50 protein-coding genes and 1 pseudogene are annotated in these 56,029 nt (G+C 71.2%); 24 read left to right on the top strand and 27 right to left on the bottom strand.

What is annotated here, in order from left to right:
• The first annotated feature begins 32 nt into the window (after positions 1-32).
• A complete protein-coding gene (locus tag ACZ45Z_RS19480) occupies positions 33-1,388 on the top strand; it encodes a CynX/NimT family MFS transporter (RefSeq protein WP_468363655.1) in 1,356 nt (451 codons plus the stop codon).
• A gap of 193 nt (positions 1,389-1,581) precedes the next feature.
• Positions 1,582-2,403, top strand: coding sequence for an endolytic transglycosylase MltG (gene mltG, locus ACZ45Z_RS19475; protein ID WP_468363653.1), 822 nt, complete (start codon positions 1,582-1,584; stop codon positions 2,401-2,403).
• A 17-nt stretch (positions 2,404-2,420) separates the two neighbouring features.
• On the opposite strand, the gene ACZ45Z_RS19470 is transcribed toward mltG, so the two are convergent.
• The 4 genes from ACZ45Z_RS19470 to ACZ45Z_RS19455 all read right to left on the bottom strand — a co-directional run bounded on the left by ACZ45Z_RS19470 (position 2,421) and on the right by ACZ45Z_RS19455 (position 6,087).
• A complete protein-coding gene (locus ACZ45Z_RS19470; protein WP_468364171.1) occupies positions 2,421-3,140 on the bottom strand; it encodes an ABC transporter permease subunit in 720 nt (239 codons plus the stop codon).
• Between the two features lie 82 nt (positions 3,141-3,222).
• On the bottom strand, positions 3,223-4,134 hold the full coding sequence (locus ACZ45Z_RS19465; protein ID WP_468363650.1) for an ABC transporter ATP-binding protein: 912 nt from the start codon (positions 4,132-4,134) through the stop codon (positions 3,223-3,225).
• Positions 4,131-5,039, bottom strand: coding sequence for an ABC transporter permease (locus ACZ45Z_RS19460; RefSeq protein WP_468363647.1), 909 nt, complete (start codon positions 5,037-5,039; stop codon positions 4,131-4,133). The genes ACZ45Z_RS19465 and ACZ45Z_RS19460 overlap by 4 nt, the downstream gene beginning before the upstream one ends.
• The gene (locus tag ACZ45Z_RS19455) at positions 5,029-6,087 is read right to left on the bottom strand and encodes an ABC transporter ATP-binding protein (protein WP_468364168.1); all 1,059 of its coding nucleotides are present in this window, start codon (positions 6,085-6,087) and stop codon (positions 5,029-5,031) included. The genes ACZ45Z_RS19460 and ACZ45Z_RS19455 overlap by 11 nt, the downstream gene beginning before the upstream one ends.
• Before the next feature lie 235 nt (positions 6,088-6,322).
• Between ACZ45Z_RS19455 and ACZ45Z_RS19450 the strand changes: the two genes are divergently transcribed.
• The 4 genes and pseudogenes from ACZ45Z_RS19450 (at position 6,323) to ACZ45Z_RS19435 (ending at position 11,471) form a co-directional block, all read left to right on the top strand.
• Positions 6,323-7,189, top strand: a complete 867-nt coding sequence (locus ACZ45Z_RS19450) for a M24 family metallopeptidase (RefSeq protein WP_468363645.1) — start codon at positions 6,323-6,325, stop codon at positions 7,187-7,189.
• A gap of 2 nt (positions 7,190-7,191) precedes the next feature.
• Positions 7,192-8,994, top strand: a complete 1,803-nt coding sequence (locus tag ACZ45Z_RS19445; RefSeq protein ID WP_468364166.1) for an SDR family oxidoreductase — start codon at positions 7,192-7,194, stop codon at positions 8,992-8,994.
• 107 nt (positions 8,995-9,101) lie between these two features.
• Positions 9,102-10,023: pseudogene (locus ACZ45Z_RS19440) on the top strand (metal-dependent hydrolase).
• Between the two features lie 215 nt (positions 10,024-10,238).
• Positions 10,239-11,471, top strand: a complete 1,233-nt coding sequence (locus tag ACZ45Z_RS19435; protein ID WP_468363641.1) for a MerR family transcriptional regulator — start codon at positions 10,239-10,241, stop codon at positions 11,469-11,471.
• A gap of 169 nt (positions 11,472-11,640) precedes the next feature.
• Here ACZ45Z_RS19435 and ACZ45Z_RS19430 read toward each other — a convergent pair whose 3' ends face one another.
• Together ACZ45Z_RS19430 and ACZ45Z_RS19425 are read right to left on the bottom strand one after the other, a co-directional pair.
• Positions 11,641-12,990, bottom strand: a complete 1,350-nt coding sequence (locus tag ACZ45Z_RS19430; RefSeq protein ID WP_468363638.1) for a carotenoid oxygenase family protein — start codon at positions 12,988-12,990, stop codon at positions 11,641-11,643.
• Between the two features lie 3 nt (positions 12,991-12,993).
• On the bottom strand, positions 12,994-13,578 hold the full coding sequence (locus ACZ45Z_RS19425; RefSeq protein ID WP_468363636.1) for a hypothetical protein: 585 nt from the start codon (positions 13,576-13,578) through the stop codon (positions 12,994-12,996).
• Positions 13,579-13,693: 115 nt separating this feature from the next.
• Between ACZ45Z_RS19425 and ACZ45Z_RS19420 the strand changes: the two genes are divergently transcribed.
• Positions 13,694-14,275 carry a PadR family transcriptional regulator gene (locus tag ACZ45Z_RS19420; protein ID WP_468363634.1) on the top strand — a complete coding sequence of 194 codons (582 nt, stop codon included), beginning with the start codon at positions 13,694-13,696 and terminating at the stop codon, positions 14,273-14,275.
• Positions 14,276-14,330: 55 nt separating this feature from the next.
• Positions 14,331-14,873: an RNA 2'-phosphotransferase gene (locus ACZ45Z_RS19415; RefSeq protein ID WP_468363631.1), complete on the top strand. Its 543-nt coding sequence runs from the start codon at positions 14,331-14,333 to the stop codon at positions 14,871-14,873.
• 24 nt (positions 14,874-14,897) lie between these two features.
• Here ACZ45Z_RS19415 and pspAB read toward each other — a convergent pair whose 3' ends face one another.
• Both pspAB and htpX read right to left on the bottom strand, forming a co-directional pair.
• Positions 14,898-15,461, bottom strand: coding sequence for a PspA-associated protein PspAB (pspAB, locus tag ACZ45Z_RS19410; protein WP_468363628.1), 564 nt, complete (start codon positions 15,459-15,461; stop codon positions 14,898-14,900).
• 80 nt (positions 15,462-15,541) lie between these two features.
• A complete protein-coding gene (gene htpX, locus ACZ45Z_RS19405; protein ID WP_468363625.1) occupies positions 15,542-16,441 on the bottom strand; it encodes a zinc metalloprotease HtpX in 900 nt (299 codons plus the stop codon).
• A gap of 210 nt (positions 16,442-16,651) precedes the next feature.
• On the opposite strand from htpX, the gene ACZ45Z_RS19400 reads away from it, so the two are divergent.
• Positions 16,652-17,554, top strand: a complete 903-nt coding sequence (locus ACZ45Z_RS19400; protein ID WP_468363623.1) for an LLM class flavin-dependent oxidoreductase — start codon at positions 16,652-16,654, stop codon at positions 17,552-17,554.
• A gap of 124 nt (positions 17,555-17,678) precedes the next feature.
• Positions 17,679-18,692 (top strand): HAD hydrolase family protein, encoded by a 1,014-nt coding sequence (locus tag ACZ45Z_RS19395; RefSeq protein WP_468363620.1) that lies wholly within the window; start codon positions 17,679-17,681, stop codon positions 18,690-18,692.
• 36 nt (positions 18,693-18,728) lie between these two features.
• Here ACZ45Z_RS19395 and ACZ45Z_RS19390 read toward each other — a convergent pair whose 3' ends face one another.
• From ACZ45Z_RS19390 to ACZ45Z_RS19370, 5 genes are all read right to left on the bottom strand, one after another.
• Positions 18,729-19,853, bottom strand: coding sequence for a M23 family metallopeptidase (locus ACZ45Z_RS19390; RefSeq protein ID WP_468363617.1), 1,125 nt, complete (start codon positions 19,851-19,853; stop codon positions 18,729-18,731).
• A gap of 360 nt (positions 19,854-20,213) precedes the next feature.
• Positions 20,214-21,950, bottom strand: a complete 1,737-nt coding sequence (locus ACZ45Z_RS19385; RefSeq protein WP_468363614.1) for a GAF domain-containing sensor histidine kinase — start codon at positions 21,948-21,950, stop codon at positions 20,214-20,216.
• A gap of 41 nt (positions 21,951-21,991) precedes the next feature.
• Complete coding sequence (gene cydD, locus ACZ45Z_RS19380; RefSeq protein ID WP_468363611.1) at positions 21,992-25,738, bottom strand: thiol reductant ABC exporter subunit CydD; 3,747 nt, start codon at positions 25,736-25,738, stop codon at positions 21,992-21,994.
• A gap of 69 nt (positions 25,739-25,807) precedes the next feature.
• Positions 25,808-26,809, bottom strand: a complete 1,002-nt coding sequence (gene cydB, locus ACZ45Z_RS19375; protein WP_468363607.1) for a cytochrome d ubiquinol oxidase subunit II — start codon at positions 26,807-26,809, stop codon at positions 25,808-25,810.
• Positions 26,810-26,818: 9 nt separating this feature from the next.
• Positions 26,819-28,327, bottom strand: a complete 1,509-nt coding sequence (locus ACZ45Z_RS19370; protein WP_468363604.1) for a cytochrome ubiquinol oxidase subunit I — start codon at positions 28,325-28,327, stop codon at positions 26,819-26,821.
• A gap of 223 nt (positions 28,328-28,550) precedes the next feature.
• Here ACZ45Z_RS19370 and ACZ45Z_RS19365 point away from each other — a divergent pair, with 223 nt between their 5' ends.
• Complete coding sequence (locus ACZ45Z_RS19365) at positions 28,551-28,919, top strand: cyclophilin-like fold protein (protein WP_468363601.1); 369 nt, start codon at positions 28,551-28,553, stop codon at positions 28,917-28,919.
• A 61-nt stretch (positions 28,920-28,980) separates the two neighbouring features.
• On the opposite strand, the gene hisC is transcribed toward ACZ45Z_RS19365, so the two are convergent.
• Positions 28,981-30,060, bottom strand: a complete 1,080-nt coding sequence (gene hisC / locus ACZ45Z_RS19360; protein WP_468363598.1) for a histidinol-phosphate transaminase — start codon at positions 30,058-30,060, stop codon at positions 28,981-28,983.
• A gap of 407 nt (positions 30,061-30,467) precedes the next feature.
• Between hisC and ACZ45Z_RS19355 the strand changes: the two genes are divergently transcribed.
• The 4 genes from ACZ45Z_RS19355 (at position 30,468) to ACZ45Z_RS19340 (ending at position 34,756) form a co-directional block, all read left to right on the top strand.
• Positions 30,468-31,568 carry a LacI family DNA-binding transcriptional regulator gene (locus ACZ45Z_RS19355; RefSeq protein ID WP_468363595.1) on the top strand — a complete coding sequence of 367 codons (1,101 nt, stop codon included), beginning with the start codon at positions 30,468-30,470 and terminating at the stop codon, positions 31,566-31,568.
• Positions 31,569-31,837: 269 nt separating this feature from the next.
• Positions 31,838-32,956 carry a metallophosphoesterase gene (locus ACZ45Z_RS19350; protein ID WP_468363592.1) on the top strand — a complete coding sequence of 373 codons (1,119 nt, stop codon included), beginning with the start codon at positions 31,838-31,840 and terminating at the stop codon, positions 32,954-32,956.
• Positions 32,957-33,160: 204 nt separating this feature from the next.
• Positions 33,161-34,060, top strand: coding sequence for a hypothetical protein (locus ACZ45Z_RS19345; protein ID WP_468363588.1), 900 nt, complete (start codon positions 33,161-33,163; stop codon positions 34,058-34,060).
• 222 nt (positions 34,061-34,282) lie between these two features.
• Positions 34,283-34,756, top strand: coding sequence for a hypothetical protein (locus tag ACZ45Z_RS19340; protein ID WP_468363585.1), 474 nt, complete (start codon positions 34,283-34,285; stop codon positions 34,754-34,756).
• A gap of 92 nt (positions 34,757-34,848) precedes the next feature.
• Here the strand turns inward: ACZ45Z_RS19340 and thiC are convergent, their stop codons facing one another.
• Positions 34,849-36,627, bottom strand: coding sequence for a phosphomethylpyrimidine synthase ThiC (thiC, locus tag ACZ45Z_RS19335; RefSeq protein ID WP_468363582.1), 1,779 nt, complete (start codon positions 36,625-36,627; stop codon positions 34,849-34,851).
• A gap of 220 nt (positions 36,628-36,847) precedes the next feature.
• Between thiC and ACZ45Z_RS19330 the strand changes: the two genes are divergently transcribed.
• Entirely contained in the window at positions 36,848-38,197 is a 1,350-nt protein-coding gene (locus tag ACZ45Z_RS19330) for a YibE/F family protein (RefSeq protein ID WP_468363580.1), read from the top strand.
• 219 nt (positions 38,198-38,416) lie between these two features.
• Here ACZ45Z_RS19330 and ACZ45Z_RS19325 read toward each other — a convergent pair whose 3' ends face one another.
• The 4 genes from ACZ45Z_RS19325 to ACZ45Z_RS19310 all read right to left on the bottom strand — a co-directional run bounded on the left by ACZ45Z_RS19325 (position 38,417) and on the right by ACZ45Z_RS19310 (position 40,730).
• Complete coding sequence (locus ACZ45Z_RS19325) at positions 38,417-38,839, bottom strand: SsgA family sporulation/cell division regulator (protein ID WP_468363578.1); 423 nt, start codon at positions 38,837-38,839, stop codon at positions 38,417-38,419.
• A gap of 105 nt (positions 38,840-38,944) precedes the next feature.
• A complete protein-coding gene (locus tag ACZ45Z_RS19320; RefSeq protein ID WP_468364163.1) occupies positions 38,945-39,715 on the bottom strand; it encodes an IclR family transcriptional regulator in 771 nt (256 codons plus the stop codon).
• A gap of 288 nt (positions 39,716-40,003) precedes the next feature.
• Positions 40,004-40,231 carry a DUF5326 family protein gene (locus ACZ45Z_RS19315; protein WP_468363576.1) on the bottom strand — a complete coding sequence of 76 codons (228 nt, stop codon included), beginning with the start codon at positions 40,229-40,231 and terminating at the stop codon, positions 40,004-40,006.
• 181 nt (positions 40,232-40,412) lie between these two features.
• Entirely contained in the window at positions 40,413-40,730 is a 318-nt protein-coding gene (locus ACZ45Z_RS19310; RefSeq protein WP_468363574.1) for a cupin domain-containing protein, read from the bottom strand.
• Between the two features lie 48 nt (positions 40,731-40,778).
• Here ACZ45Z_RS19310 and ACZ45Z_RS19305 point away from each other — a divergent pair, with 48 nt between their 5' ends.
• The 4 genes from ACZ45Z_RS19305 to ACZ45Z_RS19290 all read left to right on the top strand — a co-directional run bounded on the left by ACZ45Z_RS19305 (position 40,779) and on the right by ACZ45Z_RS19290 (position 43,563).
• The gene (locus ACZ45Z_RS19305; RefSeq protein ID WP_468363571.1) at positions 40,779-41,156 is read left to right on the top strand and encodes a phage holin family protein; all 378 of its coding nucleotides are present in this window, start codon (positions 40,779-40,781) and stop codon (positions 41,154-41,156) included.
• 4 nt (positions 41,157-41,160) lie between these two features.
• Positions 41,161-41,709, top strand: a complete 549-nt coding sequence (locus ACZ45Z_RS19300; RefSeq protein WP_468363568.1) for a low molecular weight protein-tyrosine-phosphatase — start codon at positions 41,161-41,163, stop codon at positions 41,707-41,709.
• Positions 41,706-42,836 (top strand): cystathionine gamma-lyase, encoded by a 1,131-nt coding sequence (locus ACZ45Z_RS19295; RefSeq protein ID WP_468363566.1) that lies wholly within the window; start codon positions 41,706-41,708, stop codon positions 42,834-42,836. The genes ACZ45Z_RS19300 and ACZ45Z_RS19295 overlap by 4 nt, the downstream gene beginning before the upstream one ends.
• A 247-nt stretch (positions 42,837-43,083) precedes the next feature.
• Positions 43,084-43,563: an NUDIX domain-containing protein gene (locus tag ACZ45Z_RS19290; protein ID WP_468363563.1), complete on the top strand. Its 480-nt coding sequence runs from the start codon at positions 43,084-43,086 to the stop codon at positions 43,561-43,563.
• 4 nt (positions 43,564-43,567) lie between these two features.
• Here the strand turns inward: ACZ45Z_RS19290 and ACZ45Z_RS19285 are convergent, their stop codons facing one another.
• The 3 genes from ACZ45Z_RS19285 to ACZ45Z_RS19275 all read right to left on the bottom strand — a co-directional run bounded on the left by ACZ45Z_RS19285 (position 43,568) and on the right by ACZ45Z_RS19275 (position 47,344).
• Positions 43,568-44,356: a pyridoxamine 5'-phosphate oxidase family protein gene (locus ACZ45Z_RS19285; RefSeq protein ID WP_468363560.1), complete on the bottom strand. Its 789-nt coding sequence runs from the start codon at positions 44,354-44,356 to the stop codon at positions 43,568-43,570.
• A gap of 49 nt (positions 44,357-44,405) precedes the next feature.
• Positions 44,406-46,256 carry a globin domain-containing protein gene (locus tag ACZ45Z_RS19280; RefSeq protein WP_468363557.1) on the bottom strand — a complete coding sequence of 617 codons (1,851 nt, stop codon included), beginning with the start codon at positions 46,254-46,256 and terminating at the stop codon, positions 44,406-44,408.
• 452 nt (positions 46,257-46,708) lie between these two features.
• On the bottom strand, positions 46,709-47,344 hold the full coding sequence (locus tag ACZ45Z_RS19275; RefSeq protein WP_468363554.1) for an HAD family hydrolase: 636 nt from the start codon (positions 47,342-47,344) through the stop codon (positions 46,709-46,711).
• A 227-nt stretch (positions 47,345-47,571) separates the two neighbouring features.
• Between ACZ45Z_RS19275 and ACZ45Z_RS19270 the strand changes: the two genes are divergently transcribed.
• Positions 47,572-48,126 (top strand): DUF2269 domain-containing protein, encoded by a 555-nt coding sequence (locus ACZ45Z_RS19270; RefSeq protein ID WP_468363551.1) that lies wholly within the window; start codon positions 47,572-47,574, stop codon positions 48,124-48,126.
• A 13-nt stretch (positions 48,127-48,139) separates the two neighbouring features.
• Here ACZ45Z_RS19270 and ACZ45Z_RS19265 read toward each other — a convergent pair whose 3' ends face one another.
• Positions 48,140-49,360: an MFS transporter gene (locus tag ACZ45Z_RS19265; RefSeq protein WP_468363549.1), complete on the bottom strand. Its 1,221-nt coding sequence runs from the start codon at positions 49,358-49,360 to the stop codon at positions 48,140-48,142.
• A gap of 97 nt (positions 49,361-49,457) precedes the next feature.
• A complete protein-coding gene (locus tag ACZ45Z_RS19260) occupies positions 49,458-49,619 on the bottom strand; it encodes a hypothetical protein (protein ID WP_468363546.1) in 162 nt (53 codons plus the stop codon).
• A gap of 34 nt (positions 49,620-49,653) precedes the next feature.
• Between ACZ45Z_RS19260 and ACZ45Z_RS19255 the strand changes: the two genes are divergently transcribed.
• Both ACZ45Z_RS19255 and ACZ45Z_RS19250 read left to right on the top strand, forming a co-directional pair.
• Positions 49,654-50,076: a MarR family winged helix-turn-helix transcriptional regulator gene (locus ACZ45Z_RS19255; RefSeq protein WP_468363544.1), complete on the top strand. Its 423-nt coding sequence runs from the start codon at positions 49,654-49,656 to the stop codon at positions 50,074-50,076.
• A 149-nt stretch (positions 50,077-50,225) separates the two neighbouring features.
• A complete protein-coding gene (locus ACZ45Z_RS19250; protein ID WP_468363541.1) occupies positions 50,226-50,678 on the top strand; it encodes a GNAT family N-acetyltransferase in 453 nt (150 codons plus the stop codon).
• A 76-nt stretch (positions 50,679-50,754) separates the two neighbouring features.
• On the opposite strand, the gene ACZ45Z_RS19245 is transcribed toward ACZ45Z_RS19250, so the two are convergent.
• From ACZ45Z_RS19245 to ACZ45Z_RS19235, 3 genes are all read right to left on the bottom strand, one after another.
• Positions 50,755-51,564 (bottom strand): TetR/AcrR family transcriptional regulator, encoded by an 810-nt coding sequence (locus ACZ45Z_RS19245; RefSeq protein WP_468363539.1) that lies wholly within the window; start codon positions 51,562-51,564, stop codon positions 50,755-50,757.
• 423 nt (positions 51,565-51,987) lie between these two features.
• A complete protein-coding gene (locus ACZ45Z_RS19240; protein ID WP_468363537.1) occupies positions 51,988-53,127 on the bottom strand; it encodes a pyridoxal-phosphate-dependent aminotransferase family protein in 1,140 nt (379 codons plus the stop codon).
• Positions 53,128-53,276: 149 nt separating this feature from the next.
• Complete coding sequence (locus tag ACZ45Z_RS19235; protein ID WP_468363534.1) at positions 53,277-54,818, bottom strand: serine hydrolase domain-containing protein; 1,542 nt, start codon at positions 54,816-54,818, stop codon at positions 53,277-53,279.
• 853 nt (positions 54,819-55,671) lie between these two features.
• On the opposite strand from ACZ45Z_RS19235, the gene ACZ45Z_RS19230 reads away from it, so the two are divergent.
• The gene (locus ACZ45Z_RS19230; protein WP_468363531.1) at positions 55,672-55,923 is read left to right on the top strand and encodes a hypothetical protein; all 252 of its coding nucleotides are present in this window, start codon (positions 55,672-55,674) and stop codon (positions 55,921-55,923) included.
• The last annotated feature ends 106 nt before the right edge of the window (positions 55,924-56,029 follow it).

Here is a 56,029-nt window from a genome sequence, read left to right as displayed (position 1 = left end):
CTTCCACCGCACGATTGGCAAGGTACGCACGCATGCCGGGAAACCGCTCCGACGCACTCCTGATCGACGCCCAGGAGGACCCGGCGGCGCCGCCGCGGGCCGTCGCGGCGCGCCGCGGAGTGTCCGGACGCGCCTCCCGGGCATTCGGGCACCCGGTCGTCGTCCTGGCCGGCATCGTCCTGGCCGCGCTCAACATGCGGGCGGCGTTGGCCGGCGTCTCGCCGCTGCTGAGCGAGATCGGCGCGCATTTCCACCTGACCGCGACCGCCGGCAGCCTGGTGACGACCATCCCGCTGGTCTTCATGGGGCTCGGTTCCGTGGCCGCGCCCAGGCTGGCCCGCCGGTGGGGCACCGAGACGGTGCTGTGCGGGGCGCTGGTGCTGCTGTGCGGCGGGATCGTGCTGCGGATCGCGCCGCCGGTGGTGGCGCTGTTCGCGGGATGTGCCGTGGTCGGCACGTCCATAGCGCTGCTGAACGTGCTGATGCCCGGGCTGATCAAGCGGGACTTCCCGGAGCGCGCCGCGGGCATGACCGCGCTCTACTCCACCGCGATGATCATGGGAGCCACTGTCTCGGCCGCCTCCGCCGTCCCGCTGGAGAACGCGCTCGGCGGCTGGCAGGGCTCGCTGGTCTCCTGGGCGCTGCTGGCCGCCGTCGCCGCGGTCGCCTGGATCCCGCAGGTGGTCCTCGCCCGCCGCGCGGGCCGCGCCTCCCGCCCCGCTTCGGCCGCCAAGGGGTCCGTACGGCCGCCTTCGGTCTCCGCCGCCCGGGGCAAGGGCGTCGGCACGTACGCCGACGGCGTCGGTCCGAAGCTGAGCCGCTCGCCGCTGGCCTGGCAGGTCACGCTCTTCATGGGCTCGCAGTCGCTGATCGCGTACGACGTCATCGCCTGGCTGCCGACGATCTTCACCGACCACGGCATGGCGAAGGGCGAAGCCGGGCTCGTCTTCGCCTTCAGCACGCTGCTGCAGATGGTCGGTTCGTTCGTGGTGCCGATGCTGGCCGGCCGGATGCGGCGGCAGCGGTTGCTGGGCGTGGCCGTCTCCGCGCTGATGGCCTGCGGGGTCACCGGACTGCTGGTGGCGCCGGTGGCCGGCGCCTGGCTGTGGGCCGTGCTGCTGGGCGTCGGGCAGGGCGGCGCGCTGGGCCTGGCGCTGACGATGATGGTGCTGCGCTCCGGCGACGCGCACACCGCGTCGCGCCTGTCCGGCATGGCCCAGACCGGCGGCTACCTCCTGGCCGCCGCCGGCCCCCTGATCCTGGGCGCGGTCCATCAGAGCACCGGCGGCTGGATCGTTCCCCTCGCCCTGCTGCTGGCGGTCTGCGCGGGCCTCGCCCTCCTCGCCCAGGGCGCGGGCCGCGACCGCCGGATCGGCGACGGGGCGTAGGGAGACGGGGCAGACGGCCTGCCTGCGGGCTGGTTGCCGCGGGGAGCCGCGGACGGCCGAGTGGGCCGCTCAGGCGGGGCGCCGCGGCAAGGCCGCCGCGGAGGCCGCGCGGGTGCGTACGGACGGCCCCGGCCGCCACGGTGATGCCGACCCGGTCGCCCCCTGACGCCGCGCCCTGGCCTACCGTGCCCTCATGAGCGAGGTTGCGCGCACCGTTCGCCGGCCAGGACCGCGGCTCTCCCGCACCGGCCGGCTCCTTGTCGTCGCCGTGCTGGGTGTCCTGGTCATCCTGGCGGTACTCATCGTGCCGCGGCTGCTGCCCGGCGGGCCGGAGCGCGAGGAGAAGCTGACCGTGCCCGAGGGCATGCGGGCGGCGCAGGTCTACGCCGCCGCCGACCGGGCCCTGCATCTGGCCGACGGCACCACGGCGAAGGCCGCCAAGACCGCCCGGCTGCCCCTGCCCGCCGCGGCGAAGGGAAATCCGGAGGGGTACCTCTTCCCGGCGACGTATCCCCTCCGCGACGACACCACCCCCGCTTCGCTGCTCTCCTACATGGTGACCACCGCCAAGCAGCGGCTCGCCGGCGACGGCATCACCTCCTACCGGACCCTCGTGATCGCCAGCATCGTGCAGGCCGAGGCGGACCGCCCGGACGACATGGGCAAGGTGGCCCGCGTCATCGGCAACCGGCTCGCCCGGCGGATGCCGTTGCAGATGGACTCCACCATCAACTACGCGCTGGGCCGCAGCACCCTCCACACCAGCCACTCCGACACCACCACCGACAGCCCGTACAACACCTACAAGCACGCGGGCCTGCCACCCACCCCGATCGACAGCCCCGGCGCCGACGCGCTCAAGGCGGCGAGCGCGCCGCCCGCCGGCGACTGGCTGTACTTCGTCACCGTCAAACCGGGCGACACCCGCTTCACCGCCGACTACCCGGAACACCTCAGGAACGTCCGGGAGTTCAACGAGCGCCAGAAGAACACGGGCGGCAACGGAAGCGGATGAGCCGGCCGGGGCGTGGCCTACTCCTCGCCCGACAGCGTCAGCGACCGCAGCCGGCGGCCCGCGTACCAGGTGGTGGCGACGGTCAGGGCAAGCAACAGGCATATCGCCAGCGGCAGTTGGACGTCGGAGCTGAGCGCGCCCTCCGCCCCGACCCGCTGGCCCACCGCGAGCGCCCACTGCTGGACGCTGAGCGTCCGGGCGCCGGGGACGAGAGTGCCGACGAAGGCTTCCCACACGAGGGCGTAGACCAGGCCGAAGACGACGGCGTGGCGGCTGATCGTGCCGAAGAAGAGGAACAGCGCGCTGTAGGCGACCGAGGCGACGGCCGCGGCCACCGCGTACGCCACCGCTATCTGCTGGCTGTTGCCGTTCAGCACGAACCCGGCGACCAGGACCGGCACGGCGGAGAAGAGCACCGTCACGCCGATGGCGACGAGCAGTTTGGTGAAGATGATCGTCGGCCGGGGAATGGGCTTGGCCAGCAGGTAGACCACCGAACCGTCGTCTATCTCCGGGCCGATCGCGCCGGTGCCGGCGATGACGCCGATCAGCGGCACCATCGTGCCGAGCGCGAAGCCGCCGAGGATGCCGCTGGCGGTGGTGTCGTCGGCGCCGGTCAGGCCGCGGACGACCAGGGCGATGACGATCAGGAGGGCGGGCAGCGCGAACAGGATCAGGGCGCGGCGCCGGCCGAGCAGGCCGCGGTAGGTGAGCCGGGCGACGGTCGGGTGGAACAGCGAGAACTTCAGGGAGGTCGTGGACACCGGCGGGGCCGTCGAGGGGGTCGTCGTGGACATGCGTCGGGCTCCTTTCTTGGCCTCAGGCCGCTACGAGGTAGGAGAAGACGGATTCCAGCGACTCGTCGGAGGGCGAGACCGTCAGCAGGCGGATGCCGTGGTCGCGGGCGACCCGCGGCAGGAGTTCGGTGAACCGGCCGAAGTCGACGGCCTGTATCCGCAAGGCGCCTTCGGTGAGGTCGACTTCGATGCCGGCCGTCGAAGGGTCGGCGATCAGCGCCCCGGCCAGCGCCCGGTCGTTGTCGGACCGGACGAGATAGCGGTGCGGCCGGTCCGTCATCAGCCGGCGGATCTTGCGGAAGTCACCGGACGCGGCATGGCGGCCGGCCACCACCACCTCGATGTGCGAGGCCAGTTGCTCGACCTCTTCGAGGATGTGCGAGGAGAACAGGACGGTCCGGCCCTCGTCCCCCATCCGCCGCAGCAGCTCCATCAACTGCATCCGCTGGCGCGGGTCCATGCCGTTGAACGGCTCGTCCAGCAGCAGCACGGACGGGTCGTGGACCAGCGCGGAGGCCATCTTCACGCGCTGGCGCATGCCCTTGCTGTATGTCGAGATCTTGCGGTCCTGGGCGTATTCCATCTCCACGGTGGCCAGCGCCGCGGCCGCCGCGGCCCGGCCCAGCCCGTGCAACTCGGCGTTGGCGACGACGAATTCGCGGCCGGTGAGGAAGTCGTACATCGCCTCGCGCTCGGGAACGATGCCGATGTGGCGGTAGATCCCGGCGTTGCGCCAGATGGTGGCGCCGTCGAGGGTGACGGTGCCGCTCGACGGCGCGAGGAAGCCGCCCATCATGTTGATGAGGGTGGACTTTCCGGCGCCGTTGGGGCCGAGCAGGCCGGTGACGCCGGGGGCGATGGTCATGGTGATGTCGTTGACGGCGACGACGTTGCCGAACCAGCGCGAGACATGGTCGATGCGAAGGGTGGTCACAGCCCGGCCTTCCTGTAGCGGCGCATCAGCAGGGCGTAGCAGCCGGTGATGACGATCAGGGTGACGAGGAGATAGACGAATCCGGCGGCGGTGGTCGGCGCCAGCCCGTTGGGGAAGGAACTCACGCCACCGAGGAACGTCGACTGCACCCCGTCTATGAGGGTGATGGGCGAGAACAGGCCGAGCCAGCCGACGGCGGCTTCGCTGCCCTGGACCGAGGCGATGCCCTGGATGGCGCTGACCGCGCCGTAGGGAATGGTCAGTACCGCGATCACGGCTGCGACGCCGAACCCGCGGCGCGGTGTGAGCGCCGCGATGACCAGGCCGATCCCGGCGAAGAGCAGGGAGAGCAGCGTGACGCAGACCAGCCCCTGGCCGAACCCCTTGGTCTGATCCAGGAAGTCCAGCTTCGCCAGCAGCGCCCCGACGTAGAGGATCAGCAGGGGCGTGGCGGTCAGCAGGAACAGGGCGCTCGCCATGGCCGCGAACTTCGCCACGACATAGTCGCGCCGCTCGACGGGCCGGGAGAAATACAGCGGAATGGTCTTGAAGCGCAGGTCCCGCGAGACGGACTGCGGGGCCTGGGCGGCGAGATACAGGCCGATGACGGCCTGGAGGAAGATCGCGTAACGGGTGTAGCCGACCGGGAGGCTGCCGGCCTTGGTGAACACCGTCACCGCGATCATGATGCCGGCGGGCAGGCACATCACCGCGAACAGCAGCATCGGCAGCACCTTGGTCCTGGCCGAACGGCCGAGTCCGTAGGCGCCGCGCAGGCTCTGCGAGAACAGCGACCGGCGGGCGTAGGCGCGGCTCAGCCGGGGGCCGTCGTAGTGGCGGTAGCCGATGTTGTGGATGTACGCGGCCGAGGGCGGGGCGGCGGACGCGGTGGGCTCAGGCGACATCGGGGGCGCCTCCGTCCTGGGTGGGGGCGGGTGTGTCGGCGTGGGCGGCGGCCTCGGCGGCGGCGTCGGCGTCGCGGAAGACCTCGGCGATGCGGTGCCGGCGCTGTTCCATCCGGACCAGGCCGAGGCCCAGATCGGCGACGGTGTCCCGCACCAGGTCGTAGGTCTCCTCCCGGCCGGCCTCGACGAAGAGCAGGCGCCCCGAGGAGGCGAAGCTCTCCGGGCCGGCGGCGTCGGTGGTCACCGCGACACCCGCGCCGGCCAGCGCCGCGCGCAGTGCCGCGGTGCCGTCCGGATGCCTGTCGGTGTCCGTCACCTCCACCGCCAGTGAGGCCGTGACCTGCGTGAACTCATCCGTGGAGGAGGAGCGCAGCAGTTTGCCGCCGTCGATGACGACGACGTGATCGCAGGTGCGCTCCAACTCTCCGAGGAGGTGGGAGGTCACCAGGACGGAGATCCCGAAGTCGGTGTGGACGCGCCGGATCAGGCCGAGCATCTCGTCCCGGCCGACCGGGTCGAGGCCGTTGGTCGGCTCGTCGAGGAAGACCAGTTGCGGATCGTGGACCAGCGCCTGGGCGAGCTTGACGCGCTGCTTCATGCCCGTGGAGTAGCCGCCGATGGGGCGGTAGCGCTCCTCGTAGAGGCCGACGTGGCGCAGGGTGTCGGCGGTGCGCTCGCGGGCGGCGGTCGGTGGCAGGCCCGACATGCGGGCCATGTGCACGACGAACTCGGTGGCCGAGACGTCCGGCGGCAGGCAGTCGTGCTCGGGCATGTAACCGACCCGCTCACGGATGGTGCCGCCGTCCTTGGCCACATCCAGACCGAGGACGTGCGCGGTCCCCTCGGTGGCCGGGGCCAGTCCGAGGAGGATCTTGATCAGGGTGGACTTGCCGGCACCGTTGGCACCCACCAGGCCGGTTACGCCGGGCGCGATGTCAACGGAGAGCCGGTCCAATGCGGTGACCCGCGGGTACCGCTTGCTCAGGCTTTCGGTCACGATCACTGTCACGACTTCGACGGTAGTGGCGGCCGCCGCACCCGTCGTCAGCCCAGACGGTTGGATATCCCTACCTCTCGGGGAGTACAAGCCCGTAGGGGTCTCCTGCTTCGAGCGGTCCCCGGTCTCGGGGTCGGTCCCCGGTCTCGGGGTCGACGGTGTCGGACGTGGCGTTTGCCTCTCCGCGTACGCACCCCTTGACGCAGCCGCCGGTCATTGTCACATTCATCAGTGTCAAGTTACGGGTACGTACCGCGATGAACCGCTTACGGACGGACGGTTGGCGATGGCCTCAGTCACCCCAGGGACCCCAGCAGGAGCCGGAGAACTCACCGCCGAAGTACGGGGCTTCCGGGAGGTGCAGCGGCTCGCCTACGCCTGCGCGGAGGCGGTGGCCGCCCAGCTCAAGCCCGGCGTCACCGAACGCGAGGCGGCCCGGATGCAGCGGGTATGGCTGCGGGAGCGAGGCGTGCGGGACTGGTTCCATCTGCCGTTCGCCTGGTTCGGCGACCGGACCGCCTTCGTGAACTTCCGCATCCCGCTCCAGTTCTTCCCCACCAACCGGGAGCTGGAGCCGGGGATGCCCTTCATCCTCGACATGGCACCGGTCCACCGGGGATACACCGCCGACATCGGCTACTCCGGCTGCCTGGGGCTCAACCCCGTCCACGACCGACTGCTCGCCGATCTGGAGGCGCACCGCGAACTGATCCTGCGCGAGGTGCGCGAGCGGCGCCCGCTGCGGGAGATCTACAAGGACGTCGAGCGGCTGATGGTGCGGCAGGGCTACGCCAACCGCCACCGCGCCTATCCCTTCGGCGTCATCGCCCACAAGATCGACCGGGTCAAGGAACGCCGCTGGTCACCCACCCTTTTCGGCTTCGGCACACAGTCCCTCAAGGGCCTGGCCTCCGACGCGCTGCACGGCCATCGTGACGGCTGGTCCCCGCTGTGGAGCCCGTACACCTTCTCCGACCACCCGCCGCAGCCGGGCCTGTGGGCGGTCGAACCGCACCTCGGTTTCCGGGGCACCGGCGCGAAATTCGAGGAGATCCTGGTCGTGACGGACTCGAAGGACCCGGTGGAAAGCGCCTTTTGGCTGGACGACGATCTGCCGCATGTGCGGCGCTGGCAAGAGGAGAAGGCCGCGTGAGCATCGAACCCGGACAGGATCAGGACCGATACGACTCCCCCGATGCGGGACTGCGAGGCGCGCGGGAGCGCCGGGTGCACACCGGCGGGGTGGAGCTGTGCGTCGCCGAGCTGGGGGACCCGGCACGCCCCACGGTGATGCTGATCCACGGCTATCCGGACAGCAAGGAAGTGTGGTCCGAGGTCGCCCGCGGCCTTGCCGACCGCTTCCATGTGGTGCTCTACGACGTCCGGGGCTGCGGCGGCTCCACCGCCCCGCGGCCGCTGCGCGGCGGGTTCACGCTGGAGAAGCTGACGGACGACTTCCTGGCCGTCGCGGACGCCGTCAGCCCCGACCGCCCGGTGCATGTCGTGGGTCACGACTGGGGCTCGGTGCAGGCGTGGGAGTTCGCCACCGTCCGGCGTACGGAGGGCCGACTGGCGTCCTTCACCTCCATGTCGGGCCCGTCTCTGGACCACTTCGGTCACTGGATCAAGAAGCGGATGACCCGCCCCACGCCCCGGCGCGCCGCGCAGCTCCTGAGCCAGGGCGCCAAGTCCTGGTACGTCTACATGCTGCACACGCCCGTCCTGCCCGAGCTGGCCTGGAAGGGACCGCTCGGCAAGCGCTGGCCGAAGATCCTCCAGCGGGTGGAGAAGGCACCGGCCGACGGCTATCCGACCGCGTCCCTGCCGACCGACGCCGCCCACGGCGCCTGGCTCTACCGCGACAACGTCCGAACCCGCCTGCGCCGCCCCCGTACCGACGCCTACGCCCACTGCCCGGTCCAGCTCATCACCCCGACCGGTGACCTGTTCCTCTCCGAGCGCCTCTACGACGACCTGGAGCAATGGGCGCCCCAGCTCGTACGGCGTACCCTCCCGGCCAAGCACTGGGTGCCGCGCACCCGTCCCGACCAACTCGTCGCGTGGATCGACGAGTTCGTCACCTCGAAGGAAGAGGGCGACCCGGCGAAGCGGGCCCTGGCCCCTGGTCCGCACGCCGACCGCTTCGGTGGCCAGCTCGTGCTGGTGACCGGCGCGGCCAGCGGCATCGGCCGGGCGACGGCCTTCGCCTTCGCCGAGGCCGGCGCGCGGATCATCGCCGTCGACCGGGACGCGGAGGGCGCGGCACGGACCGCCGACATGGCCCGCCTGATCGGCGCCCCCGAAGCCTGGGGAGAGGTCGTCGACGTCTCGGACGAGGCGGCGATGGAGAAGCTCGCCGACAAGGTCGACACCGCCTACGGCACGGTGGATGTGCTGGTGAACAACGCCGGCATAGGGCTGTCCGGCTCCTTCCTCCAGACCACCGCCGAGGACTGGAAGAAGGTCCTGGACGTCAACCTCTGGGGGGTCATCCACGGCTGCCGGATCTTCGGCAAGCGGATGGCGGAGCGCGGACAGGGCGGCCATATCGTCAACACCGCCTCGGCCGCGGCCTTCCAGCCGTCCAGGATCCTGCCCGCCTACAGCACGTCCAAGGCCGCCGTCCTGATGCTCAGCGAGTGCCTGCGGGCCGAGCTGGCGGGCCAGGGCATCGGCGTCTCCGCCATCTGTCCCGGACTGGTCAACACCAACATCACCGCCACCTCGCGCTTCACCGGTGTCTCCGCGGACGAGGAGAAGCGCCGCCAGGCCAAGAGCGCGCGGCTCTACGGCATGCGCAACTATCCGCCGGAGAAGGTCGCCGACGCCATCCTGCGCGCGGTCGTCCGCAACCAGGCGGTGGTCCCGGTCACCCCCGAAGCCCGCGGCGCCCATCTGCTGTCCCGCTTCGCCCCGCGCGCGCTCCGCGCCCTCGCCCGCATCGAGCCGCGACTGTAGGCGCCGGGGCACTGCCACGTCCCGCTTCGCCCCGCCCCGCCGAAAAACCGGAGCCCGGAGACCGCACACGAGAGCTCACATGAGAACCGACACGACAGGAGCCGCGCATGAGCAGGCCGCCACGCCCGCACGAGCACCACCCCATCGCGCCGCGCCGGGTCTCGTTCGACTGGCGCCGTACGCCGCTGCACTGGATACCGGACGAACCCACCGCCACCCATGTCATCAACGTGCTGCACCTCCTGCTCCCGGCGGGCGAGCGATGGTTCGTCAAGGTCTTCAAGGAAGCCCTGCCCCTGATCCGGGACGAGGCTCTCCTCACGGACGTCAAAGGCTTCATGGGGGCAGGAAGCCACCCACAGCGTCCAGCACGCCTACGTCCTGGAGCACTTGGCGCACCAGGGCCTGGACACCGGCCCCTACACCCGGCACGTCGACTTCCTCTTCACCCACCTCCTCGGCGAGCAGCCGCCCCTCGGCCTGCCGGTGCCCGAACGGGAGTGGCTGCGCTTCCGCCTCTCCCTGATCGCCGCCATTGAGCAGTTCACGGCGGTACTCGGCAACTGGGTGCTGGCGGCAGACGGCCTGGACCGCGCCGCACCCGACCCCGTCATGCTCGATCTGCTGCGCTGGCACGGCGCGGAGGAAGTCGAACACCGTGCGGTCGCCTTCGACATGTACCAGCACACCGGCGGCGAGGACCCCTCCCGCTACCTCCGCCGCATCCTGGCCATGACCGTGACGGCCCCGGTCCTGCTCTACCTCTGGGCCTGGGGCGCGGCCTACCTCCTCCGGCACGACCCGCAGCTCGCCACCCGTTCCCGCTACTCGCTGCGTGAGCACAACCGCGCCGCCCGCAGGGGCCTGCTGCCCACGTGGCGTGAGCTGGGCACCGCGATACCGCGCTACCTGCGGCGGTCGTACCATCCCTCGCAGGAAGGGTCGCTGCGCACGGCCGTCGCCTACCTGGCGTCCTCACCGGCGGCACGGGCCGCCGCGGACACGGCGGGGCGCACGGCCTTCTCGTAGGGGCGGTCTTCTCGCGGGGGCGGTGTTGTCGTAGGGACGGCCCTCTCGCGGGGCGGTCTTCTCGAGGGCCGTCTTCTCGCGGGGCGGTCTTCTCGTAGGGGACGACCGTGCCGCCGGACACGGCCGTCCCGTAGGAAACGGCCGTCCCGTAAGGCGCGGCTGATTCGTGAGGCGCGGCATTTGATGAGACGCGGCATTTCGTTAGGAGCACCGCAGTGACCGAGCAGCCGCCGACGGCCGAATACCGCATCGAGGACCTGGCCCACCTCAGCGGCACCACGGTCCGCACCATCCGCGCCTACCAGGACCGCGGCCTCCTCCCGCGCCCGGAACGCCGCGGCCGGGCCAATGTCTACGGTGACGCCCACCTGGCCCGCCTGCGCCAGATCGCCGATCTGCTCGACCGCGGCTACACGCTCGCCAGCATCAAGGAACTCCTGGAAGCCTGGGACGCGGGACGCGGCCTCGGCGGGGTCCTCGGCCTGGTCGCCGAGATCAACGGGCCGTGGAGCGACGAGGCGGCCTCCCGCATCAGCCGGGCCGAGCTGGACGCCGCCTTCGGCGGCACCTCCAACGACGCGGCGGTGGCCGAGGCCGTCGAGCTGGGTGTCCTGGAACGCGTCCCGGACCGGGACGACGAGTTCCGCGTCCCCAGCCCCCAGGAACTCGCCGTCGCCGCCGAACTTCACTCCGCCGGCGTCCCCCTGCCGGCCATCTCCGGCCACCTGCGCGAGCTACGCGGCCAGGTCGAGCACATCGCCGCCCGCTTCCTGGACTTCACGACCGAGCACGTCTTCCGGCCGTTCCTTGACCATCCGCCCACCGAGGCGGAAGCGATGGAGGCGGCCGCCCTCGTCCGCCGCCTGCGCCCCCTTGCCCAGCAAACCATCGACGCCGAACTGGCCCGCGCCATGCGGACCCTGGCCACCCGCTACCTCCGCCATCACCTCACCGAGGCACTGCCGTTGGACACCGGAGGGCCGGCGGAAGGCGACGCGGTGAAAACGCGGGAGAGGGGGGCCCGGGAGGTCGAGGCCCCCGAGGTGGATGCCCAGGAGGTGGGTGCCCCCGAGGTGGGTGACGTTTGGGTGGAGGCCGGGGGCCGGGGTGGGCGAGACGCGGCGGATGACGCGGGGTCCGTTGGCGGGCGGGCAGCCGCCGACGGGATGGCCCGCTCTGTGCCGGCCGCGGACCCCCGTGCCGCGACCGGTACAGAGCCGGTGGTTCTCCCCGTAGAGACTGTGCACGCCGTGCGGCACCTCGTCGGCCCGCACAACACGGCCGCCTTCATCACCGCCGCCACGCAACGTGAGGTCCAGGCACGCACGATGGACGCGATGGCCTCCGGTGCCCATGCCCGGACGGTCCACGAGCGCCCTGTCGACAGGAAGCGTGTCGACAGAGAACGCGCCGACGGGGAGCCTGCCGTCGACGGTCCGGCCGCCTAGGGCTGCGGCGCCCGTGGATGGGCCCCCTCCTTCCCTCTCTTGAGTTGTCAAGGATCAAAGGCGGGCAGCGGCACGAGGCGAGTGGAGGAGAGACCGGCTCCTCCATCAGCCACCTATTCGACTCGCCAGATCGAGCCGCTAGATCGAGCCGCCAGATCGAGTCGCCAGGTCAACTCACCTGATCCGGCAGCCAGTTGCCATGGAATCCGTACGGCACCCGCTGCGGCAGGTGCACCGTGGCCACGGGATCGGCGGATATGTCCTCCGCGTCGAGGACGACGAGATCGCTGGTGTCCGTGGACGCGTCGTAGACGTAAGTGATCAGCCAGCCGGGGCCGCCCGGACGGTCGTCGGCCGGTGCGAAGGCCGCCTCGCCGGGGGTGCGTCCCTGGCCGAAGTCGTGTCGGACGACCGCGCCGGTTTCCAGGTCATAGCGGAGCAGGGCCCCGGGGATCGATCCCGTACCCGGAACCTCGGCGGACGTGGCGTGGCCGAAGCGGGCGGGCAGGCCGGCGAGGCGGTCGTCGACGCGGGGGAATTCGGCGAATTGGTCGTCGAGTTGTTCCTCGGTCACCGTGCCGGAGGCGAGATCAAGGGTCCACCGCCACAAGTGCCCCGGGCTGTCGCCACCGTATTCGGCGTACCGCGAGACGTAGAGGACGATCCGCTGCTCACCGTCGTCGTGCGCGTTGAGGGAATGGAAGACGTAGCAGGGGTCGATCTCCAGCCAGCGGACCTCGCCGAAGGGATCGTCGCGCCGGAGGACGCCCAGCCGGGCGCCGTACTCGGGCTGCCAGCCGTACGGCATACCGGGGCGGCTGCGGTCGAAGACGACGGGGAGGTCCATGAAGACGACATGGGCGGCGGTCAGGTGGAAGTCGTGCATCATCGTCCCCGCCGGGACGTCGATGGGGCGGCTGACCACCAACTCCCCTGCCGCGTCGGCACGGTGGTAGGTGAGGTAGGGCGGGGCGACGGCGCCGTAGCCGAAGAAGTGCAGTTCACCCGTCGTGGGACACGTCTTGGGGTGGGCGGTCATGGCGGTGGTGAGCCGGCCGCCGAAATCGTGGGCGCCGAGCGTCTCCAGTTCATGGCCGGGGCGGCAGTCGACTTCGTAGGGGAACGAGGACTCGACGAGTGCCAGCGTGCGCCCGGCGTGCCGGACGATGTGGGTATTGGCCACGCCCGCCGTGAGGTTCCGGTGGCCCCGCTCGTCCCTCAGCGGCACATCGCCGGTGAAGCTCGCGGTGCGCACCCAGCGGTTGCGGTAGGAGACGGCCCGGCCGCCCTCCAGGCGGAGGCCGTGGACCATGCCGTCGCCGAAGAACCAGTGGGGCGAGGCCGCGTCCCGCGGGTTGGGGCCGTTGCGGAGATACCAGCCGGTGAGTTCGGGCGGGATCGCGCCGGTGACCGGGAGGTCGTAGGCGGTCACCTCGTCCATGACCGGGGCGAAATTGCCGGCCAAATGCGGGGCGGGGACGGTGGATTCGGACGCGGTGGTGGGCGGTGCACTCGTCATGGGTCATGCCTCCTGGAGGTCGGGGCGCACGCCGGACCGCTGCCGCAGGAACCGTGCGCGGGCATGGTCCGGATACCAAGCGGTGAAGCGGAAGGGCACGACGAACGCGGCGATCTGAACGGGGATCGACACGAGCAGGCTCAGGTCGTACGCGGTGATGGCCGCTTGGGCGACCGCGCCGAACGTGAAGGACAGCGCCCAGGCCGCGGTGATGACGTTGTTGATGCGCAGGAAGAGCGGGGTGGCCCAGACCTCGGGCGGTGCCACGCGGCGCGCGATCGGGAGGGTGAAGGGGCGCCGGACCGCGATCGACAGCCAGGCGATGAGCGCCAGCCAGCCTGTCGCGAGCGCACCGCTGTATATCCGAAGGCCGCTGTCGGGCCGGGCGAAGGCCAGGGCCATGAGGGCCGCGAAGAAGACGAGGGTGCCGTACTCCAGCAGGCGTGAGTCCAGAGAAAGACCCGCGGCGCGGTCGGTGACGAGCAGGGCCGCGGAGACGACCAGGGCGGCCAGCGCGCCCCATTGCCATCCGAATGAGGCCACCCCCGCGAACACCAGCCACGGCACGAAGCTCCGCAGGTAATGCATGATCCCCTCCCCCTCTCCACCGGGCCGCCCCGGCGAAGACCACATTCCAAGTTCGACATGTCGAAGATAGAAGGTCCATCTTTGACATGTCAACAGTGGAACGTAAACTGGGGACATGAGTCTGAGACACGCTGTGCTGGGTCTGCTGGCCGAGGCGCCCGCCAGCGGCTACGACCTGATGAAGACGTTCAACGCCTCGCTCGTGAACGTCTGGCCCGCCACCCAGAGCCAGGTCTACGGAGAGCTGAACAAGCTCACCACCGCGGGCATGGTCGAAGTCGCCGCCGAAGGGCCCCGCGGCCGCAAGGAATACGCGATCACCGACGACGGCATGGGCGAACTGCGCCACTGGCTGACCGAGGTCGAACCCAGCAGGTCCCCGCGCCACGAAGGCCTTCTGCGGGTCTTCTTCCTCGGCGTCCTCACCCCGCTCGAAGCCCGCGCGTATCTCCTCCAGCGGGCCGAGGCCGCGGCGCGGGCCCATGCCGCGTGCCGCCACATCGAAGACGTCACGCCGTGGGACGAGGACATGATCTCCGTCTACGGGCGCATCGCGCTGGAATACGGCCTGCGCCACTCCGCGATGGAGGAGGAGTGGGCCCGCTGGGCCGTCGAGGAGATCGGCGGCGCGAAGGCCCGGGAGGCGGGCGAGCGGGTGAGGTCCCACGACAAACGGGACGACGACCAGGCAGGATGACGGCGCCCCCCGAATACAGATGCCGCCCCCTCCCCAAGCGGGGGATGCTGGAGCCATGAACGACCAGCGCTCCGTGCGCATTTCGAAGTACCTGGCGAAGCATCTTCGCCATGAGCCGGAACGGATCGGCCTCGCCCTCGACGCCCACGGCTGGGTAGCGGTGGGCGACCTGCTCGACGCGGCCGCGCGGCGCGGCTTCCCTTTCTCACGGGCCGAGTTGGAGAGGGTGGTCGCCGACAACGACAAGCAGCGCTATGCCATCGAGGGCGACCGCATCCGCGCCAACCAGGGCCACTCCCTACCCGTCGACCTCGCTCTCCCGCCGGCCGAACCGCCCGCTCACCTCTTCCACGGGACGGTCGCGCGCAGTGTCGCCGCCATCCGGGCCGAGGGTCTGCGGCCGATGTCCCGGCACGCCGTCCACCTGTCGCCCGACCGCGACACCGCGATCCGGGTGGGCTCCCGCCGCGGCAAGCCCGTCGTCCTGACGGTCGACGCGGCCGTCATGCACCGGGCCGGCCACGTTTTCCGGGTCAGCGCCAACGGCGTCTGGCTCACCGGCCAGGTACCGCCGGAGTTCCTCCGCTTCCCCGGCTGAGCCTCGCCGCACCGCACCGGCCGGTCACAGCCCCGGCGCGCCCCACACCGGGAACCACCGTGCCAGGTCCTTCTCGATCGTCAGATCGTCGCCGAGCATCGCCCGCACCTGGAGTTCGAGCGGATTGTCGCGCTTCTCGCCACCGGCCGGGTGGGGCGCGAACGGGTAGAACGTGCCCCGCTTGTAGAGGTACACCAGCGCCAGCGGCCGGTCCCGTTCGTCACGAAAGCCGAGCAGTGAGCACAGGAGCTGCGGGCCGAACCCCGCGTCCGCCAAGGACGTGTTGACCGCGTGCAGGTCGTTGACCAGCCCCGATACGTCCTCCGGTGGATGGCGCGCGAGCAGCCACGTATAGCCGTACGCATCCCGCGTGAACTCCACCGAACCGCCCAACAGCGCCCGCGTCTCCTCCTGGATCCGCGAGAACACGCCACCCTCGACGCTCGCGAAGCACACCGACCCCAGGCCGGTGGGGCGGAAACCGGCCGCGGCCTGGAGGGTGACGGCGGCCGACGGCAGGGCGAAGAGCTGATCGAGATCGGGCCGGACCGGCTTGCTGCGGCCGAGAAGGGCGTCCAGAAAACCCATGCGCGGTCCGCTCCTTCCTCATCGGGATCACTGTTGCGTGGCAGCCGGCCCGGCATTCCTCAGCCGCCCGGCCGCGCGGTTCACGGCCGCCCCAGCTCCGCCGCGATCCGGCCGAGCTGGTCCAGTCGCTGCTCCAGCGTGGGGTGCGAGGACAGCAGCCGGCTCACGCTCTCCTTGTTGAAAGCGGGGACGAAGTAGAAGGCGTTGAACGGCTCCGCCTTGCGCAGATCGCTGGTCGGGATCCGCGCCATCTGCCCGGTCACCTTCGTCAGCGCGGAGGCCAGCGCCGACGGCCGGCCGGTGATCATCGCGGCGGCCCGGTCGGCGGACAGCTCGCGGTAACGGGACAGCAGGCGGGTGAGCAGGAAGCTGAGGGCGTAGACGACGGCACTCACGGCGGTGACGATGAGGACGGCGATGGCCGCGTTCTGGTCCCGGTTGTTGCGGCCGACGCCGCTCCACAGGGCGGCGCGGGTGATGATTCCGGCCAGCACACCGAGGAAGGAGGCGATGGTCATCACCACGACATCGCGGTGCGCCACGTGCGAGAGCTCGTGGGCGAGCACGCCCTCCAGTTCCTCCGGCTCCAGCCGACGCAGCAGTCCCGTCGTGGCGCACACCATCGCGTTGTGCTGATTGCGGCCGGTCGCGAAGGCGTTCGGCAGGTCGGAATCGGCGATCGCCACGCGTGGCTTGGGCATATCGGCCAGCGCGCACAGCCGGTCCACGGCGCCGTGCAGCTCGGGCGCCTGCTCCGGCGTGACCTCGCGCGCGCCCATGCTGAACGCCGCGATGCGGTCGCTGAACCAGAACTGCGCGATGAACAGCGCGCCGGCGATGACCAGAACGACCACCCAGGCGCCCTTGAGCAGCACCACCAGGACGCCGACGACCACGACGTACAGCAGGCCGAGGAAGAACATCGTCGTCACCATGCGCGAGGTCAGTCCCCGGTCGGGGGCGAATCGGGTCCGTGCCATGGCTCCTCCACAACGCGCCGCGGACTTCAGGCGGTGGGCGGGGCGCCGCGCGAACCGCCCACCGGCCACCCGCCGCGCCCGCACACCACCACTGACCCGATTCTCCCTCTTCACACCTGAATAAGCCGATACGCGCCGCCTGCCCCGCCCTGGAACGTAGTACCCGAGCCGCCGAATCGCTCCCTTCCCGCGCCTCGTACGCTCTCTCGTATGACTCTGCGCCTGAGTACCGTGATCCTCCCCGTCCGCCGCTGGCACGACGGAGGCCGTGACCAATGGACACGCGCCGAGGAGCTGGGCTTTCACGCCGCGTACACCTACGACCACCTGTCCTGGCGCAGCTTCCGCGACGGGCCGTGGTTCGGTGCCATCCCCACCCTGACCGCCGCCGCGACGGCGACCGAGCGCCTGCGGCTGGGCACCCTCGTCACGTCGCCCAACTTCCGGCACCCGGTCACCCTCGCCAAGGAACTGATCACGCTGGACGATGTCTCCGGCGGCCGCGTCACGCTCGGCATCGGGGCCGGCGGCAACGGTTTCGACGCCACCGCCCTGGCCCAGGAGCCGTGGACGCCGCGCGAGCGGGCCGACCGGTTCGCCGAGTTCGTGCCGCTCCTGGACCGCCTCCTCACCGAGGACGCCGTCAGCCACGCGGGCACCTTCTACTCCGCCGAAGAGGTCCGCAACATCCCCGGCTGCGTGCAGCGCCCCCGGCTGCCCTTCGCCGTCGCGGCGACCGGACCGCGCGGGCTGAAGCTCGCCGCCCGGCACGGCCAGGCGTGGGTGACCACGGGCGACCCGAAGATCTCCGCGACGGGTACGCCGGAGCAGTCCCGTCAGGCGATCGAGCAGCAGATCGCCAAGCTCGGCAAGGCGTGCGCGGAGGTCGGACGGGAGGTGTCCGAGCTGGACAAGGTGCTGCTCACGGGCTTCACGCCGGACGGCGGCCGACCGCTGGAGTCCCTCGACGCCTTCGTCGACTTCGCGGGCAGGCACCAGGAGCTGGGCATCGACGAGATCGTGCTCCACGCCCCGATCCCGGACTCCGACTTCGCCGCCGACCAGGCCGTCTTCGAGACGATCGCCACCGAGGCCCTCGGCCAGCTTTCCTGAGGCGACCCCACACCAGGGGCGCGCGGGGCGGGCTCCCCGTCCCGCGCCGGACCCCCTACGGCCTCCGGGCTCATGCGGGCGCCCCACCGCACGCCTGTGCGCGGACGTACGCGAAGATGGGCGGGTGACCGATGCCTCCGCTACGCCGCCCCAGGCGCCCGAGCCGGCCGTCGCGCCCCGGCTGATCGCGACCGATCTCGACGGCACGCTGCTGCGCGACGACAAGACGGTCTCCGACCGGACGATCGCCGCGCTCGCCGACGCCGAGCGGGCCGGCCTCGTGGTCTTCTTCGTCACCGGCCGCCCGGCCCGGTGGATGGACGTGGTCAGCGACCATGTGCACGGCCACGGCCTGGCGATCTGCGCGAACGGCGCGGCCGTGGTGGATCTGCACCGCGGCCGCCGGATCGTGGAGATGAGCGCGCTGGAACGGGAGGTGGCGCTCAACGTCGTGGAGGCGCTGCGCAGCGCCGCGCCCGGCACCTCGTTCGCGGTGGAGCGCACCGGCGGCATCCACTACGAGCCGCAGTACCCGCCCTTCTACCGCGACCCGGCCGCGGTCATCGCCCCGGCGGAGAAGCTCCTCGCCGAGGACTTCGCACCGCCGGCGGACCCGGGTACGGCACCGGCCGCGAACGCCCCCACGGGCATCGACGATCCCGCCGACCCCGCCAACGTCGCGGCCCTCACCGAGAGCGCGGACCTTCGGGACGCCTCCAGCACCGAGGGCATCGCGGGTCCCCCTCAGACCACCGGTCCCGACCAGCCCGTGCTCAAGCTCCTGGCGCACCATCCCGACCTGGATCCGGACGCCTTCCTCGCGCTGGCCCGTACGGTCGCGGGCGATCTCGCCTCCTTCACCCGCTCCAGCCCCACCGCTCTCCTGGAGATCAGCGGGCTCGGCGTCAGCAAGGCCGGTACGCTCGCCCGCTGCTGCGCGGAGCGCGGTATCGCGCCGGAGGAGGTCGTGGCCTTCGGCGACATGCCGAACGACATAGAGATGCTGACGTGGGCGGGGACGTCGTACGCCATGGCCAACGCCCATCCGGACGTGCTGGCCGCCACCTCGCGCCGTACGGAATCCAACAACGACGACGGCGTCGCGGTCGTCATCGAGCGCATCCTCCGCCGGCGCTGACCGACGGTCGCACCGGGCCGGGAACGGCGGGGGCCCTCAGATCCGTACGCCGTGCTTGCGCAGCCACGCCAAGGGGTCGAAGCCCGATCCGAGGTCCGGCGTCCGGCGCAGTTCGAAGTGCAGATGCGGTCCGGTGGAGTTGCCGGTGTCTCCCGACAGCGCGATCCGCTCACCGGACCGCACCCGCTGCCCGGTCCGCACCAGCGCCGCGGACAAGTGCGCGTAGTGCGAGTACAGGCGCTGGCGATGACGTACGACGATGCTGATCCCGAAGCCGTCGCCGCAGGTCACACGGACGACGCGGCCCCGGCCGACGGCCCGTACGGGCGTGCCGATCGGCACCGCGAAGTCCTGGCCCGTGTGACCGACGGCCCAGCGGTCGCCCGCGCCGCCGAACCGCGCGGAGAGCACATAGCGCTCCACCGGGCGCGTCCACCGGCCGTGGAGGGTGGGCGCGGGGGAGACGGCAACGGCAGCCGTGGCCACCGTGCGGGGCAGCCGGCCGCAGGAACTGCTGCGCGACGCCTGGGAGGCGAGCTGTCCCAGCTCCTGGCGGGCCGAGCTCAGCCCGCGGCCGTAGCGGGTCCGGTCCTCGTCGAGACGGTCGCGGTGGCCGGCGAGCGCCGTGGCGCGGGCGGCCGCCGCCGCGCTGTCGCCCGCCAGCGTGCGGCTCGCCCGCCGCGCGGCGCGCAGTCCCGTCGCCAGCGCGCGCTCCCGCCGCTCCGCCGCCCGGTGCGCCTCCATCAGCGGCGTCCGGGCGCCGGGACCGGCCTGCCGCAGGGTGTACGCGACGATACTGCCGGTGCGGTACTGCTCCGCGGCGATCACACCGACCCCCCGGCGCAGGTCGGCGGCCAGCCGGCGCTCCTGGCGCAGCCGGACGCGTAGCCGGTCGCGCTCGGCCCGCTGCGTCCGCGCCGCGCGACGCTCCTGGTCGTAGGAGCGGCCGGCCCGGCGCGCCGCCTCGCCCAGCCGGATGACCTCCAGGCTCACATCGGCCAGGCGCTGCGCGGCGCCGCGCGGGGCCCGGCGGGGTGCGGCGAGCGTTTCCCGAAGGGTGTCGGGGCGGACGTGGTGCGCGGGTCCGGCCGCGCGGTAGGAGCGGTGGCTCGCGCTGTTCGCCAGGTGGTCGGCGGGGCCGGAGACGGCGCACACCGCCATGACGACCGCGCACGCCAGGCCGGTCCAGGCCCCGCGCCGGGGCTTTCCCGGCGGACGCGGGACGCCCGGCGGACGTCCGGCGTCCCCGGGCCGCCCGCCCGCGCCCCCTCCTCGTCCCCGCCACCACCCCTGCCGTCGCTGTCGTCGCTCACCTGAACACATGGGCTGATAAGTCACCGGAACCGGACGGGAATCACCGGACCTCAGTCCTTCGGCCCTCACGCAACGCCCCGAACAGTCCAACCCACGCCCGGCCGCGGCGGCACTCCCCGAAGACGCGACCACCGGGCCACGACGACCGCGCGCGGCGATCACCGCAGGCCCACCGCGCCTGCGACCGACGCCCCACCGCCGGGGCCTCTACAGCGGGGCTTCCCAGGTCAGCGTCGTCCCGTTGCCCTCTTCGCCGAGCCCGGGGCCGTACGTGCACGACCCGCCCAGGGACTCCGCGCGCCTGGCGAGATTTCTCAGGCCGCTGCGGCGGCCGTCCTGGGGGATGCCGATCCCGTCGTCGGCGACCGTCAGCCGCACCCCTTCCGTGCCGTCCGCCAGGGTGATCGTGGCGTCGACGACGACCTCGATCCGGGACGCCCGGGCGTGCCGGAAGGCGTTCGACAACGCCTCGCGCAGTGCGGCGATCAGGTTCTTCCCGGTCAGCTCGCCGACCCGGGCGTCGACCGGGCCGACGAAGTGCGCCGACGGCTGGAACCCGAGCGGTACGGCGGCCGTGCCGATCTCGCGCAGGACCCGCGTACGCAGCCCGGACGGTGCCTCGGCCGGCCCTTGCTGGAGGGCGAAGATGGCGGTGCGGATCTCCTGGATGGTGATGTCCAGCTCGTCGACGGCCTTCCCGATGCCCTGGGCCACCTCCGGCACCACGGACCTGCGCTGGGCGCTCTCCAGCATCATCCCCGTCGCGAACAGCCGCTGGATGACGAGATCGTGCAGGTCACGGGCGATCCGGTCGCGGTCCTCGAAGACGGCGAGCCGCTCGCGGTCGCGCTGGGCGTCGGCCAGCACGAGCGCCAGCGCGGCCTGCGCCGCGAACTGGGTGGCCAGCGTCCGCTCGGCGGCGGTGTACGGGCGGGCGCCGCGGTCACGCGGCGTCGCGAGGGTGCCGAGCACCCGGCCGCCGCTCTTGAGCGGCAGCATCATGCTCGGGCCGAAGCGCGGCGCGATGGCCGTGATCATGCGGGGGTCGGTCGCCGAATCGTCGACGAACACCGGCTCGCCCGCGAGGAGTTGTTCCGCCACCGGACTGTCGGGCGGAATCCGCGTACCCATGATCCCGGCGGGTTCGTCCGCGGACACCGCGACGATCTCCAGGCCGTCCTCGTCGTCGGGCAGCAGCACGATGCCGGCCGCCGAGTCCGCCAGTTTCCGCGCCTGCTCGGCGACGACCGCCAGCGCGTCGTCCACGTCGCTACCGGCGAGGAGTTCGGTCGTCACCGCCGCCGAACCGTCGATCCACCGCTCTCGCTGCCGGGTCGCCGCGTACATCCGGGCGTTGCCGATCGCGATGCCCGCCTCGGTGGCGAGGATCCGCACCATGTGCAGGTCCTCCTCGGCGAACTCACCGCCCCCGCGCTTCTCCGTCAGATAGAGATTGCCGAAGATCTCGCCCTGCACCCGGATCGGCACTCCAAGAAAGGTCCGCATCGGCGGATGCCCGTCCGGCACCCCGGCCGACCGGGCGTCCTGGGTCAGATCGGCGAGCCGCAGCGCCTTCGGGTCGTGGATGAGCGCACCGAGCAACCCTTTGTGGCCGTCGGGCAGCGCGCCGATCCGCTGGCGTTCCCGTCCACTCACGCCGTACGTCACGAAGTCCGACAGCCCCTCGCGGGTGTCGTCGATGATCCCGATCGCGGCATAGCGGGCGTCGGCCAGCTCCGCGGCGGTTTCCACGATCCGGTCGAGGGTGACGTGCAGATCGAGGCCGGCGCCGACCGTACGCATCGCCTCCAGCAACTGCGGCACCCGCGCGGTCAGCTCGGTGGACAGGCCCCGCAGGCCGCGGGTGGCCTCGGTGGCGGCCGCCATGGGGTCGGGGCGCGGGCCCCCGTCGGTGGGGTCGGGAGGTCCTGCCGTCGCTGCCATGTCCCGAGCCTAGTAAGGGCCTATTTCGGGCGAAACTTCAGTCATGCGGGACGGGCCGCCACGGCGCCCGCGCCGGTGCTCCGGGCTCCGCCGTACGCCGCGTCCACGGCTCGCTCCCGCTCCAGCATGCGCCGGAACGGGCCGTCGGCCGCCGCCAGCTCCGCGTAGCCGCCGCGTTGGGCGACCCGCCCGCGGTCCAGGACCAACACCTCGTCGACCGCGTCGAGGCCGGTCAGGCGATGGGTGATCAGGATGGTCGTGCGGCCCTCGGTCGCGGCCAGCAGATCGGCGGTCAGCGCGTCGGCGGTGGCCAGGTCGAGGTGTTCGGCGGGCTCGTCCAGGACCAGCACGGGGAAGTCGGCGAGCAACGCGCGCGCCAGGGCCAGCCGCTGGCGCTGGCCGCCGGACAGCCGGGCGCCGTGCTCCCCGACCATGGTGTCCAGTCCGTCCGGCAGGACGCGCACCCAGTCCGCCAGCCGCGCCCGGCCGAGCGCGTCCCACAGATCCTGGTCGCCGGTATTGCGTGGCCCCGGCACGTCCGAGCCGGGCCGGGCCCGGCTCTCGGCGTCGCCGGAAGACTCCGGGCGGTTGCGGCGGGCGAGCCGCAGGTTCTCCCGCAGCGAGCTGTCGAAGAGGTGGGCGTCCTGCGCGCACAGGCCCACCAGGCGCCGCACCGCGTCCCCGTCCAGGGCTTCCGCGTCCGTCCCGGCCAGCGTGTACGTCCCCGCCTCCCGGTCCAGGAACCGCAGCAGCACCTGCGCGAGCGTGGTCTTTCCGGAGCCCGACGAGCCGACGACGGCGAGCCGCCGCCCGGCCGACAGGGTGAACCCGACGCCGTCCAGCGCCGGTTCCGCCTGCCCCGCGTGGCGTGCGGCCAGGTCGCGTACGACCAAGGGGAACGGCGCGTGCGGAGGTACGGCCGGCGCGGCCGGTTCGCGCACCGGTGCCGGGGCATCCAGCACCTCGAAGACCCGCTCGGCGGCACGCCGGGTGCGCTGGCGGTACTGCGTGGCGAGCGGCAGTCCCACCACCGCCTCGAACGCCGCGAGCGGGGTGAGCACGACGACGGCCAGCGCCACCCCGTCCAGTCGTCCCGCGTGCACCGCCTGCACGCCGGCCACCGCCGCCGCGGCGACCGTCAGCCCGCACAGCAGCGCCGAGAGTCCGGCGCCGGCCCCGGCCGCGGCGGCCGAGCGGGACGCGATCCGTGTCAGTGCCCGGTCCGCGCGCCGGGCCGCGTCCGTACGGGCCGTGAGCGCACCGGCCACCGTCAACTCGGCCGTACCGCTGAGGACATCGACGACACGGGTGGCGAGCACACCACGGGCCGGGGCCAGCCGTCGCTCCGCCCGGCGCGCCAGCGCGCCCGACAGCACCGGCACGCCCGCGCCCGCGAGCAGCAGCCCGGCGGCGAGGATCGCTCCGGCCTCCGGCAACAGCCATCCGGTGAAGCCGACGGCGCCCGCGCCGACCAGCACCGCCGCTCCCAGGGGCAGCAGCCAGCGCAGGAAGTAGTCCTGGACGGCGTCGACATCGGCCACCAGCCGGGAGAGCAGATCGCCCCGGCTGCGTTCTTTGAGCCCGGCCGGCGCGAGGCGCTCCAGCCGCTGGAAGACCGCGACGCGGACGTCGGCGAGCATCCGGAACACCGCGTCGTGCGCCACGAGCCGCTCGGCGTACCGGAAGGCGGCGCGCCCGATGCCGAACGCCCTGGTCGCTGTCACCGCCACCGCCAGGTACAGCACCGGCGGGTGCTGGGCGGCCCGCGAGATCAGCCAGCCGGAGGTGGCCATCAGACCCACCGCGCTGCCCAGTGCGAGGCTGCCCAGCAGCAGGGCGAGCGCGAAACGAGCCCGTCGGGCCCGGGCCATGCCGCGCAGGCGGGCGGGCACCGAACGGCGATCCGGCCCGCCGTGCTCCTCCGCCGCAGCAGACTGCCGGCCACTCACCGAACCCGCCGAGGCCGCGGCGTCCGGCCCGCTCCCCGTTTCACGTGAAACAGAGAAGTCGTCAGTACGCGTCACTCCGTGCGGGTGAACAGGTTTTGACCCGTTGCCCTCCGGCGTACCGCTCGTCCCCGGCAGCCGCACCACGCGATCGGCCACCGCGAGCAGCGCCGGGCGATGGACGACCATGAGGACCGTGCGGCCGACCGCCAAGCGGCGGACGGCGGCCACGATCGCCTCCTCGGTCTCCCCGTCCAGGTTCGCGGTCGGCTCGTCCAGCAGCAGGATCGGGCGGTCGGCGAGGAACGCGCGGGCGAGCGCGATGCGCTGGCGCTGACCGGCGGAGAGCCCGGCACCGGATTCGCCGAGGCGGGTCGCCGTGCCGTCGGGCAGAGCATCGATGAAGTCCAGTGCCCCGGCGTCGGCGAGCGCGGTGCGCACCGCCGCGTCATCGGTGTCGGGGCGGGCCAGTCGTACGTTGTCGGCGATGGTGCCGGCGAAGAGGTGCGGGTGCTGCGGCACCCAGGCGACCCGCCGCCGCCAGCTCTCGGGGGCGAGGGAAGCGAGGTCCTGGCCGTCCACGAGCACCCGGCCCCCGGCCGGCTCGGTGAAGCCGAGCAGCACGCTCAGCAGGGTGGACTTGCCGGCGCCGGACGGGCCGACCAGGGCGACGGTCTCGCCGGGCCGGACGTCGAAGGACGTGGCGGGGAGGGAGTCGCCGGCGCGCCCGGGGTGGCGGACCACCAGGCTTTCGACGGCCAGCGAGGTCCCCTCGGGCGCCGGTGCCGTGCCGTGCGTGCGCGGCGCCGTTTCCAGGACCGCGAAGATCTCCTCCGCGGCCGACAGGCCCTCGGCGGCGGCGTGGTACTGCGCGCCGACCTGCCGCAGCGGCAGATATGCCTCGGGGGCCAGGACCAGCACCATCAGGCCGGTGTAGAGGTCGAGGTCGCCGTGGACCAGGCGCATCCCGATCCCGACGGCGACCAGGGCGACGGAGAGCGTGGCGAGGAGTTCGAGCGCGAAGGAGGAGAGGAAGGCGATCCGCAGGGTGCGCAGCGTGGCCTGGCGGTATTCGCCGGTAATGGCGCGGATGGAGGCCGCCTGGGCCTTGGCGCGGCCGAAGACCTTGAGGGTGGGGAGTCCCTCGACGACGTCGAGGAAGTGCCCGGACAGCCGGGACAGCAGCCGCCACTGGCGGTCCATCCGGGTCTGGGTGGCCCAGCCGATCAGAATCATGAAGAGCGGGATCAGCGGGAGGGTGAGGACGATGACCAGCGCCGAGATCCAGTCGCCGGTGGCGATCCGGGCCAGGACGGCGACGGGGACGACAAGCGCCAGACCGAGCTGCGGCAGGTAGCGGGCGAAGTAGTCGTCCAGCGCGTCGATGCCGCGGGTGGCGAGGGTGGTCAGCTCGCCGGTGCGCATCTCCAGCGTGCCGGCGGGCTCGTCGGCCACACGCCCCGCCGGGCCGCTCTCCGCGTCGGCGGCATCCGGTCCGGTCTGCGGGCGCCGGACGGTGGCACCGGGGCCGAGCAGCGCCGCCCGCTCGATCAGCCGCGTCCGCAGCTCCGATTTGACCGCCGCGCCGGCACGGTGTGCGGCCAGTTCCGTGAGCCAGGAGATCAGGCCCCGGCCGACGGAGACCGCGGCGAGCAGGACCATCGGTGTGGTCAGAGCACCGACGTCGAGGTCGCGTTGGAAGGCGCCCACCACGATCTCGGCGATCAGCATGGCTTGGCCGATGACCAGGCCCGCACCGGCAAGCCCGAGCACCACCACCGCGATGAGGAAGACGCGGGTGGCGCGGGCGTATCGGAGCAGGCGCGGGTCGATCGGTTTCACGTGAAACTTCCGTCCTGATGAGCCTGAGTCCGCCCCCGAAGGGGCGGGCTCACGTCGTGCGAATCGCTGCTAGTGGGCGTCGGCGATGTGCTGGGTGCCGATCCGCTTGCGGAACACCCAGTACGTCCAGCCCTGGTAGAGCAGCACGATCGGTGTGGCGATCCCGGCACACCAGGTCATGATCTTCAAGGTGTACGGGCTGGACGAGGCGTTGCTGACCGTCAGGCTCCAGCTCTCGTTCAGCGTGGAGGGCATGACGTTCGGAAAGAGGGTCAGGAACAGCATCGCGACCGCGGCCACGATGGTGATCCCCGAGAACGCGAACGCCCATCCCTCACGACCGAGTTGATTGGCGCCGAGCGCCGCGACCAGTGCCACCACCGCGACGATCGCGGCGACCAGGCTGGCACCGTCCCCCTTGTCGGCCTGCGTCCAGCCCAGGAAGCCGACCGCGAACACGGCGGCGATCAGACCGACCACGGTCGCCATCCTGCGCGCCCGTTCCCGGATGTCACCCAGCGTCTTGAGCGAGGCGAAGACCGCACCGTGGAAGGTGAACAGGGCCAGCGTGAGCAGCCCGCCGAGTAGGGCGTAGGGGTTGAGCAGGTCGAGGAGGTTCCCGACGTACTCCTTGTGCGCGTCGATCTTCACGCCGCGCACGATGTTGCCGAACGCGACTCCCCACAGCACCGCGGGGATCAGCGAGGTCCAGAAGATCGCGTGCTCCCAGTTCCGCTGCCAGCGCTCCTCGGGCCGCTTGGCGCGGTATTCGAAGGCGACACCGCGCACGATCAGGCAGACCAGGATGAGGAGCAGGGGCAGGTAGAAGCCGGAGAAAAGGGTGGCGTACCACTCGGGGAAGGCGGCGAAGGTCGCACCGCCCGCGCTGAGCAGCCACACCTCGTTGCCGTCCCAGACCGGGCCGATGGTGTTGATCAGTACGCGCTTCTCGCGGCGGTCCCGGGCCAGGAGCTTGGTCAGGACACCGATCCCGAAGTCGAACCCTTCGAGGAAGAAGTACCCCGTCCACAGGACGGCGATGAGAACGAACCAGACGTCGTGGAGTTGCACGGTCGCCTCCTAGTACGAGAAGGCCATCGGCCGGTCGGCGTCTGTGCGGTCGCCGCCGATCTTGGTGGGCGGGTTGAGGTCGGAGTCGGAGAGTTCCTGGGGTCCGGCCTTGATGTACTTCACCAGCAGCTTGACCTCCACCACGGCGAGGATCGCGTAGAGCGTGGTGAAGACGATCATCGAGGTGAGCACCTCGCCCTGCGAGACACCCGGGGATACCGCGTCGGAGGTGCGCAGCACGCCGTAGACGACCCAGGGCTGGCGTCCCATCTCGGTGAAGATCCAGCCCCAGGAGTTGGCCAGGAGCGGGAAGCCGAGGGTGACGAAGGCGAGCGACCAGTACCACTTGGTCAGGCGGGCGCCGAGTTCCTTGTTCTTGGTCAGGGCGAGCCGGGGTGGTTCCTCGTCCCCCGTCCGCAGTGCCGGGGCGAGCCAGAACTTCTTGCGGGTGAGCCAGAGCCCGGCCAGTCCCAGAGCGAAGGACGTCATGCCGAAGCCGATCATCCAGCGGAAGCCCCAGTAGGCGACGGGGATGTTGGGCCGGTAGTCACCGGGCCCGTACTTCTCCTGCTCGGCCTTGTTGACGTCGTTGATGCCGGGGACCGGTGAGGTGAAGTCGTTGTGGGCGAGGAAGGAGAGGAGGCCGGGGATCTCGACGGCGACCTTGTTGTGGCCCTGGTCGACGTCGCCGTAGGCGAAGACCGAGAACGGCGCCGGCTCCTCCTTGTCCCACAGCGCCTCGGCCGCGGCCATCTTCATCGGCTGCTGCCGGAACATGACCTTGCCCAGCGAGTCACCGCTGATCGCGGTGAGCATGCCGGCGATGACCAGGGTTATCAGTCCCAGCCGCAGCGAGGTGCGCATCACCTTGATGTGCTTGCGGCGCATCAAGTGGAAGGCGGAGATGCCGACCATGAACGCGGCGCCGGTCAGGAAGGCCGCCGTCAGCGTGTGGAAGACGACGACGAGGGTGGTGTCCTGCGTCAGTACCTTCCAGAAGTCGGTCAGCTCGGCACGGCCGTTGGCGGCGTTGTACTTGTAGCCGACCGGGTGCTGCATCCACGAGTTGGCCGCGAGGATGAAGTAGGCGGACAGGATCGTGCCGATCGAGACCATCCACATGCAGAAGCAGTGGATCTTCTTGGGCAGCTTGTCCCAGCCGAAGATCCACAGGCCGATGAAGGTGGACTCGAAGAAGAACGCGATGAGCGCCTCGAAGGCGAGCGGGGCACCGAAGACGTCCCCGACGAAGCGCGAGTAGTCGGACCAGTTCATGCCGAACTGGAACTCCTGGACGATGCCGGTGACGACACCCATCGCGATGTTGATCAGGAACAGCTTGCCCCAGAACTTGGTGGCCTTGAGGTACTTCCGCTTGCCCGTCCGTACCCATGCGGTCTCGAGTCCGGCCACCAGAGCGGCGAGGGAGATCGTCAGGGGGACGAACAGGAAGTGGTAGACGGTCGTGATGCCGAATTGCCATCGCGCCAGAGTCTCTGGCGCCAACGCCAGTTCCACGTCGTTCTCTCCTTACGTCGCCGTGCACACGGCAAGTCGCCCCCTTTGACCCACGCGAAGCATGACAAGAGGGACGCGCTTGTGAACGCGTTCACATTCACAAGCAATTATCTCTCACGCCCCCTCGGCCTTCCCTATGGGGGGTACGTGACTGCCGTCACGTAGGAATCCAGGGCGCGCGGCCCCTTCCCCCGGGCTTCAACATATTGTTGAATTCGACGCCATGAAGATCCGTATTTCCTGGCCCGCCGGCCAGCTCACCGCGACCCTCGACGACACCCCGACCGCCGCGGCACTCATCGCCGCACTCCCGCTCGGAGCCACCGCCCACACCTGGGGCGAGGAGGTTTACTTCGACACCGGGCTCACCCCGGCGCTGGAAGCCGGCGCCCGCCAGGTCGTCGAGCCCGGCACCGTCGCCTTCTGGACCGAGGGCAACGCCCTCGCGCTCCCCTACGGGCCCACCCCGATATCCCGGGGCGACGAATCGCGCCTGGCCTCGCCCTGCAACGTGCTCGGCCGCATCGACGGCGACCCCCGCCTGCTGGCCACCGTCCGCGGCGGCGACCCGATCCGGGTGGAAAAAGCGTGAGGCCGCAGGTCAACTGACCTACGGCCACATCTGGACAGCGGGCGTCACGGCGCCCCGCGGGTCACAGCGCCTTGCGGAACTCCTCCGCGGCCCGCAGGAACAGATCCATCGCCGCGCTCTCGCCGATCGTCACCCGCACACCTTCACCGGGGAACGGCCGCACGACGACACCGGCCCGCTCGCACGCCGCCGCGAAGTCCGCCGTACGGTCCCCCAGCCGCAGCCACACGAAGTTGGCCTGCGTCTCGGGGACCGTCCAGCCCTGCCCGACCAAGCCGTCGTACACCCTCGCCCGCTGGGCGACCAGCGCGTCGACGCGCTCCAGCAGCGCCGCCTCACTGCGCAGCGAAGCCACCGCGGCCTCCTGCGCCAACTGGCTCACCCCGAACGGGACCGCCGTCTTGCGCAGCGCGGCGGCCACCGGCTCGTGCGCCACCGCGAAGCCGATCCGCAGCCCCGCCAGGCCGTACGCCTTCGAGAAGGTGCGCAGAACGCACACATTGGGGCGGTCGCGGTAGAGCTCGATGCCGTCCGGCACCTCGGCGTCGCGGATGAACTCGCGGTATGCCTCATCCAGGACCACCAGCACATCGCTCGGCACGCGCTCCAGGAAGGACTCCAGCTCGGCGCGGCGTACGACGGTGCCCGTGGGGTTGTTGGGGTTGCAGACGAAGATCAGCCGGGTGCGTTCGGTGATCGCGGCGAGCATCGCGTCCAGATCGTGCACCTCGCCGGAGGTCAGCGGCACCTGCACCGGCGTCGCCCCGGACACCTGCGTGATGATCGGGTACGCCTCGAAGGAGCGCCAGGCGTAGATCACCTCGTCGCCGGGCCCGGACGTCGACTGAACGAGCTGCTGGGCCACGCCCACCGAGCCCGTGCCCGTCGCCAGATGCTCCACAGGGACCGAGAAGTGCTCCGCCAGCTCCGCCATCAGGGCCGTGCAGGCCATGTCCGGGTAGCGGTTGAAGGATCCCGCGGCGGTCACCGCGCTCTCCAGGACACCGGGCAGCGGCGGATAAGGGTTCTCGTTGGAGGACAGCTTGTAGGCGACGGGACCGTCGGCCGCCGCCGGCCGGCCCGGCTTGTAAGTGGGGATGCCGTCCAGCGCAGCACGCAGCTTCGGGGTCTTCTCGCTCACCGCAGGTCCTCCTCGACCATCCCGCTCAACTCCAATACTGCACACCTTATGAGGATTACCCCCTGCCGCGTCAGTCCCCAGCTCCGCGGGCGTCGCCCGACGGCGTACGGCACCGCCGCTGCGGCCGCCCCCGGCGCGAACCGTTTGAAGTGCGCCTCTCGCTTCTTCGTGCGCCGGTGGTCCGCGCCGTGGCGCGCGTCCCCCGTGAAGGTGACTTGAGACCTCTTCGAGACCTCGCCCGATCAACAGGGGAAGGCCACCGGCCTCCACTCAAACAAGCACGTGGAACACCAACTCTCTTTGATTCCACGGCCATTGACGGATCACCGCCGTGCAGAAACGTGCCTTTTGCCAAGCCTGGGCGGACTGCCGCGAACGGCGGCGCCGAGCCCTACTATCGGCTCGCCATGACAGCAGCAGGGAAGCACCAGGTGAGCCGGTCGACCGGTCGCCGGCTGGGGCGGGCGGGCATCCGGGACGTGGCCGCCGCAGCCGGTGTATCGATCACGACTGTCTCCGACGCGCTCAACGGCAAGGGCCGGCTTCCGGATGCCACCCGTAGCCATGTCCGCGAGGTGGCCGAACGGCTGGGCTACCGCCCGTCCGCCGCCGCCCGCACCCTCCGTACCGGCAAGTCAGGACTCATCGGCCTGACCGTGACCACGTACGGGGATGAACCTTTCACCTTCACCGAATTCGCGTACTTCGCCGAAATGGCCAGAGCCGCCACCTCCGCGGCCCTGGCGCGCGGCTACGCGCTGGTCATCCTCCCCGCCACCTCCCGCCACGACGTGTGGTCCAACGTCGCCCTCGACGGCACCGTCGTCATCGACCCGGCCGACGGCGACCCCGTCGTCACCGAACTCGTCCGGCACGGCATCCCCGTCGTCTCCGACGGCCGCCCCGGTGGCAGCCTCCCCGTCACCGGCTGGGTCGACAACGACCACGAAGCGGCCGTCCTCGGCCTGCTCGACCACCTCGCCGACGCCGGCGCCCGCCGCATCGGCCTGCTCACGGGCAACACCACCGACACCTACACCCGGCTGTCGACCACCGCCTACCTGCGATGGTGCGAACGGATGGGCCAGGACCCGGTGTACGAGTCCTACCCCGCCCACGACCCGTGCGCGGGCGCCGTCGCCGCCGACCGGCTGCTGGCCCGCCCGGACCGCCCGGACGCCGTCTACGGCCTCTTCGACCCCAACGGCACCGACCTGCTCGCCGCCGCCCGGCGCTACGGCTTACGCGTACCGGAAGACCTGCTGCTGGTCTGCTGCAGCGAGTCCACCGTCTACGCCACCACCGAGCCGCCCATCACCACCCTCTCCCTCAAGCCGCGCCGCATCGGGACCGCCGTCGTCCAGATCCTCATCGACGCCATCGAGGGGCTGGACAGCGGCCGGCCCATCGAGCAGGTGATACCGACCGATCTGATCGTCCGGACCTCCTCCCAACGGCGGTTTCCACGAACGAAGGTCATCCCCCCACGAGGACCCGCCGGCGACTGACCGTGCTCCGGTGAGCGGGGAAGGAGCTCACCGGCTACCAGCGGGCGCCACCTTCGGCCAGGAAAAAAGGGGGCGATCCCGGGACAAATCAGCCGCGAACGCCGGGCTCTGGCCGATTGACCACCCCCGGGTGCGTCACAACCCGCGAGCGGCATTCCTATGATGGGCGCACGACACCGCGGACCGCCGTCGACCAGGCAAAGGTCCGAGAGGTGCACGGCGGCGCGACGGTGGAGGGGTCGATGACTCAGGGGGCCAGTGAGGGACCCATGGTGTGGACCATGGCGGAACGAACTCCGGCGTCTCCTCCGCCACCCGTAACGCCCTCCGGCATGACCACCATCGGGTCCGCCGGACCGCCTCCGATGCCGCCGGTCGGACCGCCGCTCCACCTGCCCGCGGGCCCCCCGTCCGCCGCGCCCCTCGCGCCCCAGGCCGAGCCGTCCGCGGACTACACCCCCACCGCACGCGACCTCCCGGTCATCCACGCGGGCCGTACGGACACGCTCATCGACCACCCGTCCGTCGTCCCCGTGCCCGAAACCGGCCCGGACGGCGACGCCTCCGAAGGCATGGGTCCGCTGTACGTCGTCGGCGACGTCCACGGCTACTACGACGAGCTCCGCGAGGCGCTCGCCGCCGAAGGACTCATCGACGCCGACGGCAACTGGGCGGCCGGCAACGCCCGCCTGTGGTTCCTCGGCGACTTCACCGACCGCGGCCCGGACGGCATCGGCGTCATCGACCTCGTCATGCAGCTCTCCGCCGAGGCCGCGGCCGCCGGCGGCTACTGCAAGGCCCTGATGGGCAACCACGAACTCCTGCTGCTGGGCGCCAAGCGGTTCGGCGACACGCCCGTGCAGTCCGGGGCCGGCACCGCCTCCTTCCAGGCCGCCTGGCTCCTCAACGGCGGTCAGAAGACGGACATGGACCGTCTGGAGGACCATCACCTCCAGTGGATGGCCCGCCTGGACGCCGTGATGGAGGAGGACGGGCATCTGCTCGTGCACTCCGACACCACCGCCTACCTCGAATACGGCGATTCCATCGAGGCCGTCAACGACACCGTCCACGACGTGCTGACCCGTAGCGACGCCGACGAAGTGTGGGATCTGTTCCGCAAGTTCACCAAGCGCTTCGCCTTCCGTGACGAGTCCGGGTCGCAGGCGGTGCGCGAACTGCTCGACGCCTACGGCGGCACCCGCGTCGTCCACGGCCACAGCCCGATCCCGTATCTGCTCGGCGAGGTCGGCACCGAGGACAGCGACGGCGACGGCAGCGCCGTCGACGGTCCGCATGTTTACGCCGACGGTCTGGCCATCGCGATGGACGGCGGCATCACCATGGCCGGAAAACTGCTGGTCGTTCAGCTTCCGCTGGCCGGCTGAGGATTAGCCGGGACTGCGCGCCCCGGGCCGGTGAGAGGCCGGCCGGGGGCGCGATCCGGTCGCGGCATTACTCAATTTCCGCAAACTCTCTGTCACCTCGTGCGGGAGGCGCTCTACCATCGGTCTATCCGTAGCAGGCTCTCCTCCGTTTCCGCCCACCGCCCGGCCCAGGCCGGCCCGTACGGCCCTACGGAGCATCGGGGGATGCACATGAACAGCGCTCCGCACCTGCTGAACGAGGACCGCGAAGAATTCGCGCGGCTCCTTGATGAAGCGCTGCGTACCGCCGAATACCGCCCGGACGATTTCGCCCCCGGCGCGGGAAAGCACCTCAACACCGAGCAACTCCGCACCCTGGCCCTGGGGGCGACCGCCTCCATAGCCGCGTCCGCGACGGCCGAATACCACCGGTATGTGCGCCTCCGTGCGGAGCTGCGCGCGCCGGCGTCCACGCCCTCGGGCACCACGGAGAGCGGCGAGGAGAGGGACGACGCCTCCGGTGGGGCTCTGGGTCCGGCCACGGCCGGAGGCGAGGACGCCGAGGCGGCCGGGGCCGGACTGGCCGCCATGATCGCCGTCCTCGCGCCCGTCCTCGCCGGTATCGCCGCGCTCCTGTTCCTCCTCATCGGCTACGTCCTGCGTACCGTCAGCCCCGGGGAATCCGCGGCCCAGCCGCTGATCAGCGTCGGTTGGATCTTCGCCGCGCTGACCGCCGCGGGCTCGCTCGTCGCCATGGGCGGACTCGTCATCACGGCGCTGCGCAACGGCTCCGCGCCACCGCGGGAGGCAGGCGCGGAGGCCCTGCGCGAGGAGTTGGAACGGGCTCGCGAGGCGTGGCGGCAGGCCCTGATGGAGCGCGGCCTGCTCCCGTTCCTCCGCGCGGCCCTGACCAACCCCCCGGCCGCCGTGGACGCGCACCCTGACCGCGCCCCGGGGCGGCCCCCGCATCCCTCCCCGGCTCCCAAAAGCCGCATACCCACCCTCGGTTACTCCCGCCCCGACTTCACCAGCCCCGACAGCGGCTCCTCCGCCTCCCGGCCCCGCTACTCCAGCCCGGACTTCACCAGCCCCGATCACGGCGGGCCGGAAAACCGGCCGGAATAGCGCCGCGACAGCGTCCGGTCCGCGCGCCGGACGTCCGGCGGACCCCGCCTGACCTGCCGTTCCCGAGGCGGTGCATGATGACGCCGTCGGACGCCGTCGGGGCGGCCCGGGCAGCGGGGGCGGCAGATGCCGAACGCCACGGAACGATCCGCGAAAGCGTCGTGGGGATGGGCTCCCCGCCCGCCACTCCCCCCGCCCCGCACGTCGCTCGCCCTTCGCCTCGTGCTGGGCTCGCTGATCGCGATAGCCCTCGTGCTCGCCCTCCCCATGGCGCTGCTCATCCTGGTGTTCATCGGCCGGCTGATCCCGCTGCCCGAACCGGAAGGAAAGCCGTTGACGCTGCCGAAGAGCGCGGCGGTGGGGACCTGGGTGGACGAGCGGGGCGGCAAGCTGGTCCTGGCCGCCGACGGCACGTTCCGCAGCGTCGGCGCCTGCGGCGACTACGTCGACTTCGGCTCCGACAGCGCCTCCGGGGACGAATTCCGCCCGGCGAGGACGGGAACCGGGCACTGGGAAGCGCGCGAGGCGTTCCCCGAGAAGGAGGCGACCGAGGTGCACCTGGAGTTCGGCCCCGGTGGGGTGGACGCCTTCTACACCGCGCGGGGCACCGTCGAAAAGCCCCTCATCTGGTCCTACCTCGGCGATCCCGACTCCGGGGAACTCTGCGTCCTGCGGAAGAGGACCGCGCGGCGGTGAGCGCGGCGGTGAGCGCGCCCACGGTCACCCGTGCGGCCGGCGGCACGTCCCGGGCCACGGAGGCGTGACCCGGGACGGGCCGACCGGCGCCGTCACTCTGCGAGCGGCAGGTACACGCGGTTGCCCGACGCCGCGAACTCCTTGGACTTCTCGGCCATTCCGGCCACCGGGTCGATCGCCAGGTCGCCGCCGTGCTCGCGGCGGATGTCCTGGGAGATCTTCATCGAGCAGAACTTCGGGCCGCACATCGAGCAGAAGTGGGCCGTCTTCGCCGGCTCGGCCGGCAGTGTCTGGTCGTGGAAGGACCGGGCGGTGTCCGGGTCGAGGGCCAGGTTGAACTGGTCTTCCCACCGGAACTCGAAGCGGGCGTCGGAGAGGGCGTCGTCCCATTCCTGGGCGCCCGGGTGGCCCTTGGCCAGGTCCGCCGCGTGGGCCGCGATCTTGTAGGTGATGACGCCGGTCTTGACGTCGTCGCGGTCCGGCAGGCCCAGGTGCTCCTTGGGCGTGACGTAGCAGAGCATCGCGGTGCCCCACCAGGCGATCATCGCGGCGCCGATGCCGGAGGTGATGTGGTCGTAGGCGGGCGCGATGTCGGTGGTCAACGGGCCGAGCGTGTAGAACGGCGCCTCTTCGCAGATCTCCTGCTGGAGGTCGATGTTCTCCTTGATCTTGTGCATCGGGACGTGCCCCGGGCCCTCGATCATCGTCTGCACGCCGTGCCGCTTGGCGATGGTGTTCAGCTCGCCGAGCGTACGCAGCTCCGCGAACTGCGCCTCGTCGTTGGCGTCCGCGATGGAGCCGGGGCGCAGGCCGTCACCGAGGGAGTAGGTGACGTCGTAGGCGGCGAGGATCTCGCAGAGCTCCTCGAAGTGGGTGTAGAGGAACGACTCCTGGTGGTGCGCCAGGCACCAGGCGGCCATGATCGAGCCGCCGCGCGAGACGATGCCGGTCTTGCGGCGGGCGGTGAGCGGGACGTAGCGGAGCAGCACGCCGGCGTGCACCGTCATGTAGTCGACGCCCTGTTCGGCCTGCTCGATGACCGTGTCCTTGTAGATCTCCCAGGTCAGCTCCTCGGCCTTGCCGTCGACCTTCTCCAGCGCCTGGTAGAGGGGCACGGTGCCGATGGGGACGGGGGAGTTGCGCAGGACCCACTCGCGGGTGGTGTGGATGTTCCGGCCGGTGGACAGGTCCATGACCGTGTCGGCGCCCCACTTGGTGGCCCAGGTCATCTTGTCGACCTCCTCCTCGATGGAGGAGGTGACCGCGGAGTTGCCGATGTTGGCGTTCACCTTCACCAGGAAGTTCTTGCCGATGATCATCGGCTCGATCTCCGGGTGGTTGATGTTGGCCGGCAGGACCGCGCGGCCGGCGGCGATCTCGTCGCGGACGAACTCGGGCGTGACGTTCTCGCGGAGGGCGACGTACTCCATCTCCGAGGTGACCTCGCCGCGCCGGGCGTACGCGAGCTGCGTGACGGCGGCGCCGTCCCGGCCGCGGCGCGGCTGGCGGGGGCGGCCGGGGAAGACCGCGTCGAGGTTCTTGAGGCCGCCGCGCGGCGAGGTGTGCTTGACGCCGTCGTCCTCCGGCCGCATCGGCCGGCCCGCGTACTCCTCGGTGTCTCCGCGCGCGATGATCCAGTTTTCCCGCAGCGGCGCGAGGCCGCGGCGGACGTCGGTTTCGATGTTCGGGTCGGTATACGGACCTGACGTGTCGTACAGCGTCACGTGCTTGCCGTTGGTGAGGTGCACCCGCCGGACCGGGACCCGGAGGTCCGGGCGCGATCCGGAGACATAGCCCTTGTGCCAGCCGATCTGCGGCTCACCGCTGCCGTCGGCGGCGTTTTCGGGCGTGCGTGCATCCTGCAGAGTCATCTTGACCCAACTCCCTACGCCGGCATTACCCGGTAACAGGTTCGGCGGTCGACGCAGCGGCTTCCGTGGAGGCGTACTGGCATCTGCCAGACGTCCGCGGAGGTCAGCGCCCTCTCAGCCCGGTGCTCCGAGCTCCCGCGATTGCAAAGGTGGCACCACGGTAGCGGCCGACGTGGCGCGGTGAACAGGGGGCCCCTGGAGTTCTTGCGATGATCGGGCGGTGAGCAGCCACGAGCCCCATACGCACTCGCACTCCCACGGCCATGGGCCTGCCGCGCCTGTCTCCCGCCATCTGCGCAAGGTCATCGCAGCGGTGCTGATCCCCTTCGCGGCCGCCGTGGTGGTCGGCCTGGTCGTGCTGTGGCCGGGGGGCGCGCCCCCGCACAAGCCGTCCGGAGTCGGCTTCGACCAGCCCACCGAGCAGGCCCGGGTGATCAAGGTGGAGGAGGTGAACTGCGCGGATGTGCACGCCGAACAGCAGCCGCAGCCGACGCCGCCCTCGGGGGAGCCGCCGACCGGGGGAGCGGCTCGGGGCAAGGACTGCGAGCAGGTGACGATCAAGGTCACGACCGGGGAGAACGCGGGGCGCGTCTTCCGCACGGTGGTGACGCCGGACGCCACCCGGCACTACACGACCGGGCAGGAGGTCGTGGTCGCCTACTCCCCCAAGGCACCGAAGGATCTTCAGTATTCGGTCAGCGACGTCGACCGGACCTTCCCGATGTGGGTGCTGGCCGCGATCTTCGCCTTCGCGGTGGTACTGGTCGGAAGGCTGCGCGGGGTGCTGGCGCTGGTGGCGCTGATGGCGAGCTTCGGGGTGCTGACGCTGTTCATCCTGCCCGCCATCCTTCAGGGCTCCAATCCGCTGGTGGTCGCGGTGATCGGCGGCAGCGCGATCATGCTGATCGCGCTCTACATGTGCCACGGTCTGACGGCGCGCACGTCGGTGGCGGTGCTCGGCACGCTCGCCTCGCTGCTGCTGATCGGCCTGTTGGGGTCGGTGTTCATCGGGTGGGCTCTGCTGACCGGCAATACGGACGACACGACCGGGCTGGTGCACGGGCTGTACCCGGACATCGAGATCCGCGGGCTGCTGCTGGCGGGCATCATCATCGGCTCGCTGGGTGTGCTGGACGACGTGACGGTGACGCAGACCGCCGCGGTGTGGGAGCTCAAGGAGGCGGATCCGTCGGCGGGTTGGCGCAAGCTGTACAGCGCGGCGATGCGGATCGGGCGCGATCACATCGCCTCGGTCGTCAACACGCTGGTGCTGGCGTACGCGGGCGCGGCCCTGCCGCTGCTTTTGCTGTTCTCGATCGCACAGAGCAGCGTCGGTACGGTCGCCACGAGCGAGGTGGTGGCGGAGGAGATCGTGCGCACGCTGGTGGGCAGCATCGGACTGGTCGCTTCCGTGCCGCTGACCACGCTGCTGGCGGCACTGGTGGTCTCGGCGGACCGTCGGAGGCGGGGGAGGGAAGGTGCGGGCTCGGGTGCCGGCTCGGGCGCCGGGTCGGATGCCGGCGGGCGGCGTGGGGTGCGCGGGGGCCACGGGAGACGTCGCAAACGGTGACGGGCGGCTCCGCGCGGAGGCTGGTCGGGACTGACGGCCGGGGGCGGGGTTGGGGGCCGACGCGGGATGCGGCGGCAGGGCGGCGTGCGGCTGCGGTGGCCAGGCGCGGGAGCATGGCCGGTTGGCCGGTTGGCCGGGTCGCGGTGTGCGGGGTGCCGTGCGTGGCGCCCTGCGCGGGTGCGCGGGGCGCGCGGCCAGGGATGGCTCCTGCCACGGGGGTCAGCCGGCCGGCGCCTCCGTGAGGATCCGGTCCAGCACGGCGTCCAGCGTGTCGTACACCTCTTCCTTGCCGAGCGGCACCAGTCGGTCCGTGCGGTCCAGGAAGGCGACCAACGGCGGCGCGCTGACCCGGAAGAGGGCCTGTTCGGTGCCGACTTGGAGACTGATAAAGACGTCGCTGAGGTGGGCGGGGGAGGACGGTTCGATGCGCACGTCGCCCTCACCGGAGGGACGGCTCAGCCCGTCCAGAAGGAGTTCGCGACTGAACGCCCATGTCACGGGCACGTCGCCGGGAAGGTCGAAGGTGAGCCGGACGGCGTACGGATCGGCGCTGTCGAAGTCCAGCTCCACCGGGATCCGGAACGCGAGCTCCTCCGAGACGAGAAAGCTCATGATCACTTCTGCCTGAACTGTGTCGGTCATCAACCACTGCCCCGCACTTGATCGCCAGATGGCCGGGAATCGTCCCCCGAACCCCTATTGACGCCATCGTCTGTCACGTGCAAGCAGATCACAAGGAGTGAGTTTTCAGATACTGATAGAGAAGGCGAGTGTCGTTAGTGTCGCCTCCGCCATTTTGCGTAGTCGACTCGTCACGTAACGCAATCGATGCAGCTCATCCACCGGCAGGGAAATCGCTAGCGTCGCGATGGCCCCGCCGACCTGCACGGGGATGGCGGAACACACCGTGCCGATGGCATATTCCTGCCGCTCGATAGCAACTTGGCCGCGACGCACCGTATCCAAACGCCGCAACAGATCGTCCTCGGATCGCACGGAAAAGGGGGTTATCGACTGCACCGGATGGCGCGCCAAGTACTCCTTGCGTGATGCCTCGTCGAGCTGGGCCAGCAGGCACTGGCCGATCGCGTGGGCGTGTGCCGTCGTGCGGAAGTCGACCCATTCCTCGACCGGCGGCCGGTCCGGGTCGCGGGTCATCGCCACGACCTCCACTTCACCCTCGCGGTAGACGGCGAAGTAGACGGCCGCGCCCAGTTCCCGGCCCGCCACGGACAGCGCCTCGCGGATACGGACCCGCTGCCGGCGCATCTCCCCGGCCCTGCCGAGGGACTCGGCCGCCTCGCCGAAGACGAACACACCGCCCTCGCGCCGCAGATAGCCCTCGTGGGTCAGCGTCCGCAACAGGTGATACGTCGTCGGCAGGGGCAGCCCGGCCTCTCTGGCCAGTTGCTTGGCGGGCGCACCATCGGGGTGCGCGCCGACCGCCTCCAGCAGGCGCAGCGCCCGCTGGACCGATCCGATGAGGGTGCCAGGAGAGGCCGATTCGCCGTTCACGATTGCCAACGCCAACCCCCAGGTCCGATCGCCGTGGGGCACGGCGGCCCCGTTCGCGGGAACCTCTCCCGTGCCGCGCGCGTCTCCCAGGGCCCCTGGAAGACGTCCGGTCCGGGATCACTCGCCCGCTCGTTCCGGAACGCCAGCATCCGGAAGACGCCTGCGATCCGCACTTTAACGCGGCGCGTTACGGCCGTAGGCCGAATGGCGGGGAGTTAACTCGCCTGGGCGCACGCCCTGACCCGACGCGCCCTTCCGGGGCGACGGGCGGCCTCGGGCGGGACCGGTGGCCTACCACTCGCCCTTCGAGGACGAGGACGATGACGAACCAGTGAACCTGCGCACGAGATAGATGACACCGGCGATCATGGCTGCCGCGATGAGGATCTTGAACAGCAGACCGATCAGGAAGCCGACGGCGGTGGCGATCAGCCCGCCGAAGACCGCGATCAGGATGACGGGCACCACGACCCAGGTGACCCACCACGGAAGCCCTGCGAATATCCCCTTACCGGCCACTGCTCTGCCCTGCTTTCTGAGTGTCTGTCGCGTCGATGGCACCGTCGGCGTCCCGCGTGTCCCCCGCGTCGCTTCCGGTTTCCCCTTCACCGTCGATGCTAGGGCGCCGTGCGCCGCCGCGGGGGCCTCGCAGCCCCGGCCTGTCCCTGACCCTTCCCCTACGGGTCGGGGGCCTCGACCCTCAGCTTTCAGGCGGAGAGAAGACCACCATCACCCGGAGGTCCTCGCTGATGTGGTGGAACTTGTGGGGCACCCCGGCCGGCACGTAGACGACGCTGCCGCGGGCCACCGACTGGGTGTCCTGGCCCACGGTGATCGCCGCCCGGCCGCTGACGACGAAGTACACCTCGTCCTGCGCGTGCGGCTGCTGCGGGTCGGTGCTCCCGGCGTCCAGCGCGTACAGGCCGACCGACATGTTGCGCTCCCGGAGGAACTGCAGATACGCGCCGTCGTTCGCGACCCGTTCCGCTTCGAGTTCGTCGAGTCTGAAAGCCTTCATGCCGTTCGCACCCCTCAATGATTCCGGCCCGTCTGCGACGATCTCACCATGAAGAATTTTCTGGTCAAGACGCTCGCCAACGCCGCGGCGCTTGCCGTGGCCATCTGGCTGCTCAAGGACATCACGCTGACCGGCGAGAACACCGGTCGCAAAGCCCTGACGCTGGTACTGGTCGCGCTGATCTTCGGGCTGGTCAACTTCCTCGTGAAGCCCGTGGTGAAGCTGCTGTCGTTCCCCCTGTTCATCCTCACGCTCGGCCTGATCACGCTCGTCATCAACGCGCTGATGCTGCTGCTGACGTCCTGGCTCGCCGACAAACTCGATCTCGCCTTCCACGTGGAAGGCTTCTGGACCGCCGTACTCGGCGGACTGATCATCTCGATCGTCTCCTGGGCGCTGAACATGCTCCTCCCCGACAAGGACTGACCGTTTGAACACCCCCTTCCGCGTCTGCTTCGTCTGCACCGGCAACATCTGCCGCTCGCCGATGGCCGAGTCCGTCTTCCGCGCCCGCGTAGCGGAAGCCGGACTCGACGGCCTGGTCGAGGTCGACAGCGCCGGCACCGGCGGCTGGCACGAGGGCGACGGGGCCGACCCGCGCACGGTCGCCGTACTGCGCGCGGGCGGCTACGGCCACGCGCATACCGCCCGGCAGTTCCACGCCTCGTGGTTCGCTCGTCTCGATCTCGTCATCGCACTCGACGCGGGCCATGTGCGCGACCTGCGCCGGATGGCCCCGACTCCGCGTGACGCCGCGAAGGTCCGCCTGCTGCGTTCCTACGACGCCGACCCGTCGGGCGCCGCCGCCGATGTGCCGGATCCCTATTACGGCGGCTTCGCGGGCTTCGAGGAATGCCTGGAGATGGTCGAGGCGGCGAGCGACGGCCTCCTGGAGGCGGTCCGCACCGCCCTCGCGGAACGGGCCGGGGAAGCCTCGGAATGCTTCGCGGCACAGTCGACGCAGAAGGAGAACGCATGACGGGCGAGGGCACCCGAGTGGTACGAGCCGGGCTTCCGGAACCCGCGGCGTACGAGCCGACGCTCCCCGGCCCGGTCTTCGCCGCCCACTTCCACCTCCCCGGTGACGCGGTCGGCCCGTACACGTACGGCCGCGAAGCCAATCCCACGTGGACCCACCTGGAACGGGCCATCGGCGAGCTGGAATCACCGGGTGAGCCCGCGCACACCACCACCTTCGCCTCCGGCATGGCGGCGATCAGCGCCGTGCTGTTCTCCCAACTCCGTTCCGGCGACGCGGTGGTGCTGCCCAGCGACGGCTACCAGTTGCTGCCGGCCGTCCGCACTCAGCTCGAGTACTACGGCATCGAGGTACGTACGGCGCCGACCGCGCGGGACGCCCAGCTCGACGTGCTCGACGGTGCCCGGCTGCTGTGGATCGAGACGCCGTCCAACCCCGGCCTCGACGTCTGCGACATCCGGCGGCTGGCCGAGGCCGCACACTCCCGGGGCGCCCTGGTCGCGGTCGACAACACCCTGGCCACACCGCTCGGCCAGCGCCCCCTCGATCTGGGCGCCGACTTCTCCGTGGCCAGCGGCACCAAGGCGCTGACCGGCCACGGTGATGTCCTGCTCGGCTACGCCTGCACGCGCGACGCCGCGCTCTCGGAGTCCGTACGGCTCTGGCGGAAAACGGTCGGCGCCATCCCCGGACCCATGGAGAGCTGGCTCGCCCACCGCTCCCTGGCGACCCTGGCGCTGCGCGTCCGGCAGCAGGCGGCGGGGGCGCTGGCGCTCGCCGAGGCGCTGGCCACGCGTCCCGAGATCACCGGGCTGCGCCACCCCGGTCTGCCGTCCGACCCGGCCCACCCGCTCGCCGTACGGCAGATGCGCCCCGGCCAGTTCGGCTGCGTGGTCTCCTTCACTCTGCCCGACAAGGGCCACGCCGAGCGGTTCCTGGACGCCCTGACACTGGTGGACGACGCGACGAGCTTCGGCGGAGTGCGCTCCACGGCCGAGCGGCGCGGGCGCTGGGGCGGCGACGCGGTCGCGGAGGGGTTCATCCGCTTCTCGGTCGGCGTCGAGGACCCGCAGGATCTGGTGGCGGACGTCCACCAGGCGCTGGACGCGGCGATGCGGTCCGCCTGAACCGCCGGCGTTCTGCGATGTTCCACGTGAAACAAACCGAGCCCAAGGCCCGATTGACTGCGCGTCAGCGGCCGCTCGGGCTTCCCTGCGGCCGGCGCGCCGGCGGCCCGGCCCGCCACCAGCGGCTTCTGCGGACACCCGCCGGCCGGTGAGCGGGAGGTCTGGAGAGTCGCGGGCCGGCTGTGGACGGCTGTGCTGGGGCGCCGGCGGGGGTTTCGCGAGCCCCTGACTGCGGCATCTGTCCCCTATGACCGTACGGCCAGTCGTCAAACGCACCGCCCGCGCGATTCTGCTGGACGGCGCGGACCTCATTCTGATCAAGCGGACGAAGCCGGGCCGTGCGCCGTACTGGATCACTCCGGGTGGTGGGGTGGAGCCGGAGGACGCCACCGTGGTCGATGCCCTCCACCGTGAGCTGGACGAAGAGCTGGGCGCCAAGATCACGGACGTGGTGCCGGTCTTCGTCGACACCGTCGAGCACTTCAGCGACGGCGGCGTGGACGGCGTGAAGGTGCAGCACTTCTTCGTCTGCCGACTGGATTCGATGGACCCCACCCGCCGGCACGGTCCCGAGATCGACGAGCCCTGCGGCGAGTACGAGATCGTGCGGGTGCCCTTCACCCGCGTCGGCATCGCCTCCGTCGAGGTCGTACCGCTGTCACTGCGGCACTACCTCGACGGAAACATCGAGGGCGTACAGGCCATGCACGCCCCCGACCTGGGCTGACCCCTCAGGCGAACCACCCACGGAAGGCGGGGTCGTCCTCCGCGGGCTTTCGGGGCTGGGCGCGCGCGAGCACCCGCTCGACCCGGTCGAGGAACTCCCCGTTCAGCTCCGCGGCGAAATCCTCCCGCCCAGCCTCGTCCTCGGTTTTGCGCTCCACCCGCTGGAAAGGCGCGCGCTCCGCCGCGTCGGCCGCCGCCCCGAAGAAGTCGCCGCCCTTGCGCTTGTAGTCGTCCGTGCCCCAGGCGCGCGCCCCGCGCTGCTGCGCCGGGACTTTCTGTAGATGCGGGATGTGCTTGGCGCAGTGGATGTACGCCTCTTCGACGTCGACCATGATCCACATCTGGGCGCGCCGACCGGGGACCGGATCGACCGGCAGACCGGCGTGGCTCGCCCGCATCTCCTCGTCCTTCACCACCCGCGCGCGGCCGTTGATGTGCAGCCCGATGCGGTCCCGAGTGAAGTCGATCATCAGGATCCCCAGGCGCGGGTTCTCCGAGATGTTGCCGATCGAGGCCATGACACCGTTGCCACGGTATTCCGGGTAGGCCAGCGTCCGCTCGCCCAGGACCTGGACGAATCCCGGCGGCCCGGCCCGGAAGGTCGAATCGCATTCGCCGTTCCCGTCGGCCGTGGCCAGGAAGAACATCTCCTGACGGGCCACGAACTCCCGCATCCGGACGTTGAGATGATCGAGGACCTGGTCCCCGTAGAAGCGGTCGGCCCGCTCGGTAGTGCCGAATCGTTTCTGCACCACGTGCTCGCCATCGCTCCCCGGGCGTTCTTGCCGGCGCATGTCCCGCCCTTCCCCTGTACGACCGTGGTCGCCCTGTACTGCCAAGACCTCAATCTCCTGCCGAGACCAGCTCTTCTATGGAGTCATGCCGTATGCGGTCGGACGGGATGCCGACCCCCACCAACGCGTCCACGCCGCTGCGGATCAGCCCGGGCGGCCCGGAGAGATAGGCGTCGTATTCCCTCCACGGTCCGTACTGGCGCACCGCGTCCGGGAGTTGGCCGCTGACGCTGTTCATCCCGCGGGCCTGCCCGGTGGCGACGACCGGGCGGACCGAGAGCCAGGGGTGGGTCTGTTCGAGCCGCAGCATCGTGTCGATGTCGTACAGGTCGTGGTCGCTGCGCGCGCCGTAGAAGACCTCGACGGGGCGCCGGGTCCCGTGTTCGGCGACGTCCTCGACCAGCGCCTTGATGGGCGCTATGCCGGTGCCGCCGCCGACGCACAGCAGGCCGTTCCTGGTGGTGTGGTCGACCGTCATCGAGCCACCCGGGGCGCCGAGGCGGATGACGTCGCCGGGCCGGGCGCGGTGCACCATGGCGTTGGAGACCCAGCCCGCCGGCACCGCCTTGACGTGGAACGACAGCAGTCCGTCCGAGCGCGGCGCGGAGGCGAAGGAGTAGTGCCGCCACACCCGCGGCCACCAGGGCGTCTCCAGGCTGGTGTACTGCCCGGCGCGGAAGGGGTAGGGCTGGTCCGGGCGGACCGTCACCACCGCGATGTCGGGCGTGCGCAGCTCGTGCGAGACGACCTCCGCCTGCCACCAGGCGGGGGCGACCGCTTCGTTCTCGGCGGCCGCGTCGATCATGATCTGCGAGATCGCGGTGTACGCGCGCACCCAGGCGGCCTCGGTCTCCGGGCTCCAGCTCGACGTCGCGTAGCGCCCGAGCGCGCCGAGGAGGCATTCGCCGACCGCCGGGTAGTGATCGGGCAGCGTGCCGTATTTACGGTGCCCACGGCCGAGGTGCGCGAGGTAGTCGGTGAGCACCTCGGCGTCGTCGACATGCTTGGCGGCGGTGAGCAGCGCCTTGAAGAGCCGGTCGCGCTGGGTGTCCATCGCGGCCGGGAACAGCGCCCGCAGATCGGGGTGCCGGACGAAGAGCATCGCGTAGAAGTACGAGGTCACCTTGTCGGCGACGGGCTCGATCTCGGCCATGGTGCGGCGGATGAGGATCGCGTCGGGCGAGGCCGGCTTCGCGGCGGAGGCCGCCGACGCCGTCAGGGAGTCGAGGGTGGGCTCCGGGGCGGGGGGCCGTGGGGCGGCGGCGCGCGGCGGCTCGGGAGCGGGTGCCGGTGCCGGAGCGGGGGCGGGGGCCGCCGCTCGCGGAGGCGGCGCGGGAGCCGCGGGGGCGCTGGGGGCGCTGGGGGCGTGGTAAATGCTGGAGCCGGTGGGGGCGGCCGAGGCGTGCGCCGACTCGTGGACGGGCTCCGGCTCGCGGCCCGGGACGCGCTCCCACTCCGACCGGGGCGACTGCGGAGGGAACGGCTGCTGCACAAACGCCTCACGGCCGGCCTGCTGCTGGGGGGCCGTCCGCTGCGGTGCCGTCTGCTGCGGGGCTTGCGCCTGGGGCCGTGGTGCCTGCGGTGCCGACGGCTGCCGCGGCTCCATCTCCCGCTCGCGCGCGGCCGCGGTGCCTACGGGCCTGATCGGATTGACCGGCCGGCTGGGTATCCGGTCGCGCTCGGCGTGCGCGTTCGGGCGGTGCGGGTCATTCGCGTCGTCGGGGTTGTTCGGGTCGTTCCGTTCACTCCGGCCGTCCTGGTCCGGCCCGCCGTCCTGGCCGTTTTGCCGCTCGCGCTGTTCATCGGCGGACTTCTTCGACGGAGGAGTGAACCAACCCCAATCGCCACTGCTGCCGCCAGAAGAGCCGCTATCGGCCGACGTGGTGGTCGGAGCGTCCATGGTCTGCCTCGCCTCGAACGTCTTTCGGTTGACTTCGCACTTCCGTGGACCGGAAGCGCCCGGAATTCCCCCGCGGTGTCCCGGAATTCTTCATCGCCTCGAACCCTGCCGGAAACACCCCCCAAAGCGGACACATCTAACGACCCTGCGACAATTGGGAGCAGATGCCGTGCCGGCAGCATGCCACTCCCACTTGCCGCAACGGACAAATAGTCGGAAGTCCGGGTGGCGTGGGCCGCTTCGCCGCTAGGCTGGCGGGCTTTGCCCGCCTTCTCGCGCACCCACGGAAGCCCTCACCCCCGCCGAACCGGACTCGACCATACCGGCAGCAGTTGAAACCACAAGCCCTGATCTGCGAACACTCCGTGCGCGCACTGTGATAACAGTGATCCTCCCCACAGATGGCGTTTTCCGTACGGACAGCGGACGAATCAGCCGTAGAAAGCTCTTAATTACCGGTCAGTACGAACCAGCTCGTATGCCTCCCGAAGATCACGCCCCGCGTAGGCATAGGAAGCCAACCCACTGACGTGGTGATCCGCATTTACGGCGACCGACTCCGGAATCACCGCGAACAGGTCCGCATCCGACAAAGAATCGCCATATGCCACGCAGTCGGCGCGGGTCAGCCCATAACGCGCACAGAGTTCGTCGGCGATGCGTACCTTCGACGCCGACGTGAGGATGCCGGCCGGCTCCACCCGCTCCACGATCGGGACGGCCGGCCAGCGCGACCCGTGGGCGACATCCGCCCCCCAGGTCAGCAGTCGCTCCACGAAGAACGCCGGTGACAGGGAGATCACCGCGCAGCGCTCGCCGCGTGCCCGGATATCCGCCCATACCTCCCGTATCCCGGCCAGCCACGGCGCGCCCTCGAAGGCCGCCGCCACCACGGCTTCGGTCAGCCCGGCGGCCCACAGGTCGCACGCGAGCTGGGCGAACCGCGGCGGCGTGAGCACGCCGGTGGCGAATCCCCGCTCCAGCTCGGCGATCTCCCGCTCCAGGCCGAGTTGCCGGGAGATCTCGATGGCGGCGGCGGACCCGTGCAGCAGGGTCCCGTCCATGTCGAACAGATGCAGCTTCCCCATACGGCGGAGCCTAGGGTGCCCTGGGAAGGCCGATGCGGCCGGGCCCGCGGGGGGTTGTCGGCGCTGCGCGGACCGCGGGGTTCCGTTCTCCGGCGGGCGGCCGGGGCGGGTGGTCGGTCGGTCCTACGGGCGCGGTCGTACCGGGCCGGTCGTACTCAACGCCGCGTACGCGCGCATACTCCCGCCGGCAGATGTGCGGCGCGCGCCGGGGGAGCACCGTGGACGACATGCCACAGCTCAGCCGCCGCGCCCGCCGGGCGCTCCTCGTCCTGCACGTCACCGTGTCCGTCGGCTGGCTCGGGATCACTCTCGGCCTGCTCGCCCTCGGCCTCGCCGGATACACCTCCGACTCGCCCGAGATGGCGGCGGTCGCCTACCGCGCCATGAAGATCTTCGGTGACTGGCTGGTCATCCCGGTGGCCCTGGCCGCCCTGCTCAGCGGACTGGTCCTGTCCCTGGGTACGCCGTGGGGCCTGGCCAGGCACCGCTGGGTGCAGACCAAGTTCTGGCTGACGGTCGTCACCGTGCTGTTGTCGGTCTTCTCGCTCCGCCCGGGGATCAACCGTCTCGCGGCCGAAGCCGCCGCGGGCACCGTCATTCCCGACGTCACCCTCGTCGTCGCACCATCGGTCGCCACGGCCACGTACGTCTTCCTCACCGCCCTCTCGATCCTCAAGCCCTGGGGCCTCACCCGACGCGGCAGCCGACTGCGCGCGGCGCGGTCGGCTGCGGCCCGTGATCAACGGGCGCGTGGCGGGAGCGAGCGGGAACCGGCGCGCTGACGAGGGTGGAGCCTCAGCCGTTTCTCGCCGGTACGGGCTCGGTGGCGGCCGTGGCGGGCCCGCCGGCGGCCGTCACCCGGCTCGGGCGCGCGGTCCGCCGTTCCAGGGCGGAGGCGAACAGGGCCACGCCGAGGGCCGCGACGGCCATCAGCGCGCCGACCCAGTTGGGCGCGGTGAAGCCGAGACCGGCCGAGATGACGATCCCGCCGAGCCAGGACGCCAGCGCGTTGCCGAAGTTGAAGGCGGCGATATTGCCCACGGAGGCGAGGGTGGGCGCCGCGGCGGCCTGGTCCATCACCCGCTTCTGCAGCGGCGGCACGGTCGCGAAGCCGAAGACGCCGATCAGCACGAGGGTGACGGTCGCGGCGGCCTTGTTGTGCGCGGTGAACGTGAACGCCGCCAGCGCGAGCGCGAGGCTCGTCAGCGACACGTACAGGATCGGCATCATCGCCCGGTCGGTGAAGCGGCCGGAAACCAGGTTCCCGCCGACCATGCCGATGCCGAACACGGCGGTCAGCCAGATGACGGACGACGGTGCGAAGCCGGTGACCTCGGTCATCATCGACGCGAGGTAGGTGACGGCGGCGAAGACACCGCCGAAACCGAGGATCGTCATCAGCATCGCGAGACCGACCTGCGGGTTGCGGAAGACCGCGAGTTCGCTGCCCAGCGGGGATGCCGCCTTGGCAGGCTGCGCCGGGACGAGCCTGACGATGCCCAGCAGGCCGATGACGCCGAGCGCGGTGATGGCGAAGAAGGTGGTGCGCCAGTCGAACTCCTGGCTGAGCATGGTGCCCGCCGGGACACCCACGACGTTGGCGACGGTCAGGCCGCTGAACATGAGGGAGATCGCGGTCGCCCGTTTCCGGGGCGCGACGAGGTCGGCGGCGACGAGGGCGCCGATGCCGAAGAAGGCGCCGTGGGTGAAGGCGGAGACGATCCGTCCCGCGAGCATGATCCCGAAGTTGGGCGCCACGGCCGTGAGCAGATTGCCCACGATGAACAGGCCCATCAGCAGCATCAGCATCTGCTTGCGGGTGAATCGCGTGCCCAGCGCGGTCATCAGGGGAGCGCCGACCACGACGCCGAGGGCGTAGACGGTGGTGGCGTAACCGGCGAGCGGGATGGAGACACCGAAGCCGGCCGCCATGTCGGGCAGCAGCCCCATGACCGCGAACTCGGTCGTCCCGATCCCGAAGGCACCGATGGCGAGCGCCAGGAGTGCGAGAGGCATGGCGGATCCCTTCAGGTGATTGCGTCCGTCTTTTACAAGCGTCGACAATAATTGCAGACGCTTACTACTTGCAAGCGCGGGCTATTTCGCGGGTGGCCTATCCTGGGCGCACGACCATGAGGAGGTCTTCGATGAGGTCTTCGACGAGGTCCTCGATGACGCGGCGGACGCGCGAGACGCCGCAGGCGCCGGCCTCGGACGCCACACCGGCCGCTACGGGCCCGGCCGCCGGGCCCGGCCGCCCGCCGTCACCGTCCACGCCCGCCCGCGGGCTCGCTCAGGGATGGTGCGCGTTGTCGGCCCTGCACGGCAGGATCGAGTCACACATCGAGCGCGCGCTCCAGGCCGGGCACGACCTCAGCGTCCGGGAGTTCTCGGTGCTCAACGTGCTCAGCGAGCAGCACGACGGGCCGGGCGGCCATCTGCGCATGCACCAGGTCGCGGACGCGGTCGTCCTCAGCCAGAGCGCCACGACCCGCCTGGTCACCCGGCTGGAGGACCGCGGGCTGCTCTCGCGCTATCTGTGCCCGGACGACCGGCGCGGCATCTACACCAACGTCACGCCCGACGGCCTCGCCCTCCTCGAAGAAGCCCGGCCCACGCACGACACCGCGCTGCGCGAGGCCCTCCAGGATGCGGCGAAGCGACCGGAGTTGGCGCCTCTGGTGACGGCCGTCGAGACGCTGGTTCCCTCGCCTGATGGGACGCCGGGCTGACGGGGTCTCGGTCTGCCGGCGTAGTGGGTCTGCCGGGGTAGTGGGTGTGCCGAGGTGTGGATCTGCCGCACTATCGGTCTGACGGGTCGTCGGCCGGCGTGACGGGGTTCTGAGGGGCGCCCGAACGGCCTCCGCATAAGGTCACGCCCATGAGCGATATCGAGATACGCCGCGCCACCGAGGCCGACCTCCCCACCCTCGTCGCGATGCTGGCCGACGACGCGCTGGGCGCCACCCGCGAGTCCCCGGACGACCTGGCTCCCTACCGCGCGGCGTTCGCGGCACTGGACGCCGACCCGCAGCAGCACCTGGTCGTCGCGGTCCGGGAGGGGCGCGCCGTCGGCACCCTCCAGCTCACGGTCATCCCCGGCCTCTCCCGGCGCGGCGCGACCCGGTCGATCATCGAGGGCGTCCGGGTCCACGCCGACGAACGGGGCACCGGCCTGGGCACCCAGCTCATCGAATGGGCGGTAGCACGATCGCGCTCGCTGGGCTGCCAACTGGTACAGCTCACCTCCGACGCCACCCGCGTCGACGCCCACCGCTTCTACGAGCGACTCGGCTTCGAAGCCTCCCACCTGGGCTTCAAGCTCCAGCTCTGAGGGCAGGCGGGCGGCTGACGGGCAATGGGGGCGCCTGACGGCATCGGCCGAGCGCACCACCCCCGGCTGCCTCGGCCTACTCGGCCCCGTCTCCCGGGGCGTTCCCGCGCGTCCGTTCCCGCTCCCGCTCCCGGTGCGCCTTCTGCCGGCAGGCACCACCGCAATAGCGCGCGGGCCGACCGGTACCCGCCCTGGCCACCGGACCGCCACACACCGCGCACCCTGTTTCGTTACGATCCGCCGCCTCGCCGGGATGTTTCGTCACCTGACTGCTCGCTCGGTCCGGCGCCGGGGCGCTCACCCTCAGCGCGTCACACATCAGGGCCGTCATCCGCCCCGACCTCCTCACCGCACCCCGGTTCCCGGCCCGCCGCCGCTCCATCGCCGCACACCCGACGAGCAGGCCCAGGACGTCCTCCACCCCCACGTCTTCCCTTACGGCGCAGGACTGTTGGGCCCGGCGGAGCAAGAGACCCAGCGCCTCGGCGAAGTCCCGCTCGGGCCCCGGCGGAATGCCGACGACCGTGCCGGCCCCCGCCTCGACGGCTGCTTCCAGGGCATCACTCAACGCCTTGTTGCCCGCGGACAGCCGGATCACCGAGGCGAGGAAGCGAAAGAACACCTCTCCGGCGTCCTCTACCTCGGTCAAGTCCGTTGCAGTGTCGGTGAAAAGGCGGATCCGGTCCACGATCGACGCCCTGAACAAGGCTTCCTTCGAAGGAAAGTGGCGGTAGACGGTCCCCGCCCCGACGCCGGCTCGCTGCGCGATCTCCCCGAGCGGGGCGCCGAACCCCTTTTCCTCAAAGGCGGATCGAGCCGCCTGGAGCACCAACGCCCGATTGCGTCGCGCGTCCGCACGGGAGGGCGCCGAGCCGGCGTCCGACATTCGCGACCTCCTGAATTCCGACCGTCGTCATCGCGGAAAACACCCCTGAATTAACCGGGTCACCCGTTCCGATTCTAAGGAGGGCCGAGATCAGGGACGCCGCACCACACCCGTCCGCGCCAAATCCGCAGTGGTCCCGGATGCGCCAAGCGGCCCCCGCAGGCCAAACGCGCAAGGGCACGCGTCACAGGAAGCCCCCCGGGGGAAGTCCCACGGAAGCCCCGGGGACGACGTCACGGACGCCGTACGAACGTCACAGGGCGCCATACGACGTCACAGGGCGCGACAGGAACTGACAGCAGGACTGACAGAGAGGGCACACGCCTCGCACGAAAAGGGGTGCCGCGTTTCACGTGAAACGCGGCACCCCAACGGCCCCGAGACCGCTGCTCACGGCACAGTCACGGCCTCATCCACGAGCGCTCAGCCCGCGGCGACAACCCCATCCCACGCCGCACCGGCCGCGCCGGCCGCCGCGTCCTCGTCGATGTCCGCTCCCAGCGCCCGCAGACCGGCCGCCAGCGCGTCGAGCGACGCCAGCACCACTCCCCGGTCGGCGGCGCGACCGTAGTGGTTCACCCGGATCATTTCCTTCGCCAGCGGGCCGGCGACCGCCTGCACCGGTACCGAGCCATTGGCGGCGAGCGCTGCGGTAACGACCTCGCGGGCGTCCAGACTCGCCGGAGCGCGCAGCGTCGTGGCGGCCGGTGCCGCGTCCTCGTCCCGGATCACGTACGGCACCGGCCCGCCCAGTACCCGGACGCCGGCTCGCACCGCGGCGGCGGCCGCGCGATGCCGAGTGATCGCCTTTTCGAGCCCCTCGGCCTCGATCCGGTCGACGGCCTGTTCCAGCGCGAGCATCTCCAACTGTGCCGGAGCGTGCGGAAGGGCGGTACGCCCGCCGTCGATCCAGCGTTCCTTCCAGTCCAGCAGCGAGAGATACGAGCGCCGCGGCGCCTGCTCATTGGCCGCGATCCGCTCCCAGGCACGGGCACTGACCGAGGCGACGGAAACACCGGCCGGTCCGGCGAGTGCCTTCTGCCCGCCGATCACACACAGGTCGACGCCCCACTCGTCGGTGAGCAGCGGCTCGGCCCCCACCGAAGCGACCGCGTCGAGCATCAGCAGCGCCCCGTGCTCCCGCACCAGGGCGCCGATCTCGGCGACATGGTTGGTGTTGCCCGTCGCGGCCTCGGCGTGCACGAGACTGACGAAGTCGATGGCGGGGTGCTCCCGCAGCGCGTCCGCAACCTGCTGCGGGTCGATCGCTCCCGTGAAGGGCGCGCTGATGGTCACGACGTCGGCGCCGCAGGAGCGCAACCAGCCGCCGAACGTCTCGCCGTACGGGCCGGTGACGATGTTCAGCGCCGTGCTGCCGGGCCGTACCGCCGAGCGGATGCAGGCTTCCAGCGGCAGGAGCGCCTCTCCCTGCATCACCAGCACGTCGCAGCGGGTGCGCATCAACGCGGCGACCTTGTCCTCGATCCGTGCGAAGTGGGCTGCGTCGAGCGGCGGCAGGTCGAGCAGAACCGGAGCGTCGGAGTTCGCAGTCACGGCAGTCACAGTGGCCTTCCAGCGGGAGCGAGCCGCCCGGTGGGGCGGCTCCTGACATCTGGATTCGACTGTACGTCCGCCCACCGGACCCCGGCCGTACGGGCCCCGGGCAGCCAATGGCCCCCCGACAGCCCATGCGGCGCTCGCCCCCCACGCCCCTAGAGTCCCCGCCAGCCCTCCGCGTCCACCCCGCCGGGCACCGGCTCCGCCGGGTCGTACGGCCCCCGGGTGAAAACGAAGGTCCCCAGGTCGAGATGGCTGAGGGAACCGTCCGCGCCACGTACCGCCCGCAGCGTTTCCCCCGCGTAGTAGCCGTCCAGGCCGGTCCATGTACCGTCCTCCTCCGCACGGAAGCGGGAGCCGCGGCCGGTACCGGCCAGGGGCGTGAGTTCCAGCCCGCGTCCGTCCCGCAAGCGCAGCGCGAAGGGGTGCGCGCCCCAGTACCAAGGCCCGGTCAGAGCCAGGAGTTCGTGGTCCAGTGGCCCGGGCTGCGGACGCCACGGCTGCGGAATCCGCGGCTCACGGTCGGCGACGATCTCCAGCAGGTCACCGGCCACCGCGCTGATCGCGGGCCCTGAGGTGCAGTTGGCCAGGGCGATCGCGGCGAGGTCTTCGTCGGCGTCGAACCACAGGGCCGCCAGGAATCCCGGCATCGATCCGGTGTGCCCGGCCAGCCGTCGCCCCGCGCCCGCCGTGCCGTCGCCCGTCCGGCCGCCGCTGGTCCGTACGAGCTGGAGCCCCAGCCCATAGCCCGCGTCCCAGCCGTCGGCCTCGGGTGGCACCGCCGGAACCCGCATCTCCGCGACGCTCGACGCGCTCAGCACCCGCTCGTCGCCCCGCAGCAGGAACGCCGCCCAGCGGCACAGATCCTCCAGCGTGGACCACAACTGGCCGGCCGGGCCCATCAGCCCGGTGTCGTGCGCCGGTTCGGGAAGCAGCACGTCGGCCCAGGGGTGCACCGCCCAGCCGCCGGCGTGCGGCATCGCGGGCTGCGGCGTCGTACGGCGCATGCCCAGCGGTTCCAGCACCTCGCGACGCAGCACCTCGCTCCACGTCACGCCGTCCCGCAGCCGTTCGACGAGGGCGCCGAGCAGCGCGTAGCCGAGGTTGGAGTAGTGGTGCCGCCGGCCGACCGGGAGGCGCTGCGGCCGCTCCCCGAACAGGTCTGCGGGCTCGGGCCGCAGTTCGCCGGCGGTCCGCTCCCACCACGGCCCGCGCGGTTCGGCCGCCAAGCCCGAGCTGTGCGCGAGCAGTTGAGCGATCGTGGCGCCCGGCACGGGGGTGTCCGGCAGGTGCTTGCCGACCTGATCCTCCAGCCGTAGCAGCCCTTCGTCGCGGAGCCGGAGAATCATCACCGCCACAAAGGTCTTGGTGAGCGAGCCGATGCGGTACTGCACGTCACCGTGGGGCACCTCGCCCTCCACCGAGCTGCGGGCCCCTGTCCACACCGCACGCCCGTCACGCACGACCGCCCCCATCATCGACGGCGCCCGCCCTTCCGCCTGCCCGATCGCCAGCCTGCGCAGCAAGGCCCGCCGCGTCTCCGGCAGCGGTTCCGCGAAGCCGGCGTCCGGGCCGCTCGCGTCGAGCCCGGCCGCGACCGGGCTGGTCGGGTCCGCGCTGGTCGGGTCCGCGCTGGTCGGGTCCGGGTGACGCGGACCGGGATCCGGGGACTCCGCTGCGGACGATGCGGTGGGCATGGCACTCCTCATACGGCTGATCGGGCTGATCGGGCTGATCCGGCTGATCCTGCTGGCTGGTCCGGCTGTTCGGGGTCCGGCCGTCGGGCCGTCCGGGCCACGGCCCGACGCCCGACCACGGCCCGACCACGGCACCGGGCCACCACTGGCGGCTGCCTCCAAGTGGATCACCTCCGGCAGCCAACGCGCCGCGTGCCCCATGTGCAGCGCGGTGCGTAACCCCTTCCGGTCCTCGCCCCTACCCAAGTCCCCCAGATACGCAGGGCACGTCAACCCGAGCGCCTCGAAATCGCCGTAGCCTCCCCAAGTCACTCTGAAACAACTCGAATTGGCCGACAAGGTCTTGGTGTGCACGGAACGGATCGGCCCGGCTTCGAGCACCTCACCGGTCGCCGCGCCGACTACGCCCCGGCGTCCACCCACCTCCCCTACCCACCCGCGGCGCACAGCGCCGGACCCGCATGATTTCCCGCAAGGCGCGTCACCAAGCATTCCGCGCCGCCTGACATCGGTGCGGCGCTGCCGTCGGTGCGCCCTCTGCCGCCAGCGGTCCGGCAAAAACCTGACCATCCACCATGCCGGAGTCCGGCGCAGGGGATCCAGCCGAGAGGGACCGGCAACAGCCCGCGCCCGCCCCCAGGATGGCGAGCTTCGTCATCGCCAAGCGCCCGCAAAAGTCGCTCCGTCACCAAGCGGAAGTCGAGCCCCGATACGCGACACGCCCAGGTTGGCCGACCCGGCGAACCCGTATGGCAGTGCCGATGAGCGGTGCGCGGTTTTTCATATTAGCGTCCTAATCACCGCACGAAGTTGATCTGTTACAGATCGCTTTCGTTCAATCCATGGAGGAGAAATGCGCAACCTTCGCAAGGCTGCTGTCGTGGCCGCCATCCTCGGCAGCGTCAGCTTCCTCGGCGCCGGCACCGCCTCCGCTCAAGGCGGTCACGGCGGCTGGTGCCATTCGCACGACATGAACATCGACATCCTCGGCCAGGTCGGGATCGCCAACGGCCTGCTGGGCAACCTGATCAACGGCGAGGGCTCCCCGGGTGCACAGTTCGCCCCGGTCGGCTCGCACATGGGCTGTGGCCACGGCGGTTGGTAACCGAAATGGGTCCCGGGGGGGGGGGGGGGGGGGGGGGGGGGGGGGGGGGGGGGGGGGGGGGGGGGGGGGGGGGGGGGGGGGGGGGGGGGGGGGGGGGGGGGGGGGG

Source organism: Streptomyces sp. NPDC031210, from assembly GCF_055570395.1.
The sequence above is the reverse complement of the archived record's forward strand: the minus strand, read 5'-3'. Positions and strand labels throughout refer to the sequence as shown.

What these genes read in the sequence shown, in the direction of transcription:
- ACZ45Z_RS19480 (WP_468363655.1), top strand. Translation starts at nt 33, where the DNA reads ATGCCGGGAAACCGCTCCGACGCACTCCTGATCGACGCCCAGGAGGAC.
- mltG (WP_468363653.1), top strand. Translation starts at nt 1,582, where the DNA reads ATGAGCGAGGTTGCGCGCACCGTTCGCCGGCCAGGACCGCGGCTCTCC.
- ACZ45Z_RS19460 (WP_468363647.1), bottom strand. Translation starts at nt 5,039, where the DNA reads ATGTCGCCTGAGCCCACCGCGTCCGCCGCCCCGCCCTCGGCCGCGTAC.
- ACZ45Z_RS19450 (WP_468363645.1), top strand. Translation starts at nt 6,323, where the DNA reads ATGGCCTCAGTCACCCCAGGGACCCCAGCAGGAGCCGGAGAACTCACC.
- ACZ45Z_RS19430 (WP_468363638.1), bottom strand. Translation starts at nt 12,990, where the DNA reads ATGACGAGTGCACCGCCCACCACCGCGTCCGAATCCACCGTCCCCGCC.
- ACZ45Z_RS19425 (WP_468363636.1), bottom strand. Translation starts at nt 13,578, where the DNA reads ATGCATTACCTGCGGAGCTTCGTGCCGTGGCTGGTGTTCGCGGGGGTG.
- ACZ45Z_RS19420 (WP_468363634.1), top strand. Translation starts at nt 13,694, where the DNA reads ATGAGTCTGAGACACGCTGTGCTGGGTCTGCTGGCCGAGGCGCCCGCC.
- ACZ45Z_RS19415 (WP_468363631.1), top strand. Translation starts at nt 14,331, where the DNA reads ATGAACGACCAGCGCTCCGTGCGCATTTCGAAGTACCTGGCGAAGCAT.
- pspAB (WP_468363628.1), bottom strand. Translation starts at nt 15,461, where the DNA reads ATGGGTTTTCTGGACGCCCTTCTCGGCCGCAGCAAGCCGGTCCGGCCC.
- htpX (WP_468363625.1), bottom strand. Translation starts at nt 16,441, where the DNA reads ATGGCACGGACCCGATTCGCCCCCGACCGGGGACTGACCTCGCGCATG.
- ACZ45Z_RS19400 (WP_468363623.1), top strand. Translation starts at nt 16,652, where the DNA reads ATGACTCTGCGCCTGAGTACCGTGATCCTCCCCGTCCGCCGCTGGCAC.
- ACZ45Z_RS19390 (WP_468363617.1), bottom strand. Translation starts at nt 19,853, where the DNA reads ATGGCGGTGTGCGCCGTCTCCGGCCCCGCCGACCACCTGGCGAACAGC.
- ACZ45Z_RS19385 (WP_468363614.1), bottom strand. Translation starts at nt 21,950, where the DNA reads ATGGCAGCGACGGCAGGACCTCCCGACCCCACCGACGGGGGCCCGCGC.
- ACZ45Z_RS19365 (WP_468363601.1), top strand. Translation starts at nt 28,551, where the DNA reads ATGAAGATCCGTATTTCCTGGCCCGCCGGCCAGCTCACCGCGACCCTC.
- ACZ45Z_RS19355 (WP_468363595.1), top strand. Translation starts at nt 30,468, where the DNA reads ATGACAGCAGCAGGGAAGCACCAGGTGAGCCGGTCGACCGGTCGCCGG.
- ACZ45Z_RS19350 (WP_468363592.1), top strand. Translation starts at nt 31,838, where the DNA reads ATGGTGTGGACCATGGCGGAACGAACTCCGGCGTCTCCTCCGCCACCC.
- ACZ45Z_RS19345 (WP_468363588.1), top strand. Translation starts at nt 33,161, where the DNA reads ATGCACATGAACAGCGCTCCGCACCTGCTGAACGAGGACCGCGAAGAA.
- thiC (WP_468363582.1), bottom strand. Translation starts at nt 36,627, where the DNA reads ATGACTCTGCAGGATGCACGCACGCCCGAAAACGCCGCCGACGGCAGC.
- ACZ45Z_RS19325 (WP_468363578.1), bottom strand. Translation starts at nt 38,839, where the DNA reads ATGACCGACACAGTTCAGGCAGAAGTGATCATGAGCTTTCTCGTCTCG.
- ACZ45Z_RS19310 (WP_468363574.1), bottom strand. Translation starts at nt 40,730, where the DNA reads ATGAAGGCTTTCAGACTCGACGAACTCGAAGCGGAACGGGTCGCGAAC.
- ACZ45Z_RS19305 (WP_468363571.1), top strand. Translation starts at nt 40,779, where the DNA reads ATGAAGAATTTTCTGGTCAAGACGCTCGCCAACGCCGCGGCGCTTGCC.
- ACZ45Z_RS19295 (WP_468363566.1), top strand. Translation starts at nt 41,706, where the DNA reads ATGACGGGCGAGGGCACCCGAGTGGTACGAGCCGGGCTTCCGGAACCC.
- ACZ45Z_RS19290 (WP_468363563.1), top strand. Translation starts at nt 43,084, where the DNA reads ATGACCGTACGGCCAGTCGTCAAACGCACCGCCCGCGCGATTCTGCTG.
- ACZ45Z_RS19285 (WP_468363560.1), bottom strand. Translation starts at nt 44,356, where the DNA reads ATGCGCCGGCAAGAACGCCCGGGGAGCGATGGCGAGCACGTGGTGCAG.
- ACZ45Z_RS19280 (WP_468363557.1), bottom strand. Translation starts at nt 46,256, where the DNA reads ATGGACGCTCCGACCACCACGTCGGCCGATAGCGGCTCTTCTGGCGGC.
- ACZ45Z_RS19275 (WP_468363554.1), bottom strand. Translation starts at nt 47,344, where the DNA reads ATGGGGAAGCTGCATCTGTTCGACATGGACGGGACCCTGCTGCACGGG.
- ACZ45Z_RS19270 (WP_468363551.1), top strand. Translation starts at nt 47,572, where the DNA reads ATGCCACAGCTCAGCCGCCGCGCCCGCCGGGCGCTCCTCGTCCTGCAC.
- ACZ45Z_RS19265 (WP_468363549.1), bottom strand. Translation starts at nt 49,360, where the DNA reads ATGCCTCTCGCACTCCTGGCGCTCGCCATCGGTGCCTTCGGGATCGGG.
- ACZ45Z_RS19250 (WP_468363541.1), top strand. Translation starts at nt 50,226, where the DNA reads ATGAGCGATATCGAGATACGCCGCGCCACCGAGGCCGACCTCCCCACC.
- ACZ45Z_RS19245 (WP_468363539.1), bottom strand. Translation starts at nt 51,564, where the DNA reads ATGTCGGACGCCGGCTCGGCGCCCTCCCGTGCGGACGCGCGACGCAAT.
- ACZ45Z_RS19235 (WP_468363534.1), bottom strand. Translation starts at nt 54,818, where the DNA reads ATGCCCACCGCATCGTCCGCAGCGGAGTCCCCGGATCCCGGTCCGCGT.
- ACZ45Z_RS19230 (WP_468363531.1), top strand. Translation starts at nt 55,672, where the DNA reads ATGCGCAACCTTCGCAAGGCTGCTGTCGTGGCCGCCATCCTCGGCAGC.